The following is a 57,671-nucleotide window of genomic DNA, read 5'->3' on the forward strand; positions in this document are numbered from 1 at the left end:
CGCGAACCGGACTATCCCAACGGGAAGTACTGGTTCGGCCGCGTCGGCGACCACGATATCTACACCGAGCTGAGAGACGAGGCGGCGACCATCGCCTCCGGTACGGACAATCTGCCCGACGAGGCGTCGTACCTCATGTCCCAGACTTCCTGGGATCCCAACGCATTCATCGATCTGTGTGAAGGCGCCAACGTAGGCGGCGTCGCGGCCGGCGATCTCTGCCGCGGCATCCAGCAGCGCGAGTGGGAACTGCTCTTCGACTACTGCTACCGCAAGGCGATCGCGTAACAGAGGTTGTACCGGGCGTGCGAGGGCCGGGCGGACCGGGCGGACCGGGCGGACCGATCGGTCGGATTTCGCGTAGCGTAACCCGGCACGGATCGGCGCAGACCTCCGCGACGTCCGCGGCCGGCGCAATCCAGTCAGCCCCCGTCCCTGATCTTCCGCATCTTCTCCATCCATACGCGGATCTTCTCTTCGCGCCCCCGGTCGGTGGGTTCGTAGTAGCGGTGCCCTTTGATGGATTCGGGCAGATGCTCCTGGTCCACGGACGCCCCGTCGTAGTCGTGGGCGTACTTGTATCCCTTGCCGTGGCCCATCTCCTTCATCAGCCGTGTAGGCGCGTTGCGCAGATGCATGGGCACGGGCTCGTCGCTCGTCTGCTCCGCGTCCTGCCGCGCCTTCGAGAAGGCCGCGTAGACCGCGTTGCTCTTCGGCGCGGTGGCCAGGTAAACCACCGCGTGGGCGAGCATCAGGTCGCCTTCGGGCTGGCCCACGAAATGGACGGCCTGCTGGGCCGAGGTGGAAAGGGTCAGGGCGAAGGGGTCGGCCAGTCCGATGTCCTCCACGGACATGCGGATGATCCGCCGCGCGATGTAGAGCGGATCGTCTCCGGCGATGAGCATCCGGGCCAGCCAGTAGAGGGCGCCGTCCGGATCGGAGTCCCGCACGCTCTTGTGCAGGGCCGAAATGGCGTCGAAATGCCAGTCCCCGCCCTTGTCGTACTGCGGCGACCGGTGCTGCAGGGCTTCGTCGATCTCCTTCACGGTCAGCCGGATCCGGTTCCCGTCGCCGCGCGGCGTGGTCATGGCCGCCACTTCGAGGGTATTCAGGGCGATCCTGGCGTCGCCGCCGGCCACGGAAGCCAGGTGCGCGGCCGCCTCGTCGTCCAACTCGATGTTCCGTCCGCCCAGTCCGTGTGTTTCGTCCTCCAGCGCATTACGGACGATCCGCTGCAGGTCCTCCTCCGAAAGGGGCTCCAGGCGGAGTACGCGGCAGCGGGAAAGCAGGGCGTTGTTGACCTCGAAGGACGGGTTCTCCGTGGTCGCGCCGATGAGGGTCAGCGTGCCGTTCTCCACGGTCGGCAGCACGGCGTCCTGCTGCAGCTTGTTGAAGCGATGGATCTCGTCGATGAACAGGATGGTCCGCTTGCCGTGCATGCCCAGCCGGTCACGGGCCTCGGCGGTCGCCTTGTGGAGGTCCTTCACGCCGGCGCTCACGGCGCTCAACGCCACGAAATGCGAATCCGTGGAGCGGGCGATGATGAAGGCGAGGGTGGTCTTGCCCGATCCCGGCGGTCCCCACAGGATCATCGAGAAGGGCGTGTCCCGCTCGATGGACTCGTTCAGGAGGCGTCCCCGGCCGACCAGCCCCTGCTGGCCCAGGAAACCCGCCAGAGAATCCGGCCGCATGCGGGAGGCCAGCGGCGCTTCCCGCTGCAGTTGCTTTTCGGCCTGGTCGGAAAAGAGATCGGTCATGGCAGGACGTCCGCGGGGGTGCGTAAATACGATCGCGGGGGTGCAAAGATACGTGTAGTTTTGGCCTTTCGGCGTTATTATACAGAAGTATCCCCGCCGGGGTTAAGGGAATAAGGTTCCGATGCATCCCGAATTGTGAGAAAACGGAAACCTGATCTATTATCCCGTCGACTGGCCGAAAGACCGAATCAAGGCATTCCATGTTCCGCAACTACTTCACCGTGGCCCTCCGCCACCTGAACCGCCAGAAGGGCTATTCGCTCATCAACGTGACGAGCCTGGCGCTCGGGATCGCGTGCTGCCTCCTCATCGTGCTCTTCATCCGCGACGAACTGAGCTATGACCGGTTCCACGACAAGGCGGACCGCATCTACCGCGTGACCGCCGAGCACCGGCAGGGGGACCAGGTCTCGCTGAACGCCGACGTACTGATCCCGATCGCCAAGTTCATCAGGGCCGATTTCCCCGAGGTGGAGGACATGGTCCGCTTCGTGCCCCCGGGTAACGCCTGGATGGTCAAGTACGGCGACAAAGGGTTCTACGAGCGCGACTTCTACCTGGCCGACAGTTCGGTATTCAATGTCTTCCATGTGCCCCTGGTGACGGGCAATCCCCGGACGGCGCTCGACGGCAACGACAAGATCGTGCTGTCGGAGACCATCGCGAGGAAGTACTTCGGCGACGAGAATCCCATCGGGAAGATCCTGGATGCCGAAGGGTCTTTTCACCTGGTGGTGACCGGCGTCATGGAGGATCTGCCCTCGAACTCGCATCTGGGATTCGACATACTCGCGTCGTTCCGGATCCAGGAAGCCTACACCGAAGTGCCCCTCGACGAGTTCGGCTGGCGGGCGTCCTACAGCTACCTCCTGCTGCGGGAGGGCACCGACCCCGCCGAACTGGAAGCCAAGCTTCCCGCCTTCGTGGACAAGTACCTGGGCGACCGGTACGGCAACGAGGAAGAATCCCTGACGCTCAGGTTGCAGCCGCTTACCGATATCCATCTCCATTCCCATCTCGAGCGGGAGATCACCCCGAACAGCGATATCGCATACGTCTATCTCTTCACCGCCATCGCCGTGTTCATCATTGTCATCGCCTGCATCAACTTCATGAACTTGGCCACCGCGAGATCGGCGGGACGCGCCAGGGAGATCGGACTGCGCAAGGTCTTCGGCGCCGGCCGGGGACAGGTGATGCGGCAGTTCATCAGCGAGTCCATGATCATGAGCGGACTGGCGGTCTGCGTCGCCCTCGTGCTCGCCATAGTGAGCCTGCCCTGGTTCAATCTGCTGACCGGCAAGTCCCTGGCGATGGACGCGGACACAGTATGGTTCGCCCTCGGCGCCGTGGTGGCGATCGGCGTCGTCGTCGGCTTTGTCGCGGGCAGCTATCCCTCGCTCTACCTGTCGGGACTCGCGCCTATCCAGACCCTCAAGGGCTCGCTGGGAACCAGCAACGCGGGCATGCGCAGGATACTGGTCGTGGGCCAGTTCGCCATATCGATCGCCCTTCTCATCTGTACCGGCGTCGTCTTCAACCAGGTGGAGTACATCCGCGCGAAGAACATGGGACTGAACACGGACCAGGTCGTCGCGGTTCCGTTGACCTTTCTCCCGGTCATGGAAACGTCTCCTGTGTTCAAGGCGCGCATCATGGAAAGTCCGCACGTGGTGAAAGCCACGCTGGCCTATATCCTGCCCGGACACAAGAACGCGGTGATCCCCCTCTCGGTGAGCAGGCCGGAAGACAGCTTCGCTTCGAAATATGACATGCACGCGGCGTGGACCGACGAGGACTACATCGACCTCTTCGGTATCGAACTGGTCGCGGGCCGGTATTTCGACCGCACGTTTCCCGGTGACTGGACGGGCACGGGTGCAGTGGTCATGAACGAAGCGGCCGCGGCGAGATTGGGATTCGATCCGGCTGAAGCAGCGGTGGGCGAGACGATTCTGTGGCTTCATGAACGCCGCCTTGGATACGAGGAAGATAAACCGGTGCCGCGCGAGGTCGTCGGCGTGATGAAGGACTTCCATTTCAGGTCATTGCACGAGCCCATCGAGCCGCTGGTGCTCTTCCCGGATCGCGAGGGCGGTCACGCGATGGTCAAGATCGATTCCGGCAACCTGATGGAAGCCCTCGCCTTTATCGAAGATACGTGGAACGAGGTGAATCCTGATTTCGCCTTCGAATACTTCTTCGTGGAAGACACCTTCGCGCGCCTCTACGACGCCGAACAGCGGTTCGGCAGGATCTTCGTCAGTTTCGCCGCGCTGGCCGTAGTCATCGCGTGCCTGGGGCTCTTCGGCCTATCCTCCTTCACCGCGGAAAGGCGCACGAAGGAAATCGGGGTGCGCAAGGTCCTCGGCGCATCCATCCCCAACCTCTTCGGGATGCTGTCCAGCGAATTCGTCCGCCTCGTGATCGTGGCCAACGTGCTGGCCTGGCCCGTCGCCTACGCCGCGATGAACAGCTGGTTGGGCGGCTTCGCCTACCGCGTCGACCTGGGCTGGACGACCTTCATCCTCGCCGGCGTCCTCGCGATGGCGATCGCCCTGCTCACCGTGGGCTTCCAGGCCGTGCGAGCGGCCACCGCCAATCCGGTCGAGTCCCTGCGGACCGAGTAGGACGCGGTAAATACCGGGTAGACGCGCCATGTTCCGTAATTACCTAACGGTGGCCTTCCGCCATCTGAACCGCCAGAAGGGTTATTCGTTCATCAACGTGATGAGCCTGGCGCTCGGGATCGCGTGTTGCCTCCTCATCATGCTCTATATCCGGGACGAGTTGAGCTATGACCGTTATCACGGCAAGGCGGACCGCATCTACCGTGTGATCTCCGAAGAACGGCAGGGCGGCGCGGCTGTCCGGTCCATTCGGTCCATGCGGACTGCAGAAGTCATGACGCCCACGGCCAGGCTCATGCGCGAAGACTTCCCCGAGGTGGAAGACATGGTGCGCTTCAACCCTCCCGTAAACGCCTGGATGGTCAAGTACGGCGACAGAGGATTCTACGAACGGTCCTTCTACCTGGCCGACTCTTCGGTCTTTAATGTCTTTGACGTCCCGCTTCTGGCCGGCAATCCCCGTACCGCGCTGAGCGGAAACGACGGGGTGGTGTTGTCCGAGTCCGTCGCCCTGAAGTATTTCGGCGACGAGGACCCCATGGGTAAGATCCTGGACGCCGAAGGTACCTTTCATCTCGAGGTGACCGGCGTCATGGCGGACCTGCCGTCCAATACGCACCTCGGATTCGACATACTCGCGTCCTTCCGGATCCAGGAGGCGTTTACAGAGCAGTCGCTCGACGATTGGGGCTGGCGCAGGTCTTACAGCTATGTCCTGCTCAGGGAGGGAAGCGATCCGGCCGCACTGGAAGCCAGGTTGCCCGCTTTTGTGGAGAAGTATGTCGGCGATATCTACGACGGCGAAACGTCATCGCTGACCTACCGGCTGCAGCCCGTGACGAACATCCGTCTTCATTCCCGGCTCGAGCGGGAACTGACGCCGAACAGCGACATCAGGTACGTGTATCTCTTTGCCGCCATCGCCGTGTTCATCATCCTCATCGCCTGCATAAACTTCATGAACCTGGCAACCGCACGGTCCGCGGGAAGGGCCCGGGAAATCGGCCTGAGAAAGGTCTTCGGCGCGGGCAGGGGTCAGGTGACGCGTCAGTTCCTGAGCGAATCCCTGATCATGAGCGGAATGGCGGTGTGCATCGCTCTGCTGCTGGTTGTGTTCGGGTTGCCGTGGTTCAATCTGGCCTCGGGTAAATCCATATCCGTGACCGCGGATACCGCATGGTTCATCCTGGGCGCCGCGGCGGTGACCGGCGTCGTGGTCGGGCTGATATCGGGAAGCTATCCCGCGCTATACCTGTCCGGACTCGCTCCGATCGATACCCTGAAGGGCGCGTTGTCCGGGGATGCCGGCAACGTGGGCATGCGCAGAACGCTGGTCGCGGGCCAATTCGCAATCTCGATCACCCTGATCATCTGCACAGGCGTCGTGTACGACCAGCTCGACTACCTCCGAAACCGGAACCTGGGGATGGAAACGAAGCGGCTCGTCGCCGTGCCGCTGACGTTTACCCCGGTCATTGAGAAGGCGCGACTATATAGACAGCGGGTGCGGGAAAGTCCGCACGTGGAGGATGCCACGGCCACCTTTATCCTGCCTTTTCACAAGAACGCCGTGATCACCGCCATTGTGCGCAGATTGGGCGAAGGTGATAACGCCAAGATCGAAATGAACCAGGCCTGGACGGACGACATGTTTTTCGATACGTTCGGCATGGAACTGGCCGCCGGCAGATTCTTCGATCGCGCGTACGTCGCCGACTGGTATGGAGCGGGCGGCGGGACGGTATTGAACGAAGCCGCCGTTTCCCGGCTGGGTTACGGATCCGCAAAGGAAGCCCTGGATGGTCGGTTTGACTGGGTGTTTGACGAGCGACACGGATTTGATGAGGAAACCGCGGAACCGCGCAGTATCGTCGGCGTCGTGAAAGACTTCCACTACGCTTCGCTGCATGAACCCATTGAACCTCTGGTACTCTTTCCCGAATCCGACGGCAGCCACGTGGTCGTCAAGATCAACGCCAACCAACTTTCGGAAGGACTTTCGGCGATCGAGGAAGCATGGCGCGACACAAACCCAGACTTCGCCTTCGAGTACTTTTTCGTCGAAGATTCCTACATGCGCCTCTACGAAGCCGAGCAGCGCTTCGGCAGGATATTCGTCAGTTTCGCCGCACTGGCCGTGTTTATCGCCTGCCTCGGTCTCGTGGGCCTCTCCTCCTACACCGCGGAACGGCGCACGAAGGAAATCGGAGTGCGCAAGGTCCTCGGCGCGTCCACGCCGAATCTGACCGGGTTGATGTCGGGGGAATTCGTCCGGCTCGTGATCGTGGCCAACGTAATCGCTTGGCCGGCCGCCTATTTCGCGATGAATCGTTGGCTCGACGATTTCGCGTACCGTGTCGACCTGGACGGGATGACCTTCGTTCTGGCCGGCGCGCTTGCCATCGCCCTCGCCCTCCTGACGGTGAGTTACCAGGCCGTGCGGGCGGCCACCGCCAATCCGGTCGAGTCCCTGCGGACCGAGTAGGGCGCGTAAAATACCTACGCAGGACGTGGCAGTACGCGACGCAGGACGCGGCAGTACGCGGAATTCTGTTCAATCGCCCATCTGAAAAAATGAGCGCGCCATGTTCCGCATCTACCTGACGGTGGCCTTCCGCCACCTGAACCGCCAGAAAGGCTACGCGTTTATCAACGTGATGAGCCTGGCCCTCGGGATCGCGTGCGCCCTCCTCATCCTGCTGTATATCCGCGACGAGCTCAGTTACGACCGGTACCATGAGAAAGCGGACCGCATCTTCCGCGTGATCTCGGAAGAGCGCGGCGGCGATCAGGCGGCGCGGACCGTGCGCACCGTACGGACCGCCGAAGTCATGATGCCCACGGTCAAATTCATGCGCGAAGACTTCCCCGAAGTGGAAGATATGGTGCGCTTCAATCCACCTGGCAACGCGTGGATGATCAAGTATGGGGACAAGGGATTCTACGAACGAAACTTCTACCTGGCCGACTCGTCGGTCTTCAACGTCTTCGATGTTCCTCTCCTGGTGGGCGATCCCCGTACGGCCCTGACCGGTATCGACAAGGTCGTCCTGTCGGAGTCCATCGCGAAGAAATACTTCGGCGATGAGAACCCCATGGGCAAGATCCTGGATGCCGAAGGTTCATTCCATTTCGAGGTGACCGGCGTCATGCGGGACCTGCCCGACAACACGCACCTCGGATTCGACATACTCGCGGCGTTCCGGATCCAGGAGCACTACTCGCCCAATCCGGCCGACGTGTGGGACTGGCGTAAGTCGTACAGCTACGTCCTGCTTCGCGAGGGCAGTGATCCGGATGAACTGGAAGCCAAACTGCCCGCCTTCGTGGAGAAGTACGTCGGCGACCAATACGACGGTGTATCGTCGTCATTGACCTTCAGGCTGCAGCCGGTCACGGATATACATCTTCACTCTCATTTAGAGCGGGAACTGACCCCGAACAGCGACATCCGGTACGTCTATCTCTTCGGCGCCATCGCCGTATTCATCATCCTCATCGCATGCATCAACTTCATGAACCTCGCCACCGCGCGGTCCGTGGGTAGGGCCGGGGAAATCGGCCTGAGAAAGACCTTCGGCGCGGCCAGGGCCCAGGTGATCCGGCAGTTCATCAGCGAGTCCATGATCATGACCGGCCTTGCGGTCTGCGTTGCCCTCCTGCTTGCCGTGCTGAGTCTGCCATGGTTCAACCTGCTGACGGGGAAATCCATGTCCCTGAACGCGGATACCGCCTGGTTCGCCCTGGGCGCCGTCGTGGTGATCGGCGCCGTGGTGGGGTTTGCCGCGGGCAGCTATCCGGCCATTTACCTGTCCGGACTCGCACCGGTCCACGCGCTGAGCGGCCTGCGTTCCGCGGGCGCCGGAAACGTGACGATCCGCCGAGTCCTGGTCGTGGGACAGTTCGTGATTTCGATCGCCCTGATCATCTGCACCGGCGTGGTCTACAGCCAGCTCGATTTCATCCGCGCGCGAAACATGGGGCTCAATTCCGATCAGGTCGTCGCGGTGCCTCAGACCTTCGCGCCGGTGGTCGTGAAATCCAGCGTCTACAAAGCACGGCTTATGGAGATACCAGCGGTGACGAACGTCTCGATGAATTTCCTTCTTCCCGGGCACAAGAACGCCGCGGCGCCGATCAAGGCGCGCAGACAGGGACAGGACGAATCATCGACGATCGATATGAACCAGGCCTGGGTGGACGATGATTTCATCGGGATTTTCGGCATCGAACTGGTGGCGGGCCGCAATTTCAATTCCGCGTTTCCCGGCGACTGGACGGCGACGGGTGCGGTCGTAGTCAACGAAGCGGCCGTTGACCGGCTTGGCTATGCATCCGCCGGCGAGGCGTTGGGCAAGGAGATCGAAGGGCTGCAGGAACTGATCACGGATTCCGATGAGCGAGGTGAATTGCGGCCGTCGATCGTAGGCGTGGTCAGGGATTTCCACTATGCCGCCTTACGCGAACCCATCGAACCGCTGGTGCTGTTTCCGAACTACCCGGGCGGTTACGCCATGATCAAAATCGATGCCGGTCGCATGTCGGAAGGGCTTTCGGCGATCGAGGAAGCATGGCATGAAGTAAATCCTGATTGGGCATTCGAGTATTTCTTCGTCGAAGACACCTTCGCGCGCCTGTATGATGCCGAACAGCGGTTCGGCAGGATCTTCATCAGTTTCTCCGCGCTGGCCGTGGCTATTGCCTGCCTCGGGCTGGTCGGCCTGTCCTCCTTCACCGCGGAAAGGCGCAGGAAGGAGATCGGAGTCCGCAAGGTCGTCGGCGCATCCGCCTCCAGTCTCGCCGCGCTGTTGTCCCGAGAGTACTTCCGGCTTATGATCGTAGCCATCGTGGTGGCCTGGCCCGTCGCCTACATCGCGATGAACACCTGGCTGGGAGGTTTCGCCTACCGCGTCGACCTGGGCTGGTCCCCCTTCATCCTGGCCGGCGCCCTCGCCATGGCGATCGCCCTGATCACCGTGGGTTTCCAGGCCGTCAGGGCGTCGGCTGCGAACCTGGTTGAGTCTTTGCGGATGGAGTAGCTGGGCTCCTGATGGCAGCGACGGCTATATACCTAGCTACTCGGCCTTTTCCTCGCACTGCCCTGGTTGGGAGGAGTTGGGGCTTTGCGTGGCTTCCCGGAGCTTTGGGGAGAAGGCTTGGGTCGGTAACCCCTCGTTAAAAGGTCTCTTCGAGAATTAGCGTTCTTGGGCTTTCCCATTGGTCCTCTCTTCCGAGTTTGCTATTGGCCAAAACTCAATTGTACTTATTTCATCTGCAGCAATGAGTATCCCATGGTCCATCGGTTTCCAATTACCGGGATCATCTATGTTATATATCTGTTGAATGTAAATATCGCTTAATGAAGTAAAAACAGTTAGTAAATCCATCCCACCACAATCCGTACAACTGCATAACTGTGTAGGCATATCTCGCAATCGGGGCAACCAGGAAAATCAAGACCGCCCAATATACAGTAGAGGTAGTTAAATACGATAGGAATCCAGCCGGGTATGACGGAATCCTACCGGTTATGAATTGCGATCTCACGAATACAATGATAAAACCAGGAACGACGAGCAAGACGAACAAAAAAACCGTCGGGTTGTCGTTTATGATTTGCCAGTTTGGCAACGTGTTTTGAATAAGGTCTTGCATAGGGTTTCAGTGCTTTCGCAAATACCATCAATGGATTTGCATATGTATCAGGATCGAAGAATGCATTGTAGAGATAATGGTCACGACACATTTCGACAGTCTCGTTTTTTATTTGATTAAGCGTAAACCAAAGTTGCATTAGAGTTCCATTAAATGTTCGTTTATTTGATTTTTCGTGCTTGACATGTTTAGACTAGCAATATACAATCGATACTATATGTTGTTTCAGTATTGGACAACTACCCCAATAGATTGAGTTTCTAACTTTAACAAGAAGCTTGTCGAAAGACCCAATATCGGAGATCCGCCGCAGATGCGATGTCCTGCGTGTGGCACGCTCAACAGCCACGTTGTAGACTCCCGAACCATCCAGAGCGGTAGAACGATCCGCCGCCGCCGCGAGTGCCTTTCCTGCACTAAGCGATTCACCACCTACGAGGCGATCGAGGAAGAGGAACTTATGGTGGTGAAATCCGATGGCCGGCGGGAGGTCTTCGATCGCGGCAAGATTTTGCGGGGCTTGAAGCTGGCGTGCACGAAGCGCATGGTTTCCGCCGATCAGCTACACGAGCTTGTGGACCGAGTCGTGTACCACGTGAGCAACCTGAGCGACCGTGAGGTCTCCTCCGACAAGATCGGCGAATTCATCATCCGTGAACTGCGCAAGATCGATGAAGTCGCCTATGTGCGCTTCGCCTCTGTCTACCGGGATTTCAAGGACAGGAGCGAGTTCGCGGAAGAGCTCGAACAACTGGAGAAGCAGGAGCTGGCTGCGGTCGTCAAGGAACAGCCCGATCACGGCTGATTCAGGTATTTGGGTACCTGGTCTGCGCTTTGCAGGATCAGGTATTTTTTGTTGACACAATTAACACATCGTTTCGACGTTACACATCGAAGAAAGTGATTTTAGGGGGCACGTATGGCTACTGAAAGACTCGGTTTAAACATTAAGGATGATCCCGGTCTCGTGTTAGAGGACACGGAGGAATCCACCACAGACGTGCCCGTTGAAGACGGGTCGGTCGTTGACGCGCCTGTCGACACGCCCGTCGAAGCGCCGGCCGCATCCGGCGGCCTTTCCGTCGAGCGGTTATACAGCAATCCCGGCCATGATCCCTACGCCGGTGTGGAATGGGAGAAGCGGACGGCCACCATCGCCGGGGACGGCGGCGATGTCGTCTTCGAACAGAAGGACGTGGAGATCCCGGCCGACTGGTCGCAGCTGGCCACCAACGTTGTCGTGTCCAAGTACTTCCGCGGGCCCCTCGGCACCCCGAAGCGCGAGAACAGCGTCAAGCACATGATCAACCGCGTGGCGGACACGATCGCGGGCTGGGGGCGCGCCCAGGGTTACTTCGCCTCGGAGGAAGACGCCGACGCCTTCCATAACGAACTGAAGCAGATCATCCTCAATCAGCGGGCCACGTTCAACAGCCCGGTGTGGTTCAACGTGGGCGTCGAGGACACGCCCCAGTGCTCGGCGTGCTTCATTCTTTCGGTGGAAGACTCCATGGAGTCCATCCTCGAGTGGTGCAAGGTCGAAGGCATGATCTTCAAGGGCGGGTCGGGCGCCGGCGTGAACCTGTCCCGGATCCGCTCGTCCAGGGAAATCCTCTCCTCGGGCGGCCAGGCCTCCGGACCGGTCTCCTTCATGCGGGCGGCCGATTCGGTGGCCGGGTCCATCAAGTCGGGCGGCAAGACCCGCAGAGCGGCCAAGATGGTCGTCCTGGACATCGACCACCCCGACGTGGTGGAGTTCATCTGGTGCAAGGCGAACGAGGAGCGCAAAGCCTACGCCCTCGGCGACGCCGGCTGGGACATGACCCTGAACGGCGACGCGTGGAGTTCCATCCAGTTCCAGAACGCCAATAACTCCGTGCGCGTGACCGACGACTTTCTGGACGCGGTGGAGAAAGATGGAGAATGGACGCTGCAGTCGATCACCACGAAGAAGCCGGTGGAAAGCCTGAAGGCGAAGGACGTCATGTCCTGGATCGCAGAAGCCGCGTGGCAGTGCGGCGACCCGGGCATGCAGTACGACACGACCATCAATGACTGGCACACCTGTGCCAACACGGACCGCATCAACGCGAGCAACCCCTGTTCCGAGTACATGCACCTGGACAACAGCGCGTGCAACCTGGCCTCGATCAACCTGCTCAAGTACCTGACCGACGAAGGCACCTTCGATGTAGTGGGTTTCATCCACACGGTCAACATCATGATCATGGCGCAGGACATCATCGTCGACAACGCGAGCTATCCCACGGAGAAGATCGGCGAGAACGCCCGCGCCTTCCGGCAACTGGGACTGGGATACGCCAATCTCGGCGCGCTGCTCATGGCCATGGGCCTGCCCTACGACAGCGACGGGGGCCGCGCCTTCGCCGGTGCTATCTCGGCGCTGATGACCGGCCAGGGGTACTACCGGTCTTCGGAGCTCGCCGAGCACCTGGGCACCTTCGACGGCTACGATGTCAACAGCGAGCCCATGCTGCGGGTCATGCAGAAGCACCGGGACGCCGTGGACGACATCCAGGCGGAGATGGTGGACAAGAACTTGCTCGATGCCGCGCGGACCGCGTGGGACAATGCGCTGGTCCATGGCAAGAAACACGGGTACAAGAACAGCCAGGCCACGGTGCTCGCGCCAACCGGGACCATCGCCTTCATGATGGACTGCGACACGACGGGCATCGAGCCCGACATCGCCCTGGTCAAGTACAAGCGCCTGGTGGGCGGCGGGACGATGAAGATCGTGAACCGCACCGTGTATTCCGCCCTGGAGAAGCTGGGTTATTCCAAGCCGCAGATCGAGCGGATCGTCCATTACATCGACGAACACGGGACCATCGAGGGCGCTCCCCACCTGCTCCAGGAACACCTGCCTGTCTTCGACTGCGCGTTCCGGACCGAAAACGGAAGCCGTTCCATCCACCACATGGGCCACGTGAAGATGATGGCCGCGGCGCAGCCCTTCATTTCGGGCGCCATATCCAAGACGGTCAACCTGCCCAACGAGGCGACGGTCGAAGACGTCATGAACGTGTACATGAAGGGCGGAGAACTGGGTCTCAAGGCCCTGGCCATCTACCGCGACGGGTCGAAACGCACCCAGCCGCTCAGCACCAGGGCGTCGGAGAAGGAAGAGGCCGCCGAGGTCCAGCCCGTTCGCCGCCGGCTGCCGGACGAGCGCCAGGCGGTCACGCACAAGTTCAGCATCGCCGGCCACGAGGGCTACCTGACCGTCGGACTCTTCGAAGACGGCCAGCCCGGTGAGATCTTCCTGAGAATGTCCAAGGAAGGCAGCACGGTGTCCGGCATGATGGACGCCTTCGCCACGGCCATCTCCGTGTCGCTGCAGTACGGCGTGCCCCTAGAAAGCCTCATCCGCAAGTTCAGCCACATGCGGTTCGAACCGGCGGGGATGACGGGCAACAGGGACGTGCCCATCGCCAAGTCCATCACCGATTACATCTTCCGGTGGCTCGCGGTGAAGTTCCTGCCCGAGGACAGTCATTCCGAGATCGTGGCGGACGAGGACATGGACAACACCATGCATTCGAACGCCATGGACCAGACCATGACCGCGCAGGAGAACCAGGAGCACGAAGTCTATACCGCCCAGGCCGACGCCCCGTCCTGCTCGGACTGCGGCAGCCTGATGACCCGCAACGGTTCGTGCTACGTGTGTCGTGAGTGTGGATCGACGAGCGGGTGTTCTTGAGACAGTGGAAACGGGCGGCCGGAACGCCCGACGCAGTGATCCAACCTCTCTAAGACCGCCGAACACCGGGGAATATCGTACCCGGGGTTCGGCCCTGACCGGGTGCGGGGATACGCAGGGGAGACCCGGCACCTTCTCCGTGCCCGTACGGTCAGGTCCGGTCAGGCCGGGCCCATTCCTGCCAGGGCTCCTTCGGTCAGGCCTCTTCCAGCCCCAGCCTTTCCTTCCATTTTCTATCCGTAACCATGTAGTACAGGGCGCCCACGGCGGCGACGGTGACCCGCACGATGCGGTAAGTCAGGGCGGCGGCCAGTCCCGTGGCCTGGGCGACCGTACCCGGAACCGATCCATCGGCGGTCGTGCTGACGAGGTGGTAGATGTAGATGACCGCGCCTTCCAGCGCGCCGACGCCCCCCGGCACCGGTGCGAAAGTGCCGATGATTTCGGCCGCGGGGATCAGCATGAGGTGGGCCCAGTAATCCGGCGCGGCCGGCCCGGGCAGGAGCGCCATCGCGCAGCAGTAGAAGGCCGAAAGCATGAAGACCTGGCCGGCCAGGCCGATGAGCAGCGCCTCGGTCAGCGCGCTGCGGCGCGTCTGGTAGAGTTCCAGGCTGCCCGCCAGTTCGGCGAAGAATGGCCCGACGAACCGGAGACGGGTAAGCCGCTGGAAGAAGGTCCAGTTCAGCAGCCGGAAACGGAGGGAAACCGCCACGCAGATCAATCCGGCCAAGGCACCGCCCCAGAAGACCAGGACGGCGATCATGATCTCCCGGTGATGCCAGAGGTCCTGGTTCAGCAGCGCGGCCGCCGATCCGACGATCAGCAGCGCCAGCATGCCGATCAGCCGGTCGAGCAGCACCGTGGCCGCGGCGACGGTCCGCCTCGACTTCTGGCGCCGCGCGATGCCCACGGCGCGGACGATGTCGCCGCCCGCGGTCCCGGGCGCGAGGTAGTTGAACAGGTTGCTGACGAAACCCAGGCGGACGGCTTCGCGGAATCCCAGCACCAGCTTCTGGCCCCGGGCGAGAAGGTACCAGCGGAAAAAGGCCAGCACGGTCGCCGTCGTGGCCAGCACGACGCCGATGCCCAGGAAGGTGAAGTCGATTTCGCGGCGGATGAAATCGGCGTACTGTTCGCGGTAGAGATAGATCAGGTAGGCGAGGATGCCCAGTGCGACCAGCCACCGGAGCCATCCCCAGGCCTTCTTGAGCAGGTTCATTTTGAACGTGGGTAACCGTTGTGCCCGGTTCCCGCTACGGCTCCTCCTCGGCCTGTCTGACCTGGGCCGGCGACTGTAGCCGGACGCAATGCAAGCCCGTGTACGGAGCGCGTTTTCGGAACAGGCCGTAATCTTCCCGGCAGGACGCGCAGCTAAACCGGGCGCCCCGGACGTGGCGCAGTTGTCCTCCGCAGGATGGGCAGGGAGGGACTCTTCGAAGCATCCGGTGGAGTATAGGAGATCCAGGGACCGCCGTCAAGGTATCAGGCCTTGAGGTAGATTCTCGACGCGACTAAGGATTAGCTTTCGTTTGACAGGATCTTCAACTGAATTCAATGACGATCACGCGCCAGAGACCTACGCTGATTACGGCAGTTTAAGGACGATAATCAGCCTCAATTCCCAGCCAGATCCTGGCATCAACGCCTAACACCAGTTCGAATTGTAAAGCGGTCTCCGGTACAATCGAAACCTTCCCCGCGATTATATCACTAATGAGCTGCGGTGAGCAATTGCACCTGCGAGCGAATTCAGCGTGTGTGAGACCATGTGCGTCCAATCTCTCTTCCAGGACCAATCCTGGCGACACTACGTAGTCCGGCCGGTACTGGTTTTTACCCTCTGACATCTCCCTCCCTCCTTTGGTATAAAGATATGTACAATAGTTACGCACACTTGTAACTTGATTAGTCGGAATAAGTTCGTTTGAATCGGCACTCGAAAACAGACTTTAGAGGTGACTCCATGCCAAAAACCATAGCCATCGTAGGTGCGCTGGATACCAAGGGCGATGAGTTCGCCTTCGTCAAAAGCGAGATCGAGCGGCGGGGTCACGGGACGCTGGTTATCGATACGGGCGTCATCGGTGATTCAACCGTCGAAGCGGACGTGTCCCGGGAACAGGTCGCCGAAGCCGCCGGCACGACGATCGACGCGTTGAAAAAGCGCGGCGACCGGGGAGAGGCCATCGACGCCATGGCGGCCGGTGTCGCGGAGATCGTGCAGGGCCTTTATGAAGCCGGCGGGTTCGACGGGATCATTAGCATGGGCGGATCGGCCGGCACCGCGGTGGGGACGAGCGCCATGCGGGCACTGCCCGTGGGCGTGCCCAAGGTGATGGTGTCCACCGTGGCCGCGGGCGACACGACCAACTATGTGGGGATCAAGGACGTGTCGATGATCCCCTCCGTCGTGGACGTGGCCGGCATCAACCGCATCAGCCGCAGGATCTTCGCCAATGCCGCGGGCGCGATCGTGGGCATGGTGGAGACCGAGGTGCAGGAAGCGGCGGAAGACAGGCCGCTCGTTAGCGCCAGCATGTTCGGCAATACCACCGAAGCCGTGGACCAGGCCCGGACCATCATGGAGGAGGCGGGTTACGAGGTGCTGGTCTTCCACTGCACCGGCGCTGGCGGGCGGACCATGGAGGGGCTGATCGACGAGGGCCTGATCGAGGGCGTGCTCGACATCACCACTACGGAGTGGGCCGACGAACTGGCCGGAGGCGTGCTGACCGCAGGCCCCGAGCGCATGGACGCGGCCGGCAGGGCGGGCATCCCCCAGGTTATCGTGCCGGGCTGCCTGGACATGGTGAACTTCTGGGCGCCGGACACGGTGCCGGAGAAGTACCAAGACCGCAGGCTGCACAAGTGGAACCCGAACATCACGCTGATGCGGACCAACGTAGAGGAGAACGCCCGACTGGGTGAGATCATCGCGGAGAAGGCCAACGCGTCCAGCGGACCGGTGTCGATCTTTCTGCCCCTGAAGGGCGTGTCCATTCTCGACAGTCCGGGGAACGAGTTCTGGTGGCCCGAGGCCGACCAGGCGCTTTACGACGCCATCAAGTCGAACGTGTCCGCCAACGTGACGGTGACGGAAATGGACTGCAACATCAACGATCCGGCCTTCGCCAAAGCGGTCACCGGTAGGTTGCTGTCCGATCTGAGAAGGTAAGGCCGCCATGCCCGTCATCGACGCGGTCGAGCTCTACCACGTCGCCATGCCCCTGATCTACCCGTGGCGCACGGCCTACGGCAGCGACGACGTCATCGAAAGCGTCCTCGTGAAGATGCACGCCGGCGAAGCCGTGGGCTGGGGAGAGACCACCCCGCTCGCGAAGCCGACCTACAGCCCGGAATACACGGCCGGCGTCTTCGCCGTGACCCGGGACCTCCTCGCCCCCCTGCTGGTCGGAAAGCGGATCGACAGCGGCCGGGACCTTCACGAGGTGTGCAGCTGGGTTGCCGGCAACTTCTTCGCCAAGGGCGGCCTGGACGCGGCCTGGTGGGACCTGCACGCCCGGCTGGAGGGCAAGCCGCTCTGGCGAGTGATCGGCGGCAAGAGCCCTGTCATCGATGTCGGGGCCGACTTCGGGGTGCAGGACAGCATCGACATGCTGCTTGGCAATATCGAGCAGGCCGTGGAGGCGGGGTTCAAGCGGATCAAGCTGAAGTACAGCCGGGGGTGGGACCTCGACATGATCGCCGCGGTCCGTTCGGCTTTTCCGGACCCGGTCTTCCATATCGACTGCAACAGCGGATACACGCTGGACGACCTGCCCATGTTCAGGAAACTGGACCGGTACAACCTGGCTATGATCGAGCAGCCCCTGATGCGGGACGACCTGGTCGACCACGCCGAACTGCAACGTCAGATCGATACGCCGGTCTGCCTGGACGAGAGCATCACGTCCCCGGCTAAGGCCCTCAAGGCGATCCGGATCGGCGCAGCCCGTTGGATCAACATCAAGCCCGCGAGAGTCGGCGGGTTGACCCAGGCACTGGAGACGAACCGGGTCTGCGAGGAGGAAGGCGTCCCCTGCTGGACGGGCGGCATGCTGGAATCGGCCCTCGGCGCGTCGTTCTGCAAGGCGCTGGCGACGCTGCCCAATATGAAATACCCGTCGGATGTCTTCCCGAGCACGCGGTTCTACAAACGGGACCTGAGCGCGCCGCAATTGGAACTCTCGGGCCCGTCGCAGATGGTCTTAAGCGATACGCCCGGTGCCGGCGCGGAACCCGTGCCCGAACTGCTCGAACATCAAACGATCGACAGTGCCGTGATAGACGTATCTTGAATGCGACCTGAGCGCGCCGGTCTCAACAGGCCCGAAGCACACGACGGAACGACACCCATGTCCCCATCTTCATCCCTTTCCCCCTTCAACCACATGTCCCGCGAGGAGTGGTCGCAACTGCGCGCCGCGACGCCGCTGACGCTGTCGGAAGAAGACCTGCAGGAACTGCACGGCATCAACGAGATGGTCTCCCTCGAAGAGGTCGCCGAGGTGTACCTGCCCATGTCCCGGTTCCTCAACCTGCATGTGGGCGCAGCCCAGCACCTCTATCGGGTGATGGATACTTTCCTCGGCAAGCCGGCCGCTAAAGTGCCCTACGTCATCGGCATCGGCGGCAGCGTGGCGGTGGGCAAGAGTACGACGGCCCGAATCCTGCAGGCCCTGCTGAGCCGCTGGCCGAACCATCCCCGGGTGGACCTGGTCACGACGGACGGATTCCTGTTCCCCAACCGGGTCCTGGAGGAAAGGGGGCTCATGCAGCGGAAGGGTTTTCCGGAAAGCTACGATCTCCGGCGCCTGGTGCGGACGATGGCGGACGTGAAGTCGGGCCGCGAATCGGTTACCGTTCCGGTGTACCGGCACCTGATCTACGATATCGTGCCGGGCGTCGAAAAGACGATCACGCAGCCGGACATCATCATCCTGGAGGGGCTGAACATCCTGCAGACCGGCCATCACCTGACCGGCGACGCGTCGCCCCGCGTCTTCGTCTCCGATTTCATCGATTTCTCGATCTACGTGGAGGCGGAGGAACACGACCTGGAGCAGTGGTACGTCGATCGCTTCCTCAGGCTGCGGGACACCGCGTTCCGGAACCCAGAATCCTACTTCCATCACTATGCGGGGTTGAGCACGGAAGAGGCAGTGGAAACGGCCCGGGGGATCTGGCGGGACATCAACCTGGTGAATCTGCGCGAGAACATCATCCCGACGCGCGAACGGGCGGACCTGATCCTGGAAAAGGGCACGAACCACCGGGTGACAGGGGTGTACCAGCGAAAGTTGTAGCCAGGTGGGTTTCGTGATCAGCGCTGGGACATCAGGTGCAACTGGAATCCAGCAGAATCCAGCACACAAAACATTGTAATTAATAAAGTTATTGGATAACTACTCAGAAGTCTAGATTAGAACTTTCTTCTGAGCGAAGGAGACTTATGAGCGGTATTTGGACGAAGATCGATGGTAAATGGCGAGCTGCTTCTTCAAGGGATTTCGAACGCGAGAAAGAACTTCATGACCTTGTTGAGGAGAACATTGGAATGTTACCCTTAGCTGGTTCTCCTCGTCTTTTTGTGCTTGGTCGAGAAGTGCAGCTGGGTAGTGGATATGCCGATTTGTTGGCGGTAGAGGCATCCGGTCGCCCAGTCATTGCCGAAGTAAAGCTTGCCAGGAGTTCTGAAGCCAAACGGGCGATTGTGGCGCAGGTGATTTCGTATGCGGCGTTTCTTCAGGGATTCGATGTCGAATCTCTGGCAAAAGGGCCATTGAGCAAATCGCTGTCTGACCGGGAACAAGATTCTATTCTAGGCATGGTAATGACACAGGACCAGGAAGATGAGATTGACTCCGATACTTTTGAGACTTCGCTGCAGGAGTATCTGACCAACGGCATGTTCAGGCTCGTACTTATAATGGACGATTCGTCTGAAGAATTGGAACGTGTAATCGCATATCTCGATTCCGTTACGAAGCAGTCACTTACTATAGATCTAATTACATTCCGGATTTACTACGTAAATGGTACGGAAGTCGCAATGCCGCAACGAATATCACCAGATCTCAGTTTGACGTCGGATTCTGTGAGTGGGCTGTCAACTAAGAGAGCATCTAAAGCAAGAAAGTCTGATGGTCCAGACGCTTTTATTGCTTCGTTTTCTGATATCGAAGGTGAAATTCGAGAGGTGTTTAATCAGCTTGTGGATTGGGCGATAGAGATTGAGAAAATCCAGGGAGTAAACCTGTATACGGCTACAGGTGTGAATAAAAGCAGATTTACGCTACTGCCTAGACTTGCAACGGAAAATGCTGGACTCATCACGATCTGGAACGATAACAAAAAACCATACATTTCGTTTTGGCGTGGAGTTTTTGAGAGGCGAGCACCAAACTCGATTGAAGCAGTGGAAAAAGCAGCGGGCTTAAAAATCGGCCATGGCAATGTCGTTAATGAAATCTCATCAGCTCTATTGGATGCATTGAAATCAGCATACTTAGAGGCAACAAAATCTTAGCGTCTGGAACCACCCCTCCACATCGATCGTCACCGCAGAAACCGTTTCAGCACGTTGGACGTGACCCTGGACACCACGTCGTCCACGAGGATCGACGAGGGGTAGGTGATCGATCCCGCAGAGAAAACCATCCCTCCGCTGTCCGTCTCATGGACGACCATTTCGGCCCCGCCGTCGTCTACGTTGGTTCCCTTGGCAAGCAGGTGAGTGTTCTTGGGCGAGTTCCGTGTGATCTTGTCCGTTTCGTGTCCCGACGCCCCTCCGGGTACCCGTTCGTGCAGGCTCGCTTCGCCGAAGATGTCTCCCACCGCGACGCCGGTACCCTCGAAGACCCAGTGACCCGCGTCGACCACGCGGTAGGGCGCGCTGGTCATGATCCCCGTGCGGGTGAAGGCCACACCGAGAAGGTTGGCCTCGGATTCGTTGTAGATGTTGAAGCGGCTTTCGATGCCCTCCCCTGGCCGGTCGAGCGAATCGATGTTGCCGTTCCTGACCTTCATCGTGTATTCGTCGACGAACTCGACCTCACAGTTCAGGCCGTTGCCGCCCAGGTACATGAGCCGGCCGCCGGATTCGAACACCCAGTCCTTGAGCTGGTAGTACATGTCCCGCGACCAGTATTCCGGATGGGTGGTGGTGATAAGCACCCTGTACCCGTCCAGGGGCAGCGTGCCGTCGTGAAACTGAGTCTCGGCGTAGAGGTCGTAGCCGAATCCCTCCCGTTCCATCCAGGCCAGGAACCGCCACTCGGCGGGCGCCACATGACAGGCCGCGCGGCCCCGGATCATGTCGGTGGCTTCCGTGTCCGCTGGGATATGATTGATGGGTTCCGGCCGGTCGAAGGAGAGCGGCGCGTAGTCGTCGGCGCTGTACATCCGGTGCTTCGAATCGGTATACCGCTTCAGGTCGTACCGTGCGTTGACCGTGGGGGTCGGGGGAAAGGCATCGGTGTGGATGTAGTTGCTGCGGCCCCCGAAGTTGTTGTAGGCGTTCCAGTTGATGTTGGCGGCCAGTACGGCGACGCCGGTCGTCGGCGCGGCGGGCGCGACGATCCAGGGGAAGGAGAAAAAACCGCCCACCTCCGTGGACGCGTGGAGGTAGTACAGGCCGGACCGTTCCGGCGCCTCGATGTACTGTTTGTGGGCGGGGTTCGTATAGCCCTGGGTATTCCACCGCACCCCGGTCCGGGTATAGTCGCCGTCGGGCGTGATCTGCATGGTGGCGCGGGGGCCGTGTTCGTCGTACCAGCCGATGTTCCGCACGAACTCCTTCTTCCATCCGTAGCGGTACAATTCGAGCTGGTAAGCCTCCACCGCGTGCACGCGGAACTCCGATTTCTCCCCGGACCGGACCCACTTGGGCCACATGTACCCCAGCAGGCTGTCCCGCAGCAGCCGGAAATGGTACGGCTCCCCATCGCGCGGGGTCATGTACACGCTCTTGTACCCGAAATCCGGGCCTGCCAGCGTGACCCTGTACTCCCGGCCTGGCTTCACGTCCGCGTAGACCGACCCCGTGGCCCGGGAGCGCGCCTCGATGGACGCTCCATCGGCTTCGAATTCCAGCAGGACATCGGGAATGGCGACGTAGCGTTCGTCGCTGACGTACCCTACAAGCATCTTGGACCTCCGGTTGGCGGATGTTCCGGCACGGTTTCCGGCCGTTGTGAGCATTGCGGGCTTGCATGGTGTCTGGTTGTGCTGAGGACCAGACCCGGAAGACAATGTACACCGAACTTCATCGCCGTCAACCGTACCGGCGAGTCACACCGCAACCGCCGAATTACCTTTGACACGGAATCGGGGCGGATGTTACCTTGGCAGTCCGTGTAGTGAGCCGAATCCCTCGTACGTTTTCTATTCGACAAGGACCCTGGCATCGTGCCTGCCTGCCGGTTCAAAGATATCGCGCGCCTGGCCGAACCCGGCGACAACGTGGCCATCGTCTCCCGGCGTCTGGAAGCGGGAACGGACGTGAGAGACGACGCCGGCGCGTCCTTCTCCCTCGCCCATACCTTGCTGGAAGGGCACCGGTTCGCCGTCCAGCCCATACCCGCCGGGGAGTTCGTCCTGTCCTGGGGTCTGCCCTTCGGCCGGGCGACCCGGGACATCGCGCCCGGCGACTACCTCTGCAACCCGGACATCCTCGACGCGCTCCGCGTCCGAAAAGTCGATTTCGCCCTCCCGGACCAGCCCAATTTCGAAGACCGCGTAGTGCCCTACGAACTGGACGAATCCACCTTCAAAGCAGGCGAGCAGGTACCGCTCAGTAACCGTCCGCCGGAGTTCGACGGTTTCGACCGCGGTCCGGCGCGAGGTGTCGGGACCCGAAACTATATCATTCTGCTGGGCATTACGTCGCAGTCGACGGGTTTCGTGCGGCGCCTGGAATCGCTGCTGAAGGGCCAGGTGGATCGGTACCCGAACATCGACGGGGTGGTGGCGGTAGCCCATACCGAGGGCGGCTCGGGCGTGGATCCCAACAACCGGGAACTGGTGCTGCGGACACTGGCGGGTTTCATGGTCCATTCCAACGTCGGGGCGGTGCTTGCGGTGGACCGCGGCACCGAGTTCGTCTCGGACAGGATGCTCGAAAACTACATGCGGCTCAACCGCTATCCATTGAACGATGTTCCCCACCGGTTCGAGACGCTCAAGGGCGGGTTCGAAGAGGACCTGGAGCGCTGCGCGGGGATCGTCACCGGATGGTTCGAGACGGTCAACCGAGTTTCGCGGAAACCGGCTTCCGCGTCTCATCTCAACATCGTGCTTCAATGCGGTGGTTCCGATTCCTTTTCGGGCATATCGGGCAATCCCCTGGCCGCACTCGTGGCCCGGGAGATCATACGCTTCGGCGGGAAGGCCAATCTCGCGGAGACGGACGAGCTCATCGGCGGCGAGCCCTACGTACTGGACAACGTGCGGGACATCGAGACGGCCCGAACTTTCCTCCATATGATCGAGCGGTTTCAGGAACGCACGGCGTGGCACGGCCAGTCGGTGGACGCCAATCCGTCCGGCGGCAACAAGCTGCGGGGAATCTACAATATCGTGCTCAAGTCCATCGGCGCGGCCCGGAAGCGACATCCCGACGTACGCCTCGACTACGCCATCGATTACGCGGTTCCGATGAAGGATCCGGGGTACTACTTCATGGACAGTCCGGGCAACGACCTGGAAGCCATCGCGGGGCAAGTGGCCTCCGGCGGCAATCTCATCTTCTTCATAACCGGGAATGGATCCATCACCAACTTCCCCTTCGTGCCGACGATCAAGTTCGTGACGACCACGAAGCGGTACGAGATGCTTTCGGGTGAAATGGACGTGAACGCCGGTGCCTACCTGGACGGCGTGTCCATGGAAGAACTTGGCGGGCAGACGCTCGATCTGACGCTGCGAGCGGCGTCGGGCGAGTTGACCCGCGGCGAGCGGGCGGGCCACAGCCAGACCCAGATCTGGCGCGACTGGCGGCAGACCGACGGAAGCCGGCTGCAGGACCTGCGCGAACGTCCCGTGCCGGCGGGCAGGCCGCTGGAGGTCCGGTCGAACGGGGAATCGACGCCCCCGCCGGCTTTCAGCTTGCCCGTGTTCGAATCGAACGGATTGCGCGCCACAGAACGGATCGGCCTCATACTTCCCACCAGCCTGTGCTCCGGCCAGATCGCCCGCATAGCCGCGGAACGGTTGAGCGAAAAAGGCGTGGGGCAAGGCGCCGGCCTATCCCGTTTCGTCGCCCTGGTACACACCGAGGGATGCGGAGTTTCGGGCGGCGTCTCGGAGGAAATGTACATCCGCACCATGGCCGGCTACCTGACCCACCCGATGACGGCGGCCGCCCTGCTCCTGGAACACGGATGCGAACGCACGCACAACGATTTCTACCGCCAGCAACTGGTCGACCGCGGCCTGGATCCCGCTAGTTTCGGCTGGGCCAGCGTGCAGCTCGACGGCGGCATCGAGAAGGTCATCGATCGCATAGAGCAATGGTTTAACGGGACCCTGGACGAGTGCGCGGGTCCGGTCGCCGTCGAAGCCGGCCTGTCTACCCTCAGGTTGGGGGTGGCCACGGTAGGTTTGGCTGCCACGGCCGGTCCGGCTACGATCTTGTGTCCGGCTACCACGGCCGGTCCGGTTTCCGATGACGTTTCCGAAACGTTTTTTAAGTTGATCTTCGATGTCGTAGACGCGGGCGGCACGGTCGTCGTGCCGGACAACGACGCGCTGCTCGAATACCCGGCTTTCATGCGGCGCCTGGAGGATGGAACCATATCCCCGACATTGTCCTATGGAGAGCCCGCTTCGGTACCTGGGCTTCACGTCATGGAGACGCAGACAGCCCACTGGGTAGAGACCCTGACCGGGCTGGGCGCGGCCGGCGTGGAGCTGGTCGTCGCCGGCGTCGGCGGCCCCCCCCTGCCCGGCCATCCCATGATCCCGGTGCTGCAGGTCGCCGCGGACGACCTGGCCAGCCCTTTCCGTGAAGACGTGGATCTCATCCTGACCGGGGAACCGTTGAATCGGTGCCAGGCCGTGCTGGACCTGATCCGGAATACGGCCGCCGGGAGGCATGCGCCGCGGACCGTGGTCGTCGGCAACACGGATTTCCAGATAACGCGCGGATTACTCGGCGTCTCGGTGTGATGCGAATGAGCCGCGGACGGCCTCCTCGGCGTCTCTGTGTGAAAGGAATCCCCCATGCCTCGTGAAGTCGTACGGCCCGACAAACTCGATCTCGATTCCCCCGGGCGCCGGGACTACTGGGTCGCCCTCGAACACGATTCACTTTGGGCGGACCATCTCATCCCCCTGACGGTCATGGTCGGACCCGACGTGCGCGAAGGCGAAGGCCTTCTCGCCACAGGTTCCAACCACGGCAACGAATACGAAGGACCGGTGGCGGTCAAGGGACTGCTCCAGGAGATCGAGCTGGCAGCCGTCAAGGGGCGGCTGATCTTCATTCCCGTGCTCAACCCCGCGGCCTTCCACGCGGGCCGCCGGGCCAGTGACGCCGATGACGGGGTCAACCTGAACCGGGCTTTCGTGGACGACGCCGGCACCTCACCGGCCCTCGCGGGCATCACCCACCGGATCGCCGGGTTCGTGCGGGAACATCTCTGGCCCCGCGTGCACGTCGTGACGGATATCCATTCCGGCGGGGCCGAGCTCGACTTCGCCCTGTGTTCCAGCTTTCACGAGGTGGATGACCCGGAACAGGCCGCCGTCATCGAAGACACGGCGCGCTGGTTCGGCACGCCCTTTCTGATGGCCTACCAGAACGAGACCCCCGGGCTGATGGTCAGCGAAGCCGAGCGGCTGGGAAAGATCACGATCGGCACCGAACTGGGCTGGGGAGAGTCGGTCAATCCGGACGGCGTACGGTACGCGCGGCACGGCATTCGGGCCGCGGCCATCCACCACGGCCAGCTTGCCGGTGACATTCAGCCTATCGCCCATCACGCCGACGGCACCCAGAAACTGACGGCCATCATCGACCGGGCCTGTTACGTTCCCGCGCCTTTCCCGGGTCACTACGAACCGCTCATGGCCTGCGGCGCGCACGTGGCGGCGGGGCAGGTCGTGGGAAACCTGCACGACTTCTACCGCGTGGACGATCCGCCCTGGCCGGTACGGGCGGGCGTGGACGGTTTCGTGCTGTCCCAGGCGTTCCGCCAGCCGGTCAGGCAGGGCAGCCACATCCTCGTCGTGGCCCAGGAATACCAGGCGCGGTCGAATTCCGCCTAATCGATCGCGACCAGTGGGCAGTCGTCCAGCCATCAGCCGGCCAGTCGGCCATCGAAACCTGCGTAATCGCATTGAAGAACACGGAGGCCCGCACGCAACGACTCGAAGACCATCCCGACCGGCTGAAGTGGAACGCAAGGTACCTGGCGCCGAAGCGCTTGGCGCCCAAGGGTTTCTGCCCGCTGTACGACCGGGCGGCGGTCCTGGGATATCCGGACGGTCCCGTACTGGAACTCGCCTGCGGCCTGTCGAACCAGGCCCTCGCCCTGGCCGGCGACGGACGCGACGTGCTTGCTGTCGACATATCAAACGTGGCCCTGGACCGTCTGCGTACGGAGGCGGCGAAAAGGGGCATCGGGTCCCGACTGACCTGCGTGGAAGCGGACCTGGTTTCCTGGCGTCCGCCCGTCGGTCGCAAGTTCGCGCTCGTGATCTGCGTGATGTACTGGGAGGAGGCGGTCTTCGACTATGCCTGGCCCGTGGTCGCCGACGGCGGACTCATCGCCTGGCAGGGCTTTACCCTGGACCACCTGAGGTACCGGCCCTCGCAGAACCCGGACTGGTGCTTCAAGGCGGATGAACCCGCGAGTCGGCTACCCGCCGGCGAGTATACCGTGCTGCACGAAGAGGACGTGGACGAAGGCCACCGGGTGATCCGGCGCATGGTGGCCAGGAGGAACCGAAGCTGAGGTCCGGCCAACTGACATCCGGCCAGCTGAGATCCAGCGAGGAGACGTACATGCAGGTACAACGAATCGCCATATTGAGCCCGGGAGAGATGGGCCATTCCGTGGGGCGGTGCCTCCAGGCGGGCGGCTTCGACGTGGCCACCTGCCTGACGGACCGGAGCGAACGAACTCGCACGCTGACGGCGGCCGCGGGCATCCGGGACGAGCCGGACCTGGACAAACTGGTCCGGGACACGGACCTGATCCTGGCCATCCTCGTGCCCGACCAGGCCCGGGCCCTCGCCGGCCAGGTGGCGGAGGTGATGAAACGGACCGGGTCCTCGAGACGGACCGGGTCCTCGCCGGCCTACGCCGACTGCAACGCCATCTCCCCGGATTCGGCGCGGGAGATCGACCGGGTCGTCACCGCCGCCGGAGGCCGCTTCATCGACGCGGGCATCATCGGCGGTCCACCCGGCGCGGACGAAAAGACGCGCTTCTACGCTTCCGGCCCCCACGAGGCCATACTCACGCAACTGGACGGCCACGGCATCCTCGTCCGGCCGCTGGGCGGCGAAGTGGGCCGGGCGTCGGGCATCAAGATGTGCTATGCCTCGGTCACCAAGGGGACCTCCGCCCTCTATGCCGCGGCGCTGACGGCCGCCGAAGTCATGGACCTGAGCGAGGAACTGCTGGCGGAATTCGCCGAAAGCCAGGGGCAGCGTCTCAAGGCGATGGGCGGCGTAAACAGCCTGTCGGCCAAGGCCTTCCGCTGGATCGGTGAAATGCAGGAGATCGCGGCGACGTACGAACGGGCCGGGGTATCGCCCGGTTTTCACGAAGGCGCCGAGCACATCTTCCGCCTCATCGCCGAAAGTCCCATTGGCCACGAACGGCCCGAGACCGTGGACCGCAACCGCACCCTGGAGGAAACCGTGGCCATCTTTGCGGACGAGGCGCGGCGGCGGGCACGCGAATCCGGGAAAGGGTAAGCGCCATCCCTTCGATCCAGACCATCGGCATACCGGTCCGCAGCGTCAACTGGGTCCGGGTCTTCCCCACGCTGGACGGAGTCGGCCGGGACTGCCTGGTGGCCGTGATGGGCCAGCAGGCGGCGGGATTCACCGTCGTGAAAATCGATCCGGCCACCGGCGCGACGTCCCAGGCGACTTCGCCCGATCCCACCGCCAATTTCCCCACGGGCGCCTTGCGCACCCGAGATGGCCGGATCTACGTCGGCGCCGCCTACGCCGGGCATCTCCACTGTTACGATCCCAAGACGGAACAGTTGGACGACCTGGGCGCCATCAACCTGCCCGACGATACCTTCCCCTGTAATATGGATGAAGACGAAAACGGCGTAATCTGGATCGGATGCTACGGGTCGGCCGGCCTGACGAGCTACGACCCGGCGTCCGGTGCGTTCACCCGCCACGGGCGGATGGACGAGACCGACATGTACTGCTATCCCTACGTGGGCGCCGGGGGAACGGTCGCCTGCAACATCAGGATGACCCGTCCGCACGTGGTCGTCTACGATCCAGTATCGGGCCGGCGCGAGACCGTGGGACCCGTGGTGGTCACGGAGGACGGGGGATCGCTTAACCTGTACAGGGCGGCCGACGACCAACTCTACATCCGGTCGACCGCAGGCGATTTCAGACTGGACGGCTTCGAGGCCAAACCCGTTGCAGCCCTCCCCGACCCGGCGCCGCCGCTGACGATGTCCGACGGATCCACGGCGGATTTCGCTGACCGGGAAATCCAGATGTTCCGCGAGATGGCCATTACCCGGCCGGAATCCGGCGGGACGCGCATCTTGCCCGTAGCCTACGAGTCCGCGGGCAGCGAGATCTTCCTGGTGCATCGCGGGCCCGACGACAACCTGTACGGTTCGAGCATCCTGCCTCTGCACCTGTTTCGACATGATCCGTCCACCGGCGCCATGGACGACCTGGGCATATGCACCACCGCCACCGGGGAAGCCTATTCCATGGCCAACATGGACGGCAGCCTCTACATCTGTTCCTACCCGGGCGCCGTGCTGTCCGTCTACGATCCTGCCCGGCCCTATCACTTTGGAAAGGACACCGGCAGCAACCCCCGGGATCTCGGCCGCATGGACGAATTCTCCTATCGACCACGTTCCATGGTCGCAGGTCCGCTTGGCCGGGTGTGGACGGCCTCCGTACCGAACTACGGCATGTGGGGAGGACCGTTGTCCTGGTACGATCCGGTCGCGGATGCGTTCGGTACCTATCGCGATATCGCCGGGGAAGCCAGTTGCTGGTCACTGGCCTGGCTGGAGGCCCATGGCCTGCTGGCCATCGGGACGACGATCGACGGCGGCACCGGCACGCAGCCGCGCGTAGACCAGGCGTCGCTGTTCCTCTGGGATTACGAGAAGGAGGAAAAGGTGTGGGAAGGCCGGCTTCCGGTAGAGGTTACGGCCGTCGACGCGCTGGCCGTCATGGACGGCGGCCTGCTATGCGGGACGGCCCGTGCGGGATCCGGGTCCATCCTATTCGATTTCGATGCAGGTGACTGGCGATTCGTGCACCTGGCTTCCCTGCCGGGTGGTCGCTCGCTGGAAGGTGGCCTCCAGACCGGTCCCGATGGCGGGATATACGGATTTACGACCGAATGTTTCTACCGTTTCGATGCCGCCGCCGGCGTTGTGACCACGATTCACGAAGCGCCGTCCGCCTTCCAGAATCCCGGTCCGATGTACGGGGACGGTGTCTACTTCACGAAGAAACACGAGCTGAAGAAACTGGTGTTCTGAAAAACGAAGGATCGTAGTTACCACGACGCAAAGGTAGAGGATGCAAACTGAAGAGATAAAGTGTATAAACTATTGAAAATATGAATCATAAGTATATTACTCCACGCCGTACAATGACCTTGACAGATTCGACCGCATACGGTAACTATGCATTGGCTTTTGTTGAGCATCGCCAACCAATCACAAGGATCCGTCAGATGAGATACCCATACAGGTCGTGGAAAAGGTCAATGTTTCTTGCCGGTCTGGTCTCGCTGTTGCTGATCCGGCCGGACCCGGTCGCCGCGCTGGATGCCCCGCAATCCTGGGAACTGCGTAAATCCACGATTATCGACCTGCCGCGGTCCCATCCCGCAGCGTCTTACCTGCCCGACCTGATCAAGCGTCTCGCGTCCGGACAGGGCGGAGGATCGCCCGTGTCCGAGGTGGAATTCCTGGCCCTGTTCGACCGGCCCGAAAGCCGTACGGTCTACAACAACCAACTGATCAAGGTGGCCACGCCCCGGAGCGTCGCGATTCAGAACAAGGCCCACGAGGATTTCTCGCGCGTCTTCCTGGCGGAAAAGCGGGTGAAGCGGGGTGTTGCGTTCCTCGAAGAGAAGAAAAACCTGCTGGACCGGGCGGAGAGGACCTACGGTGTGGCCCCGAAGGACATCGTGTCCATCCTGATGTGGGAATCCGGCCTAGGTGAGTTCACGGGAAACTACCGCGTGTTCAATGTCCTGGTCGCCCAGTTGTTATACCTGGAGGAAGCCCAGCAGGCCGCCGTGCGACGCATTACAGCCGGGGGTGAAGCCGATCCGCTCACCTCTGCCGCGGTAGCCGAAAGACAGCAGGAACGATTCGCGAAAATCCGCCGCAGGTGCGTCGGCAACCTGGTGGCGCTCCTTCGCCATAGCAAGGCCACCGGCGTGGACCCGCTTTCGCTCCACGGTTCCTGGGCCGGCGCCATCGGGTATCCCCAGTTCATGCCGGCCAGCATGCCCCATGCCGCCGATGGAGACGGGGATGGCGAAATCGACCTGCATTCGTGGCCCGATGCCATCATGAGCGTGGCCAAGTATCTCAACGAACGCGGCAAGTACGGCACAGCCGATGCCGCACGCCGCAGGGCCATCTTCAGCTACAACCCCATCGACTCCTACGTAAACGGCGTGATCAAGTACGCCGAAGCCATCTCGAAGGCGCGCTGAAAACAGCCCCTTCCTGCGATTTGCCAGACCTACCCGGAAAGGCCGTGCCGGAAACCCGGTAAACTCACCTGGACCAATGCCGACCCGCCTCTACTTGAACCCAGGGGGCGTTGTCGAAAAAGGCGGTCAGCCCATGACCATGCACGACGACATCGATCCAGCCCTGGATCTCGTCCTTGAGCGCCACATCCCGGACGTCACGCCCGCCCAGCTATGGCGAGCCTGGACCGAGCCCGAGGCGTTAAAGCGATGGTTCACGCCGAAGCCGTGGGAGACGACGGCCTGTGAAATCGATCTGCGGCCCGGCGGCGCCTTCGGCACGACGATGCGCTCACCCGAAGGCGAAGAGGTATCGGGCACAGGGTGCTATCTGGAGATCGTCGAGCACCGGAGGCTCGTATGGACCGATGCACTGGAGCCAGGCTATCGTCCGGGTGCGTCACCATTCATGACGGCCATCATCACGATGGCGCCCGAAGGCGACGGTACGCGCTATCGTGCGCTTGTACGGCATCACGACGAAGCCGCACGCCAAAAGCACGAGGAAATGGGGTTTTTTACAGGCTGGGGCACGGCACTCGATCAACTCGTTGAGCACGCGCGGAAACTTGACTGACGAGGTCTCCAGGCCAGGATCCGTATCTACAGGGCGATGATCCTCCGGATGCGCTCGGCGGTTTCCCGCATGTTGTCGTCGTCGCCGCCGACCTCGCTCACCAGGGCTCCGTCGAAACTGATGCCGCGCAGTTCGGTCATGACCGCAGGCCAGTCCGTGTCGCCATCCATCAGCTGGACCCAGGCGCCTTCCCCGCGCAGGAAGTCCTTCACGTGCACCTTGAAGATCCGGCGGCCCAGTTCCTTGATCCACATGTCGGGGTAGCCGTAGAGGATCATGTTGGCCGTGTCCAGGTAGATCCCGACGGCGGGCGACCCGACCTCGTCGACGAGCTGGCGGGCTTCCCGGGGACTCAGCATGAACTGGTTCCACACGTTCTCGATGCCGATCCGTGTGCCGCGACGTTCCGCCTCGGGCGCGAGATCACGCAGGGCGTCGCGGAAGTTGTCCCAGGTCGTCCCGTAGGAGCTCGCCGGATCGAGCGCTCCGGGATGCAGAAGGAGGGCGTCCACCCCCAGGATCTCGGCGATTTCGAAACCGCGCTTGAGGATGGCAACCCGCTTCGCCCGTTCTTCCGCGGACGGCGATAGCAGGGATCCGGCATCGCCGCGGATGGCGATCATGGAACTCAGTTCGAGGCCGTGGTTCCTGCAGGCCTCCCCCACGGCGGCGATCTCCGGGGTCGAGGCGTCAATGTTCGGGAAACCGCTGTCGGAGAAAACCAGTTCGATGGCCTCGTAGCCCAGGTTTCGGGCCTTTGAGAGATCCGCTTCGAGATCCTGGCGGGCGAGACAGAGTTGCGTGATGCCTGGCTTCATGGGGAGGCGGCTCCTTGGAATCGTTGCGGGCACATGAAATCGTTGCGGACGGCGGTAATTTTGAAGTTAACAGTCGTGTCGGGGTAGGTTATATTATAAGTAACAAAACGCAAGCGAATTGCGCTGCATCTGAAACGAGGAGGAAGACCATGATTCATACACTGGCGCGGTGGTGCTTCGCCCTGGCCCTGGTCGGCCTGGTGGCGGAGTCCGCCGACGCGCAACCCCGTAACTTGGCGCCGAGGCTGAGTGAGGCCGCACCGGAGTTCAGCCTGCAGGACGTCAACGGCGAAACCGTCAACTTCGCCGATTACAAGGGCAGCAAGAACCTGCTTGTGGTCGTCGACCGCGGCTGGATAGGCTACTGGTGACCCCTTTGCTTACGGCAACTGGGGCAGTTGCAATCCGATTACGAACGCATAGCAGCACTCGACACCGAATTACTCTTCATCAATCCCGAAGACCTCGACCAGACCAGGGACTTCGTCGCCAAATCGAAAGTCACGCGGGAAGCGCTTTCCTTCCGCGTTCTCGCCGACCCGGATCGGGCCATTCCCACCAAGTTCAAGATCCAGAAAGCGACCGACAAGGGGACGGAAGTCATTCCCACGGCCTTCATCATCGACAAGGAAGGCGTCCTTCGGTTCAAGTACGTGGGTTCGGATCCCTTCGACCGGCCGTCGACAGACAGCCTGGTGGAGATCCTGGATATGATCGAAGGGTAGTAAGTCGGTTTTGAAGTCGAGATGAAGTTTGATTGAGGTAGAGTTTACGAAGCGAAGTTGAAGTCAGGACACCAGATTCCTGATCTCGTCGGACACGAATTCGACCAGGATCTGGTTTTCCAGCCAGACTTCGTAGAGCGGTCCGCCCAGCCTCGGCCGAAAGCGGTGGTGAAGTCCATGCGATTCCGCCACCGCTTTCAAATGGTCGAGGCTTTGCTGCGTTTCAAGCAGAAAATGGGTCGAATTGAAATTCTGTACCTCTTCAACCGGTCTGAATTCCGCGGCGTGTTCCCCGGGGCAGAGCAGGTAGATGTTCGGGATAAATTCGATCATCTCACCCGACTGACAGTCCCAAGCGCATACCCAGGCACCTTCCATGGTCCTCGATGTGAATGGATATACTGATCCATACGTCAATTCTGCCAGAACCCTCGCTGCCCTTTCGGGTTTTGATGCCGTAATGGAAAGGTGTTTGATCTTCATATGGCGATGCGACTCTATATGGGTGTGTAATCTGCAGAACGCTCACAAGCGTTGCGTTATTCACGCGGTTCAGTATGGATAAGAAAGACCTTCGTTTCAAATCCTCCTCTTTTCTCCTTCTTCGCGTTTCTCATTTTCTCGAGTTGTATCGGATCAATTCCCATTCGAGACGCAATAGCGTATACCACCTCCAGGATATCAACTAATTCCTCGGCGTCATTGGAAGTGTTGAATTCCCCGACTTCCTCCACAAGTTTGCGTCTGAGTTCATGAATATACTCGGCCCTGTCGAGAACTCGGGTCGTCGGACGATCGCCCGCAGCAGCAATGATATCGGGAATCCTGTCCCGCACAAGCTTGTTGTGGTCAACTCGTTTCATTGCTGCACCTTCCACGGCGTAATTGTCAAAACCGAACCTGGCCTGCAGGTGTCACGTCTGCGAAGTCACCGAGGATATCATTATAGTGAGCGATAATCTGCTCTGCTGTAAGTACATCGGAATCGAAAGTACTGTGTCCATCCTTGACTAGCGTTATCGAATATCCTGCAATACGAGCATGATGGCAGGTCGTGCTGATACAGTTCTCGGTTTGAACGCCTGTAATGAATAACCTGCCGATCTCCTTTTCATTCAAAATAGATGCTAACTGAGCTTCGCAAAACGCATCCGGAGTTCGTTTCTGAACGACGATATCTCCCTTCTGCGGGGAAACCCGTTCGTGTATATGCCATCCTGGTGAATCCGTCCGATCCGGGTCGCCCGGTTTTCCGTTGTGTACGTTGCCCAATGTCGTTTCCTATATGCATTCCACGATGCGGTCTTCAATCTCAGCCAGCTCTTCGAATTGCCCTACCGTGCTTTTCCAGTCTTCCTGCGTGGCATAGTACTGCGCCAGTCCGTATGACTCGGCTTTTTTGACCAACCATTCCGCGGTTTCAGTTTGGTCTGCCGACTTCATGAAATCGGCCGCATCGAGGCAACGACGGGCGCCGATCGGCAGGACGAAGTGGACCAGCATGGCCGCGAATCCTTTGGGCGGTATACCGCGGATCACCTCGGCGGCCATCCGGAACGCCTGCGAACCTCCAAAAAAGACCGGACCGGAGGGGGCGGCATGAATCAGTTCTCGTGCGTTTTCCAGCGTAGCCTTCAGCATGTCTTCGGTCGATACCTGACGGTCTTCCCGGAAATCGCCGCGCAGGGTGTATGCACTTGTTGCGTAGCCGAGATCAGTGGCATTCCACGCACGCAAAAGGTCATCGACCGGCAGTACCGCGAATGGATAGAATTGCGGGTCATGCACCTGTACACGGTCGCCTTCGAGTTTCAGAGCTATAATGAAATGGTCTCCGCCACGTTTCAGCCGGTGATTCGGGTCATAGGGCAGGAAACCCAGGTCCAGGGGACCAAGCAGTACGGGGCCGTTCTTCAGGTTAGCTTTTAATGCTTCAAGAGCCGATTCAACATCGTCACCCTCCCACTGTGTACACGTCCAACCCAGAATGCTGAGCGCACGGGACATCCCGCTGTTAGGATTCAGGTCGGCGTGGCTAGGGAAGAACAGTGGAGTATCAAACTGCAGGAACAGCTCGCCGAACGGCATACCCGTCATGCATTCCAACAGGCCGGGTTCCGGAAGATCGGCCATGCCGGCGTGCTGCAGACACATGTGAAGGCTGTTGCTGTAACAGTAATGGCTGTTCCCGGTATAAGCGATGTGCATTTGCTGATCCTCTCGTCAAATATCGCAATGGATCGAATAAACCCTCATTGTTTAAATGGGATTCATCCAGACCAATATACTATATATTTGTTTAGTATATGTCAAGAAATACGAGAGGAAACTTCCAGGTTTTTGCAGAAAAACATTCAGGGTATTCCGAGCGTCCTACCGATCCTGTCCACCACGTCGTCGATCCTTTCCAGGTACCGCATCGCCGCCTTGTAGGTGGGCATGAGTACCCGCTGCTCATCCACCTCGCCATCCAGGTACTGGTCGGCCATCCAGAGATAGATGGAGAGTTCGTAGATCGTCCATTCAGGATCTTTCGGGGTGTTGCCGTATCCTTCATAGAAAGCGGCCGGTGTGGGGCCGATCGGCTTCAACCGGAAGATCTCCAGCCTGGCCAGGTCCCAGGTCGGATCGCCGGACCAGGCGTACTCCCAGTCGAGCCAGGCGGAACACCTCCAGTGGCCGGTTTCCTCGTGAACCAGCACGTTCCAGGGATGGGGATCGTTGTGCAGCAGGACCAGGGGTCTTTCGTTCAGCAGGGGTACCGTTTGCTTCAGTACCCGCTTCATCGACGACAGTTCGAAACGAAGTCCCGGGTCCCGCTTCAGCAGGCTCTCCGCATGCCGCACGGCCTGGTGGTAGTGAAAGTCACCCCAGGTTCCTTCGTCAAAAGGCTGAATGCGTTCTCCGACGATCAATCCCGGGCAGCGATCGGAAAGCTGGATGGCGTGCACTTTTCGTAACGCGGCGCCGACAGCCCGCCAGGCCTGAGCGCGCTGTCCATCGGTCAGGTTATCGACAACGTTCCCCAGAAGGGATCCGGGTTTGAATTCCATCAGCACGGCGCATCCGTCTTCATCATCGTGATGCGCGACAATGGCCGGCACGGGTACGCCATGCTTCGATAACAAATCGTGCAAATAAAGTTCTTTTTCGACCCTTTGCAGGTCGTCATCTGTAGCGTAAGGCCATTCGTATTCGCGGAGGATGTAGCGTGTGTCGTCCCGGAGTTTTACGAGGGACGTTCGATTGGTCACGCCGGTATTGAGCGGCTCGACAGATCGGATGGGATTACGGCTTTGCCCGGCTTCGGCGAGTAGTCTTGGAAGGAATGCAGGAAGCTGGGACATGAGGTATGCACGCTTTCAGTTCGATCGGTTTAGCACGCGTACTTCAGTCTTCAATCGTTCTCCCAGCCGATCCCTTTGCAACTCCAGGTCATAGTGGGTCTGCAGATTCAGCCAGAATCGATCCGTAGTTCCGAAATAGCGAGCCAGTCGTAAAGCGGTGTCGGCCGAAATGGCGCGTTTGCCGTGCACGATCTCGTTTATGCGGCGCGGGGGAACTGAAATATCCACGGCAACACGGTACTGACTCAGACCTAGTGGTTCGAGAAACTCTTCCTTGAGGATCTCTCCGGGATGAATCGGAGGCATAATAGCAGCAGGCATGTGAAACTCCTGGTGGTAGTCTACAAGTTCGTCCACAAAAACGGTCTTTGAACGATAGGATCATGCCAATACTATAGTAACGTTATGTGAATCCTTTAAACACTGTTTCCTCATCGGTCCAGACGCCAACACAACAGCCATCTGGTTTATATCCGGGGACACCACGCCATGCCCAACGATCACGAACTGCGGTTCGCCGCCGACGACTACCAGTCGGCCGACAACCGGGATTTCACCACGGACGCCATCCACGGAGGCTACCACGGCACGTCGTCCGCGGTGCCGATTTACCAGGGGAACACCAATTACCGCGAGGGTTACGAAGGGACGAACTCCTACGGCCGCGGGCTGGACAAGGCGGGCGGTCCCACCAGCGGTGCGCTTGAAGAACAGGTGAGGATCCTCGAAGGCGCGGAGTGGGCGCAGGCGACCTCGTGCGGCATGTCGGCGGTCAGCCAGACGTTGTTCGGCCTGCTTCGGAGCGGCGACCGGGCGGTCTGCCACGAGACCGTGTACGCCGGTACCCACATGTTGTTCCAGGACGTGCTGCCGGTGAAATGGGGCGTTGACGTCGAGATGGTCAACCTGTGCGACCTGGACGCCCTGAAAAAAGCGCTGGAGAAGCCCACCCGGATGGTCTATTTCGAACCTTACGCCCACTCCATGGAGTTCATCGACCTGGTCCGCGCCACGGACATGGCCCACGAAGCCGGCGCGCTGGTCGTGGTGGACAACACCTTCCTCTCCCCCTACCTGCTACGTCCCCTGCACTACGGCGCCGACGTGGTCCTCCACGCCATGACCAAATACATGGCCGGTCACGGAGACGCACTGTCTGGTATCGTTGTGGGCTGTGACGAAGAGATCCGGAAGCAGATCCACTATATGCGCATCCTGATGGGCGGCGTGCTGGCGCCTATGAACGCCTTCCTGGTGCACCGGGGACTCAAGACCCTGGCCTTCAGGATGGAACGGCACTGCGCCAGCGGCCAGAAGGTGGCCGAATATCTGGAACAGCACGAGAAGGTCGAAAGGGTCGACTACCTGGGACTGCAATCCCATCCCCAACACGTGGCCGCGACCAGATATCTTCGCGGCTATGGCGGTATGATGCGGTTCTATGCCCGTCCCGGCGTGTCGCTCGACCGGTTCATCGGCAATCTGGGTATGTGCAAGCCGTGGTACAGCCTGGGCGATGTCGAGACGCTGATCCTGCCTTCGGACGAAGGCGCGTACGGAGGTTTTGAAGCACGTGTTTCAGTGGGGTTGGAAGATCCGGACGACATCATCGCCGACCTGGACCAGGCGCTGGAGCATGCGTAGAGTGGGCGTTCGTTTTTGGTATCGGTAAGACGATGTGGAAACCGCGACCGCATGTACCTGGTTAATCTAACCCCAGATAGCCGGTATCAATCAAGGGCGAGCGACTTCTCCACCTCATCTGGTACGGATATTGTGACGAACCTGGCCGCAGGATAGAGATAGTCCTCTCCACTCTCGTCAATAACCCGGAGGTCGCCATCGTCCCTCGCCGCTTCATCACGGACAACCCGGTAAATCTTGTGTTTTTCCAATGATGCGGTGTAGTCCGTGTTGTCGATGCAAACGACGTAGAAACCAGCGTTCATCTCACACCACCCTCTCTAACTCTTCCCCAACAGGCTCGGTCTTCTTCTCCGTGGGCGGCAGGCAGTTACGCAGGACGATGTAGCCCAACACGCCCGACAGCAGCGAGCCGGCCATGATCCCCAGTCTTTCGTCGAATAACCCGTACGTGTCGATGTCCGCGAAGGCCAGCGACCCGATGAAGAGGCTCATGGTAAACCCGATGCCACACAATGCGCTGGCTCCGTATATGCTCGTCCAGGTCATGCCCGTGGGCAGGCTGGCCCATTTGAATTTGACGAACATCCAGCAGAGGCCGAAGATACCGATCTGCTTACCCAGGAACAGGCCCAGCGCCACACCGACGGGAACGCCGTGAAGGACCTGATCGAGCGTCATGCCCTCGAAACTGATCCCGGCGTTGGCGAAAGCGAACACGGGAAGGATGACGAAGGCGACGACCGTATGCAGATCGTGCTCCAGGATCTTGAGCGGCGAGACGTCGGGATCGGTCCTGGACCGCATGGGAATGAATATGGCCAGGATCACGCCCGCCAGCGTCGCGTGGACGCCGGACTTCACCAGGGCGATCCACAGGACTACGCCGACCATCATGTAGGAACTGTGGGAGACCCAGTTCCTGTTGTTCAGAAAGAACAGTACCAGTACGCAGCCCGCGGCTACCAGTAGGGCCGGTATCGATATTTCCGCAGCGTAGAACACCGCGATAATCGCGATGGCCCCGATGTCGTCCAGTATGGCCAGGGAGGTGAGGAAGACCTTGATCGAAATGGGCACGCGGGAGCCCAGGAGGGCCAGCACGCCGAGGGCGAAGGCGATATCCGTGGCCACCGGGACAGCCCAGCCTCGCAATGCGTCAGAATTGCCGCTGTTGAAGAGGAAATAGATCAGCGCGGGGACGATCATGCCGCCGACGGCGCCCACGCCGGGCAGGACGATGTTTCGCCGGTCCGACAACTCGCCCTCGAGGAATTCGCGCTTCAGTTCCAGGCCGACGAGGAAGAAGAAGATGGCCATCAGGCCGTCGTTGATCCAGAGCTGCAGCGGCTTGTGGATATCCAGCGCGGCAATGTGAATCTGAATCGGGATATTCAGCAGGAAGTGGTAAAGCGGCTCAAGGAACGAGTTCGCGAAAATCAAGGCCAGCGCGGTCGCGAGCATCAGGAGGATGCCGCTGGCGGATTCCAGGCGTAAAAAGGCGTCGATGAACGGTAATTTCTGATTCGACATAATCTGTGTTACCCGTACCTCCTCAGGCTGCGCTTCCTATCTGCACCTCAGGCTGCGTCCGCCATCTGCACGTCAGACCGGGCCCGCCACCCGCACCACCATCTCCTCCACGTCGACGGACCGGCTGCTGCGGGAGGCCTCGATGGCGGCGAAGACCATGGCCACGCTCCGTATGTTGTGTTCCAGGCGCGTATCCGGCGCGGGGCCGCCGTCGATCCAGTCCAGGAACTCGTTGATCTGCCACTGGTGTCCGTCGTACTCCGGCACTACGGGACTGACGTCCTCGACCAGCATGCCCTTGCCGGGCGTATGCCGGTACATGCGCGTGACCCCGTCGCTTCCGATGGCTACGGCGCCTTCCTCGCATTCGGCGCGGTAGTGCTCCTGGTGCCAGCTGTTCTGCTCGGCGGCGCCCAGGCACGAACCTTCGTAAGCCGCCTTCACCCCGTTGGTCATGTCCATCACGTACATGGCACAGCAATCCCCCTGGAAGGTGCTCCACGGCCGGTTCCACTCCCATCCGGCGATCGTCTTGCAGTCTCCCCCGGAGAGATTCCGCATCATGTCAAAGTGATGCACAGCGCCTTCCACGAGCAGGGTGTGCGGTATTTCGTAGCGGAAGGCGCCCCAGGTGCCGTGCTTCCGGTAGTCCGCGGCAAAGCGGCCCTGGATGTGGTTGATTCGTCCCAGTGCTCCGTCCCGCAGCACCTGCCGCATGGTCAGCATGCGGCTGGAATAGCGGTAGTTCTGAATCACGTGCATCTTCAGGCCGGCTTCCGTGACCGCCCTGTATATATCTACGCATGCGGGCCACGTGTCGGCAATCGGTTTTTCACTCAGGATGTCCAGCTTGTGTTCCACTGCCTGCATTACGGCGTCCCGGTGGACGGCCGGTGGGATCACGATCGTGCAGTAGTCCGCTTCCACCTCCCCGAAGGCGGCTACCATGTCCGTGTACCGGCGGCTCCGTGGAAGCCCCAGGAAATCCCCGGAATCGTGGAGGATATCCGCATTGATGTCCACCAGGGCGACGATTTCGATCCGGTCTTCGAATTGGGGATAGAATCGGCGTATCCATGCCCCGGCCATGCCGCCGCCGCCGATCATCAGGCATTTCTTTTTGTTAGACACTCAGTACTCCGTTCTCTTGTTGGAAATCGTCTGGGATTCGATGGAAAACCTCTCGCGTTCGATATTAACCGCCTCGCTATATCACCATCCTCTTCCAGGCGCCTTGCCGGAACCGGTAGACGCAGGCGATTCCGAGCAGGCAGATGTAGATGGTCGCACTCAGCCAGGCGCCCCAGAAGTCCAGTTCCAGGGTGAAGGCGAGCAGGTAGGTCATCGGAAGGAAGATCACCCAGGCGCCGATGAAAGCGGCCACGGCAGACCACCGGGTGTCGCCGGCCCCGCGCAGGGCGCCGATGAATATGACCGCGAGGGCGTCGAAGGCCTGGAACAGCGCCGCGTACAGCAGTCCCTGCCTGCCGTAGCGGATGACGTCGGGATCGTCGTTGAACAAGCTGACCAGCGGTTCGGGAAACAACAGGAACGCCAGGCCGACGAAGACCATGATGCCCATCGCCAGTTTCAGGGCGCTGTAGGCGCTGCGTTCGGCCAGCGCGATACGTTTGGCCCCGATATACTGCCCCACGAGGGTGGCGGCGGCCATGCCGATGCCCAGGCCGATCATGTAGGAGATGGACATCAGCTGGATGGCGATCTGGTTCGCGGCCAGCTGGGCGTTTCCCAGCCTTCCGATGATGGCGGCGAAGATGACGAAGCTGCCGATGTCGAGAAACCGTTGCAGGCCAATCGGGGCGCCGACTTTCAAGAGCCGGACCTGGTCCAGCCAACGGGGCCGCGGCACGGACCGGTTGTCGTAGGGACGAAGCCGCCGGGAAAGGTAAAGGACCAAGTAAATTCCCCCGCCCAGTATGCCGGCCAGCGCCGATCCCATGGCCGATCCCTGTACCTCGAGGCGGGGCAGGCCGAAGTGTCCGTAGATCAGCCCGTAGTTCAGGATGACGTTGATGATGTTGATGGTGATGCCGATCTTCATCGGCGTCTTCGTATCGCCGATCCCGCGGAAGAAGCTGGCCGCGGTCATGGCGACCATGAAGGCCGGACCGTCGATCAGCCGCCATTGCAGGTAGGTGATCCCCAGGCGCCGCACTTCGGCGGAGGGTCCCGCGAGGTCGAACAACAGGGGTACGAAGGGGATGACGAGCAGGATCAGTACGCCGCTGGCCACGGCCATGTACAGCCCCTGCCACGTCATGTAGCCGCAGTCCTTCCGGTTGCCCGCGCCGTAGCTCTGGGCGACGAAGGTGTTCAACCCCATCGCCAGCCCCAGGAACGGAAGGTAGAAAAGCCAGGCGAGCATGGATCCGAGGCCCACGGCACCGATCTCGGCCACGCCCAGTTGGCCGACCATGTACGTGTCGACCACGCCCAGCAGCGTTTCTGACATGTTGGCCAGGATGATCGGGTAGGCCAGCAGCCACACCTGGTTCACGCTTCCCGAGGTGGGATGGAAGGCGGGTGCCGTATCCTGGTCCGTAGGTTTCGATGTATCGGAAACGCTCATTTTTAGTGGGAGGTTTTGACTTGTTCACAGGATATAACGCCAGGAACGATGGCACAGCAGATTACATTTCGCGCCGAACCGGATCTTCCGTGCCGTCCTTGACACTTCGCATCATACGAATCAGTCGGATCGGTACATGCGATTCTTGCAGAAAAGTGCGCGATGCTGCGCGTCCCTTTCTGAAATGCTACGCACCTCCGCCTGAAACGCTACGCGTCCCCGACGATGGTCAGTCCGCCGTCGACCACGAGGCTGGCGCCGGTGATGAAGGACGCCTCGTCGGACGCGAGAAACACCACCGCGGACGCGATGTCTTCCGGCAGACCCAGCCGCTTCATGGGCGGCCGGTCGATGTAGGGTTTGCGTATCGACTCGTCGAGGCCGTCCCAGGCATTCGTCAGTATGGCGCCGGGCAGCACCGCGTTGCTGCGGATCTCCGGACCGTAGTCCACGGCGACAGCCCGCGTGATCCCAATGACGCCGCCCTTGGCTGCGTCGTAGGCGGCGTAGTCCCGAAACCCGGCCAGGCTGTGCACCGACGCCGTGTTGACGACGGCGCCTCCGCCGGATTCCCTCATGACCGGGATGGCGTGCCTGCAGCCCAGGTAGATCGCTTTCAGGCACACGTCGAGCGTCCGGTCCCAATCGGCTTCCGCCAGGTCGCACACCGGTCCGGGCGCGTGCCAGTACGCGTTGTTGTGCAGTATCTGTAGCCCGCCGTAGGTGTCGACCGCACACTGGACCATGTTCCGAACCTGTTCGTCCCGGCCCACGTCGGCGACGCAGGCCGTGGCCGTCCAGCCTTCCCGGCGGATCGATTCGACCGTCTGTTCCAGCCCCACTTCGTTGATGTCCACGGCCACGACCCGGGCGCCTTCCCGCGCCATCCTCTCCGCGGTGCCCCGTCCAATGCCCGAGGCCGCGCCGGTTACGATCGCCGTCTTGTCTGCCAGTCTCATGGTTCTGCTCCGTTGCTATGTCGCTGAATTCGGGTTGTGTCGCGGAATCCAGGCCAAGCCCCAGTATCCGGGTCAACGTTCGGTAACCGGTGACTCCCGGGTGCGGCGCCACAGGTCCTCGAACTCCGCGGTGCCGTCCTCCCGCCAGTATTCGGTTCGGATGCCGGGCGTGTAGGCCTCCAGTTCCCAGCCGTGACGGATATTCCCGAAATGGACGCGGTGTCCGTCGGGAGAAACCGCCGTGCGGATGAAACGCGGCCTGGGAAAGTCGTAGGGTTCGTCCCGGTCGAGAAAGGGTCGCATCACGTCATCCGGGACGAGGAATCCGTGCATGGCCTCTTCGTCCACTTCGACGCCCAGCCCGGGCCCGTCGGGCACGCGGTGGAAGCCGCCCACGACCTCGATGGGATGCTTGAGCAGGTGGTGGCGGTACAGGTTGACGCAGGTGATGGCAGGCCAGGTGGCGTGGGTGAGGACGGCGCCGAGATGGGCGGCCCAGGTGGTGGTGAGCCCGTTGCCGACCATCTGGAGCCAGAAGGGCATGTTGGCCTCCGCGCTGAGGATGCCCTGGTACTTAACCCGCGTGGCGCCGCCGCTGACGACGAAACCGTCGCAGACCGCCTCGCGGATCGCTGTGGTGTAGGGCGGCGAACCGAAATGCATGGCGATGGGACGGCTGATGACCTGCCGCAACTGGCGGTTCCCCAGGATGTCGGGCTGCGGTATGGGCGTCTCGAACATGGCCACGATGTCGAACCCCTCCAGGCCGCGCATGACGGGCATGGCCGCCGCGGCGTTGTGCATGGAGCCGTTGGCGTCGAGGTCCACCCGGAAGTGGCGCGGCACGTTGGCGTCGATTTCCGTCATCTGTTCGTGGATGTCGTGCCAGGGCCGTTGTTTCAGCTTGATGGTCGTATACCCCTTGTCCACGGCGTCCCGCACCTGGCGGACCCAGTCGTCCGGCGGTCCCTCGTTGGACCACCAGGATATGGGCACCCAGTCCCGCACCTTGCTGCCCAGGAGCTTGTGACAGGGAACCTCGAGCGCCTTGCCCACCACGTCGTAGAGGGCCATCTGCAGCCCGGCGCCGATCGTATCGTCCTGCATGAAGTCCGCCGGGCTCTTTCCCATGACGCGCTGCACGCTCTGGTCGGTCACCCGCGCGTGGATGTAGTGGACGATGGTCTCGCCCCAGCCCACGAGGCCGGCGTCGGTGGTGACCTTGCACAGTTCGAACACGGACCAGTTGTAAACCGTCCGCTCCGCCATGGGCCGCTGTCCCTGCGTGAACGGCACGGTGACGGTGAAGCGTTCCACGTTGGTGACTTTCAGGGGCATGAAGTTGCTCCGTTCCTCCCGGTTACTCCGGTTTTTCCAGGTAGGCCGCCAGCAGGGCGGCGCACCGGACCAGACTGTTGCGGGGTATGATCTCGAAACCGTGTGTGTTCTCCGTGGGGATGCACAGCAGGCCGGCCTGGGGCGTCTGCCCCACGGACTTGGCCATGGTGGCGTCCGAGGCGTAGCTCTGCCAGTACGCGCACTGGGGGTCCATGTCCAGCGCGCGTCCGCACGCCAGCAGGCGGTCCGCGACGGCCTTGTCGTAGAGTCCCCCTCCGTCGCCGTAGACCACGATGGGTTCGTCGGAGAGCGCCACGCCGTATTCCTCGCAGGCCGGGCCGGAATCCACGGCCAGGGACACCTCGCCGGGCAGGGACCGCGCGGCATATGCGGCGCCGTGACCACCGATCTCCTCGGAGGTGGTCATCACCAGGTAGGCATCGCACGCGGGCCGGACGCCGCGGTCCCTCATGCTCACGGCCGCGCCAATGGCGATGGCGATGGCCGCCCGGTTGTCCATGAAATACCCGCCGATGCAGTCTTCGATTTCCCAGAAAGCGCGCCGCGATTGAGCGATGACGACGCGCGTACCGGCGTGGATCCCCGCCTCCTTGAGCTGTGCCGCCGTCATGCGCGTGAAGACGTACACGTGCTTCCAGTCCATGGCCACGTTGCCGCCCCTGGCCTTGGTCTCCCAGATCCGCGCGGAATCGGCCGTCGTGTGCTGCGGTCCGACGGACAGGACGCCCGGAACGATGCCGTCGTCCGCGAGGATCTCAACGGGGCCCTGCCCGTAGTTGGCCGGATAGATGCCCCCGAGGGGATTGACCCGGAGCGTGCCGTCCTCGTTGACGCGCTTGACGACCAGGGCCAGCTCGTCCAGGTGGGCCATCACGCGGATCACCGGGGCGTCCGGCGAGGCGCCCTTTAACAGGCCGACGACGTTGCCGGCGGCGTCGACCCGGGTCTCGTCGCACAGGGACTGCAGTTCCTGTTCGCAGACCGCCCGCACCTCGTCTTCCTGGCCTGACGGCCCCCGGGCGTAAACGAGTTCCTGGAGCAGCGAAACGAGGTGGTCGTCGGCGGACATGGATCGCTCCTTGCGGGTTGAATGGACGGTCGCGGTCGTCGAGCGTTTGTCGATAAGGTATGCGTGAAATAGTACTTTTCGATCGGCTCCAGATCAAGGGTAAAGACTTGACAGAGGGCATGTTATGTATAAACTCCAGATATCGCCGCCGTGGTGTCCGGAGTTACCGCCTTCATGTTGCCGGAGATTACGGGCGTCGTAAACCCCGAAGCCGTTTCAAGCGCAGATCGCCGGCCTGGATCCGGGCGTGGTTTCCGGAGCAATGTATGGTTAAAGCCGCTCAATGGACGCTGGCGGCAATCGTCACGAAAACGACGGTCGTGCACACCGTGACGTATTTCGTCGCCGGTGCGCTGGCCTACGCGTTTTTCGACTACAGAGCGCTCTGGGACGAACCGGTCTTCAACGTTTACATGAAGCGCATGGACGATCCGGTCTTAATGGCCGGACCGCTCTTTCAGCCTATACGTGGAGTGTTGTTCGGCGTAGTGTTCTACCTGCTGCGGCGCGAGTACTTCGGCCGGGCCTACGGCTGGCTGACCATCTGGGCGGTCCTGGTCGTGGTGGGGATGTTGAGTACGTTCGGTCCGGCGCCGGGTTCCATAGAAGGTCTGATCTATACCACGATTCCCTTCGGTGCCCAGTTCGGCGGCGGCAGCATCGAGACCCTGGCCCAGGCGCTTTTCTTTTCCATGATCGTGTTCTACTGGGTTCGCCAGCCCGAAAAGCGGTGGTTGACCTGGGTATTGTCGGCCGCGTTCCTTCTCGTCCTGGCGTTATCAATCATCGGGATCCTCCAGTGATCCTTCCTGATTTATCTATTTTACAGGAGTCATTATGTACCGGAATCTGATGGCAATACTCGCATGCGGCGCATTGGTAACCATGTTGTCGGCCTGCGCGGCCACGGAAGAGGAAACGGCAGCGCCCGCGTCCGAAACCGCGGCCGACGCCGAAACCGCGGCCGACGCCGACGTCCTCACCACGACCCTGACGCCCGACTCGGACCGGGCCGCCATCGTCGCCCACCTGCTGGAGGCGGAGCGGAAGAAGATCAATACCGAGGCCATGGCGGTCAACTTCCCCGACATGGACCGCCAGACGGCCTACGACATCCAGGCGGACATCCTGGCCGAGAAACTGAAGAATGAAGAGCGCGTCGGCTGGAAGATCGGGTTCTCCCGCATGCCCGAGGACCCGGCCACGCTGGATCCTATTTACGGACACATCATGGCGTCGAACGTATTCGAGCCCGGGACGCCCGTGGAAGCCTCGGCCTTCGTGCCCGACTCGGCGACCGTGGAAGGCGAGTTCGCCTTCTGGATCGGCGTGGATCTCCCCGGTCCCGATCTGACCCGTGAGCAGGTCGGCGATGCGGTCAGTGCGGTAGGCGGCGTGATCGAACTGCTGTCCACGTGGACGAACGGTACCGAGGAGCATCCGTCCACGCGTGACCATGACGTCACCGGCAATGTCTTCCACGTGGGGATCATCCTGGGCGAAACGCGGGTGCCCCTCGACGAGGTGGATTTTACGAAGGAAACCGCGACCGTGGTGATCGACGGCGAGGAAAGGGCCTCCGCCCTGGCCACCATGAACATGGGCGTGGACCCCCTGGAAGCGCTGACCTGGCTGGCCAACGAGTTGACCACTTACAGCGACGAGTACCTCCGGGCGGGGGACGTGGTAATCACCGGAACGGTCTTCCCGCCGCCCCGCATGGGCGCCGGCAGCAAGGCCGTGATGAGCTTCACGACCCTCGGCACGATCGAGGTGGAACTGAAATAAGGCCATGGCTACTGAACCACCCTCGTATTCGAACGCGGGGGCGTGATGATCAACGTCAAGAAGTTGATCCTGGGAACCGCCGCTTATACGATCTGCACGTTCTCCCTTGCCGTGGTCTGGCATATCTTTCTTTTCAATGAGAGGTATGAATCGTTCGGATACTTCGAGGGAGAGCCTGATTTTCTGCTCGGATTGCTCACCATCGTGCTCCAGGGCGTTTTGCTCTCCATCCTGTTTCCGATGCTGAAGGCCGAGGGAACTTCATATCGGCGAGGGATCAGGTTCGCTTTCATTACTGGCGCATTCTTCTGGACTTCTCACGTGCTCGCCTTCGTCGCCAAGCAGAAGGTGCCGGAAGTGTCGGCGTTCATCTGGATGGAAACGGCCTATCTACTTCTCCAGTTCGGGCTGTTCGGTCTGATCATCGGTGTCATCTACCGTGGAGAGATGCAGACTGAAAGTCGGCCAAACCCCGGCGACGAAGGTGGGGATGCACAAAATCAGCCGAACGATTAGTCCAAACCTCAATGCTAAAATAAAAGACCGCTACGCCATCGCCGGCCTGGGTGAATTGCTCTGGGACATGCTGCCGTCGGGCCCCCAACTCGGCGGCGCCCCGGCAAACTTCGCCTACTTCGCGTCCCTCCTGGGAGAAGAGGGCATCGTAGCAAGCCGGGTCGGCCGGGACGACCTCGGGGACCGGGCCGTGGACCGCATCGCCGGTCACGGTCTCTCCACCGAAGCGATACAGCGGGACGAAATCTATCCCACCGGGACGGTCGAGATGGCCCTTGGACCAGACGGACAGCCCGAATTTACGATCAACGGTGATGTCGCGTGGGAGCACATGGCGTGGACGCCCGGCTGGTCGGCGCTGGCGGCCCGGGCGGATGTCGTGTGCTTCGGGACGGTGTGCCGTCACCAGGCGGGTTCGGCGACCGCGGTCACGGCATTCCTCGAGGCCCTGGGGCCCGCCGCCCTTCGCCTCTTCGACGTGAACCTGCGGCAGGACCGGTACGCCCCGGCCCTGCTGCACGATTCCTTCCATCACGCCCAAATCGTCAAGCTGAACGACGGGGAACTGCGCACGGTCTGTCCCCTGCTGGACCTCGGGGGCGAGGATCTCGAGACCATGGCGCGGCAGCTACGCGAGCACTATGAGCTGGAAGTGGTCTGCGTCACCCGCGGCGCGGAAGGCAGCCTGCTGGTCACCGCGTCGGAGACCGTGGCCCACCCGGGCGTGCCGGTCGACGTGGTGGACACCATCGGCGCCGGCGACGCCTTCACCGCGGTCCTGGCCAGCGGGTACCTGCGCGGCGTGCCGTTAGAACGGGTGAGCGAAGCCGCCAACCGGTTCGGCGCCTGGGTCGCGTCTCAGACCGGCGCTATGCCGGCGGCCGACGAGGCGGTGTGCTCCGCGGTCCGGAATACCCTCCGGGAAGCATAGGGGAACCGTCATGGAAGCGTAAGGGTAGTGTAAAGGAAACGCCGGATTATTCAGGCAGGTAGTAGGTCTCTTCCGCAGGCCGCAGGGGACGGTTGAGCCAGAGGGGCCGGCGCAATCCGCCCGGCCCGGGCGCGGGGCGCGTCCGGGCCAGCCATTCGCGGTACACCTCGAAGGACTTCTCCGTATCCACCATCACGTCCCCGTAGGCGTCCTCTTCGCGGGCCTTTTCGATCCGGACCTTCTGGTGCCAGCAGTGCATTCCGCTTATTGGATCGGGGTGCACGGGGAAAGTGATGTTCTGGTGCACGCCGCCGTCCCGCCAGAAGATGCGGGAGGAGTCGCGGTCGGCGCTTTCGTAGGGCCGGATTCCGTCCATCACTTTCATGCGCCACTTGCCGCCGTCCGCCTCCTGGATATCCACCAGGTTGACGGACCAGCGATTGCCGTCCGCGTCCTGCTTGCGCCGCCAGCGGCCCAGGTGGTGGGAGCAGGCGACCACGCCGGGCTTCATGGCCTCGGTGACCCAGACACGGTCCACGAAATGGCCGATCTCGGTGGTCACCCGGACCAGGTCGCCCGTGGTGATGCCCATCCGGTCGGCGTCCTGGCGGTGCATCCACACGGGGTTGCGGTTGGAGATCTCGTTGAGCCACTTGGCGTTGCCCGACCTTGAGTGGATCAGCGTGGGCAGCCGAAAGGTGGGCACCAGCGGGAACTCACCCTTCTCGCGGTCGAGCTCGTCGGGGTGCACGTGGCTCTTGATGTAGGTGGGGATGGCGTACTCCGGCCAGCCCCAGTCCACCATGGTCTGGGAGTAGAATTCCTGCTTGAGCGACGGCGTGGGGAAACCCGCACGCGGCGCGCCGTCCACCATGACGCCTACGGTCTTGCCGTCGGCGACCAGGGTATTCGTCTCCGGGTCGACCTCAGCGCCCGCGACGGCCTCGTCATCCAGCTTCTTGAGGTGCTTCGCGTAGGCCGTCTTCTCCACCTCGAAAGCGCCGTACTTGCGCATGTAGTCCAGGGTGGACAGCCCTTCTTCCGCGGCGGCCTCGGGCAGCCCGTCCACGTGGTCGAAGATGTAACGGTAGTATTCGTCGACGGTGATCTTCTCGCCGGGCCGGTAGGGCGAGATGAAATGGTCCCTGATCCCCAGGCTGCCGTCGGGATCGATGCGCCAGGACAGCTCGATCCAGAACTCGTCCTCTTCCCACACCTCGCCCGGGTTGGCCTCGTAGGTGAAGGTCACCGGATCGCCCATGCGCCGCCGCGCCTCGCGCAGGACGGGCTGGCGGAAACCGATCCAGGTGCCCGAGTGGGTCTCGTAGCTGATGATGTCGTGGCGTTCGCTGGCGTGGCCCATGGGCAGCACGTAGTCGGCGAAATAGGCCGTCTCGTTCCACGTGGGAGTCAGGGCCGCGTGCAGCCCCACCTTCTCCTCGTCGCGCAGCGCCTCGACCCAGGTGAACCCGTCGGGGTATGTCCACACGGGATTGAACACCCGGGTGAAGTAGACGGCCAGCTTCCCACGCCCCTCTTTCAGGAAATGGGGCAGGAGGAAGCTCATCTCGTAATGGGAGAGGGGGTATTCCTTCGGGAAATGCAGTTCGTTCCAGAACTTCTGGTCCGGGGGATGGTCGAAGACGTTGGGCTTGAACTTGTTCCACCCGCTCGGCGAGGTCCCGCCCTCCGTGCCGACGCTGCCGGTAAGGACGTTCAGGAAGTGGAGGCACCGCGCCACGGCCCAGCCGCCGGCGTTGCCGCTGCCCGCGCTGCGCCAGTTGTGGGTGGCGAACCGCGATCCCGCCCGTCCGATCTCCCGGGCTATCTCCACGATATGCGCCGCCGGCACGCCGCTCTCCTGCTCGGCGAACTCGGGGGTGTATTCGCTGTAGACCCCCTTGAGCGCCTCGATGAAACGTTCGAAGGTGCGCGGCGCGTCCGGATGTTCCTTCTCCAGGTAGGTCTGCCAGTTCACCCACGTCTTCATGAACGCGCCGTCGTAGAGGCCGTCCTGCAGGATGACGTTGGCCATGGCCAGCAGCACCGCGGCCTCGCTGCCCGGATAGGTGGGCATCCAGTGGTCGGCCATGCTGGCCGTGTTGGACAGCCTCGGGTCCATGACGGCGAGTTTTGCCCCCTTCATCATGCCCTCGATGATGCGCTGGGCGTGGGGATTGAAATAGTGTCCCGATTCCAGGTGGGCGCTGATGAGGAGGATGAACCGCGCGTTGGCGTGATCCGGCGACGGCCGGTCGAAGAAATGCCAGAGGGCGTAGCCGAAGCGGGCGCCCGACGAGCAGATGTTGGTGTGGCTGTTGTGCCCGTCCACGCCCCAGGCCTTGAGCACCCGGTCGATGTAGCCCTCGGCGCCGGGCCGGCCCACGTGGTAGGCGATTTCGTTGTTCGCGCCCTGCTGCAGCCGTTCGCGGATCCGGCCGGCGATGTCGTCCAGCGCGTCGTCCCAGGACACCCGTTCCCACTCGCCGCTCCCCCGGGCGCCCGACCTGCGCACGGGATAGAGGATGCGGTCGGTGTCGCGGATCTGGTTGATGGTCGCCGGACCCTTGGCGCAGTTGCGCCCCCGGCTGGCCGGGTGGTAGGGATTGCCCTCGAACTTGCGGACCTCCATCGTCTCCTTGTCGACGTAGCTCAGCATTCCGCATCCGGCTTCGCAGTTGAAGCAGGCCGTGGGCACCACCATGTAGCGTTTGGCCTGTTGCCGCGGCCAGTCCTGCGCCTCGTACTCCACCCAGTCGTCCCACTGGTCCGGCGGCGGGTAGTCCGTGAGCGCGCCGCCCTCGGTCAGGCTCGGGAGATCAGGCCCGTCCTCTTCGTGCAGGTTGGGGATCAGGCCGATCTTCTCAGCCAGCGATTCGATCAATCCCGGTTTATGGCGTATGGACATGTGGTCTTTTCCATCCTCAATCGTTGCACATTAGCTCAACGGGATGTCCTGCGGCGCCCTGACCCAGACGTACTCCGTCGCGTAGAGACCGATCAGCACGCCCGCGCCTGCAACGGCGAGCAATGCTTCACCGCCGATCCAGGCCAGTACGACGGGCACGAGATTGCCTATCGCGATGCCAAGGATCCAGAAGTATCCCCGGTACCGGCCCCTCACGATGGCCTGCACGGCTTTCCGGGCGTCGGCCGTGGGATGGGGCGTCAGCATCTCGGACGCGATCACCAGCAGGTTCAGGATGACGGCGGCGATCAACGTAGTCCGCACGAAGGCGGTCCACGCCTCGCCGGGCGCGCCGAACAGGAGCGCCAGGGCGAACACCGCCGCGCCGGCCAGCACCGTGTGGAGCAGCATGTGCAGGACCAGCGTCGGGCTCTGCCAGAAATCCCGCCCCTTGGCCTGGGCGAAGAGAAAGGCCGTGTAGACCGCCGTGATGACCGCCAGCGCGGCCGTGACCCAGCCGATGATTTCGGCCGCCCCGGTTCGGCCGGTCCACATGGCCGCGGCCCAGAGCGTGAGCGCCAGACCATATAGGGTCAAGGCGTAGCCGCCGAGCACGAGCCAGGATTTCCACTGCGGGCGGAACAGCACGTAGAGAAAGCGTTTGGGCCGGGTCAGGTCGCTGACGAGAAGGATCGTCGTGGCCAGGAGGAACGTCAAGGCCACGGTGCAGCCGGTCCACGCGAGCACGGGGTCGACGGCATACCCGAGGACCGAGGCCGCGAAGGGGAGGAGGAAGGCCCCAGCCGAAATGGCCTTGGTCCACACGTAGGCCGCCACGTCGTTGCCCCACAGGACGCCCTTGTCCGGCGCGTCGTAGACCCGGCGCGCCGCGGCGTCTTTTCCTTTTTGCCCGCTTCCGGATACGGCTCCCGACTGGCCGCCGGCGCTGGTCTGGCCGCCGACGCTGGTCTGGCCGCCGGGCTGTCCGTCCTGTCCCGCCCCGCCGAGTTGCCGGATCATGTCCTCCGGGTCCGCCTTGGCGGTCCGTTCCTCGATGTACCGGGCGAAATGGCCGACGCCGTCCGACTGCGAACTCCACATGTAGTTGTCCGACGTCGCGGTCTCCCCCGGTGTCAATGAAGCCTCGTCGCCATCGATGTAGTACAGGCGGGGCTTCGTGTCCTTCTCGATCTTTCGCACCGTCACCTGTTCCTTCGCGAGCAACTGGGAGATCTCCGTCGATCCATCGTCCATGTCGCCGGAAATGATGGCGTGTTCCGGGCAGACGTTCACGCAGGCGGGTTCGAGACCGATGTCCACCCGGTGGGCGCAGTAGTTGCACTTGGCGGCCGTATGGGTGTCCGGATCGATATACAGGGCATCGTAGGGACAGGCCTGCATGCAGCCCTTGCACCCGATGCATCGCCGCGGATCGAAATCGACGATGCCGTCCTTCCGGGTGTACAGCGCCGTCACCGGGCAGATCTCCACGCAAGGGGCGTCCTCGCAGTGGTTGCACCGCATGACGGAGAAATGCCTGGCCGTATTCGGGTACGTCCCTTTCTCGATGTACTTCACCCAGGTCCGGTTGACGCCGAGGGGCACCTCGTGTTCGGCCTTGCACGCGACGGTGCAGGCATGGCACCCGATGCACTTCCTGTTGTCGATGATGAAACCGTATTGCATGGATGCTCCGGATGATGCGGTCAGCCGGAAAGCGTTCCGTACTGGCCGCCGTAGAAGACCAGTGGGCGCCCTTGCCCGGCGCCGCCCGCAACGATCTCGCCGATGAAGATGTCGTGATCCCCGCCCGGCAGTATTTCTGTGACGCGGCAGTCAACGTAGGCCAGCGCTTGCTCGAAAACGGGCGAACCCGTGGCCTCGTTCCGGTACGCGATGCCTGAAAAGTCCTTTGGACCGTGCTTTGCGAAACGCACGGAGATTTCTTCCTGTTCTTCGGTCAGAATGTTGACGGCGAAGCAGTCGCTGGCCCTGAGGCAGGTGTTCATCTGGGCCTTCACGTCCACCGATACGAGGATGAGCGGGGGATCCAGCGAGAGGGAAGCCACCGCATTGGCGGTCATGCCCTGCGGCCTGTCCTCGTAGCAGGTGGTTACGACGGTCACGCCGGTCGCGAAATGTCCCATGATCCGCCGTTGTTCCATTTGATCAAAAGCCATTTTACCACGCTTGTCAGGGTGTTTTTCGCGATCGGGCAACTGTCTCCCACTGTGATGCATCGTCCCGTCAAAGTCAATGTATTTAAAGATGATCCCGTGTTTCATTCCCGGTGGCGTCTCAGGGCTACAGCCGAATCACCACGGAAGCGGTTACGGGTATCCATCGGGCGCTTTCATCGAACACATTGCGCGCATGGTTGTACCTCGCCTCCAGGGACAGCCCCACGCGTTCGCTGACCGTCAGGTTGACCCCCAGGCCGAACACGAACATGAACGAATGGTCGCTGGTGCCGGAATCCGCATCTTCACCCGTGACAAGGCGATCGGATTGGCCCGTAGCGCGATCGGGTCGACCCGTGGCCCTGGCCCATCCCACGCCCCCGTGGCCGTAGAACCCCACGGGATCCGCGATCCCCTCAATCAGCAGGCCCACATTGCCACCCGTCAGCGTTTTATCGGCAACCGATGCCGACCCCTCGTTAGCCATCCCTTCATTCGAATGCGAAAACGCCGAGCCTTCAATTCCGAAACGACTGTGATGGCCCTCGAGCAACAGGAAGTAACCTTCATCGACGGGTATCGCCAGGCCAGCGACCAGAAAAGGGCCGGCCGAAGCCGTACCGTCCGCCAGGTCACCGATGGGCATGGCGGGTCCGCCTCCCAACCTGACATTCGCCTGACCCTCGGCCAGCAGCGGTGAAATCATACACGCGATCGCCAACCAGATAATACGCACGTGAGAACTCCTTTCATGCCGCATCAAATCGCATCTGCGCATACACCGGCAAGAACGGACCGGTACCTGCTACAGGCTCGTTGAGCTACAGGATCATTGAGCAGGTTCCTTTCGAAAGAAGAAACCTAATTCTGAATTTTGTGGGAATAGAATCGGCGACGGCGGAGTCTAATCGGTAGGCAGCGGCAACCGCTCGGATCGATCTCCGGCACTTTCGTGAGGCGTTAACGGACCGCGCCGGCCGACAGTCCGCCCGATGCTGACCATATTGTTCCGGCCATTCGAGGAAAGCGGGATGAGGGAAGATGCCTTGACGGACGAAGCACTGGTCGACGCCGCCCGCGATGGCAGCGAGGACGCCTTCCGCACCCTGGTGGAACGATACGAAGGCCGCGTGGCGTCCGTCGTGATCCGCATGCTGGGGAACACCCCCGAAGCCGAGGACGCGGGGCAGGAGACTTTCATCCGGTTCTATCGAGGCTTGCATGGATTCCGCGGTCAGGCGTCGGTCGGCACCTACCTGACGCGGATCGCCATCAACCTGTCGCTCACCGAACTGAGAATACGCCGGCGCCGTTCGATCTTCGTCCCCTTCACACCGCCGGGCAGGGAACACGACGCGCCGGAACTGGAATATGCCGACCCGGCGGCCAGCGCAGAATACGACGACACGGCCGACCGGATTCAGGCGGCGCTGAACCGATTGAAGCCCGAATTCCGTTCCGTGATCGTACTCCGGTTGATAGAGGGCTACTCGACGAAAGAAACCGCCGAGATCCTGGGCTTGCCCGTCGGGACGGTACTGTCCCGCCTGAGGAGGTCCCAGGAGAAACTGAAACGCATGCTTATTTCCTCTAACAGGGAGCTTGTCCATGAAACGGTCTGAACTGGATCTGATGTACCGGTCGCTGGATGCGTCCCTGACGCCCGGTGAACAAAGCCGACTGGACGAGGCGTTGCGGCGCGATCCCGGCCTGCGGGACGAATACGAGCGACTGGTCCGGCTGCGAAGCCAGGTCGAAAACCTGGAATCGCCCTCGTTCCGGGCGGATTTCTCCCAACGCGTCATGGAACGCCTGGCGGCGGAATCCACGGTTATTCCGGCGTCGAATCCTGAAGGTGGGACAACGCCTGAATTCGAGGACGCGCTGTCCCTCATGTTCCGCAAAGTGGCGGTGGCCGCTTCGGTCGCTGCCGTCCTGCTGTTGACCTACAACCTGGCCACGTCCGACAGCGTCTCCATCACCACGTCGTTCGGACTGACCGAGGAACTGTATCCTGAAGACCTGTACGACGCGCGGATCGCGCTGGAATCGGAGGGCGAATTATGAACATCCACCTGAAGACCGCGGCCATTCTGCTGGCCACGTTGATCATCGGCATGGTCTGCGGCGCGCTTATCCTGGGCGCCTTTGCCCGGGACCGCCTGCAACCTCCGCCCCAGGTGACCCGGGACCGCTTCGTGGAACGATGGGTCAGGATGGTGCGGCCGGACCCGGCGCAGCTGCAGAGGATCCGGGAAGTGGTGGGCGAGCATGAATCCGGATTCCGGGAGAACTACATGCGCCACCGGCAGGAGATGCAGGACCTGGTCGATTCATTGCACAGGGACCTGGAACCCATCCTTACCGAAGAGCAACTCGAGCGGATCAAGCGGATTCGCGAGGAACGCGAACGCGTCCTCGAGTTCCGTCGGGATGGCGATCGCGAGCCACGCCGGGGTCGCCCGGGGCCGTCCGGACGCAACCGGGCCGGCGAGCGGGGCCGAGGGGATCGCACTGACAGTAATCGTTCTGAAGGGCGCGGGAGCGACGACCGTGCAGAAGGGAGCGGGAACGGGAGCGACCGTTGACTCCTCGTTCCGGCACGTCCGGCGTGGCCCGGGCAATGTACGGATGTAAAGAAAGTCGGAATAAACCGCAACCGGCCACTGTCTAATCCTGTAGAGCAGCACGAAGACGATCTCCGGAGATCGCGGTTCATACATCCGCCAGCATTACCACGAAGGGAGCGACAAAATGAAAAAGATCATTTCAGGAACCATCGCCGGCGCGCTGAGTATCGTCGTACTGACCTGGACTATTGTCGTACTGGCCTGGGCTTCTGATGCGATGGGCCGGATCAGTCATGAGGATGCTGACGTGCTCGACGGAGTAGCTGAACTCGCGGCGGCCGGATCGTCCGGCGAGTTCTCCGACATCCTGGCAGACGATCTCACCGATGACGACGCGGATGACGTGCGGACGCGTCTGTCCCGGGGAGGATTGTCCAGTCTCGAACTTACGGACGAGCAGGAGGATAAGATCGAGACGCTGCGTTCCGCCTACACGCGGGAAATGATACAGCTTCGCGCCGATTCGAGACTCGCACGGGTCGATCTTCGCGAACTGATGAATGAGATCAGCCCGGACATCGACAGGGTGAAGGAACTGGCCGCGGCCGCTTCGGCGGCCCAGGGCGCCGTGTTCGAGCGAAGCGCGCTCTTCCGCGCCGAGTTCAAGAATGTCCTGACCCCGGAGCAGCAGGAGAACCTGCGTGAGTCATACCGCGACCGGCGCGACGGTCGCCGGGACTCCGGGGTGCGCGGGCGGCGCGACGGCCGCGAATCGCGCAACCGGCGTTGAGCAGGTGTTGCGAGCTGAAGGAATTCGAAGCGCGTTCAGTGGTTTGACGCAGTGATTGTAGACGAACACATGCCGCGGAAGGATCCAGGTCCGGCCGCGGCATTTGACCGCGGAATCTGGCCGCGACATTAAGCCGTGGAATCTGACCGCGGCATTCATTCGCCAGATTTGATCTTTAAAAGGAGTCGAAACATGAGATACCGTCTTCACCTGGCCATACTTGGCCTGATCCTGACCGCCTTTATCGCCAACGACGCGGCCGCACAGCGAGGCGGATTTGGTCGCGGGGGCGGCCGAGGCCAGAACAGTGCCATGATAGAACGCATGCGGGCGGTAAGCACCTTCCCCGTCGACCGGATCTGGCACGTGTTGAGCATCCGGATGGAAACCACCGACGAGCAGGTGCTGCAATTGCGCGCGGTCGTGAAGGAAGCCTCGTCTCAGAAGACCGCGCTGGTGGAACAGGCCACGAAGACCGAGGACTGGACCTGGCTGCGCGAGCAACTGGAAGCGAACGAGAAGCAGTTTAAGGAGAACCTGAAGAGCATGCTCTCCGCCGACGAGTTCAAAGCGTTCGAGCAACTGGCGGAGGAAGCCTCAAACCTGATGCCGGACAGGCAAGGTAGATCCAGGCGTTGACAGA

50 protein-coding genes are annotated in these 57,671 nt (G+C 61.7%); 28 read left to right on the forward strand and 22 right to left on the reverse strand.

From position 1 onward, the window contains the following. Positions 1-422: 422 nt before the first annotated feature. Positions 423-1,757 carry a replication-associated recombination protein A gene (locus F4Y38_06415; protein ID MXY48922.1) on the reverse strand — a complete coding sequence of 445 codons (1,335 nt, stop codon included), beginning with the start codon at positions 1,755-1,757 and terminating at the stop codon, positions 423-425. A gap of 200 nt (positions 1,758-1,957) precedes the next feature. Between F4Y38_06415 and F4Y38_06420 the strand changes: the two genes are divergently transcribed. The 5 genes from F4Y38_06420 to F4Y38_06440 all read left to right on the forward strand — a co-directional run bounded on the left by F4Y38_06420 (position 1,958) and on the right by F4Y38_06440 (position 13,769). Beyond that, a complete protein-coding gene (locus F4Y38_06420; GenBank protein ID MXY48923.1) occupies positions 1,958-4,387 on the forward strand; it encodes an FtsX-like permease family protein in 2,430 nt (809 codons plus the stop codon). Positions 4,388-4,415: 28 nt separating this feature from the next. Further along, entirely contained in the window at positions 4,416-6,872 is a 2,457-nt protein-coding gene (locus F4Y38_06425) for an FtsX-like permease family protein (protein ID MXY48924.1), read from the forward strand. Positions 6,873-6,972: 100 nt separating this feature from the next. After that, a complete protein-coding gene (locus F4Y38_06430; protein ID MXY48925.1) occupies positions 6,973-9,426 on the forward strand; it encodes an FtsX-like permease family protein in 2,454 nt (817 codons plus the stop codon). Positions 9,427-10,355: 929 nt separating this feature from the next. Further along, entirely contained in the window at positions 10,356-10,847 is a 492-nt protein-coding gene (gene nrdR, locus F4Y38_06435) for a transcriptional repressor NrdR (protein MXY48926.1), read from the forward strand. Positions 10,848-10,961: 114 nt separating this feature from the next. Next, a complete protein-coding gene (locus F4Y38_06440) occupies positions 10,962-13,769 on the forward strand; it encodes a vitamin B12-dependent ribonucleotide reductase (GenBank protein MXY48927.1) in 2,808 nt (935 codons plus the stop codon). 196 nt (positions 13,770-13,965) lie between these two features. Here F4Y38_06440 and F4Y38_06445 read toward each other — a convergent pair whose 3' ends face one another. Both F4Y38_06445 and F4Y38_06450 read right to left on the reverse strand, forming a co-directional pair. Next, entirely contained in the window at positions 13,966-14,988 is a 1,023-nt protein-coding gene (locus F4Y38_06445; protein MXY48928.1) for a flippase-like domain-containing protein, read from the reverse strand. Positions 14,989-15,364: 376 nt separating this feature from the next. Then, on the reverse strand, positions 15,365-15,616 hold the full coding sequence (locus tag F4Y38_06450; protein ID MXY48929.1) for a HigA family addiction module antidote protein: 252 nt from the start codon (positions 15,614-15,616) through the stop codon (positions 15,365-15,367). Positions 15,617-15,732: 116 nt separating this feature from the next. Between F4Y38_06450 and F4Y38_06455 the strand changes: the two genes are divergently transcribed. The 4 genes from F4Y38_06455 to F4Y38_06470 all read left to right on the forward strand — a co-directional run bounded on the left by F4Y38_06455 (position 15,733) and on the right by F4Y38_06470 (position 20,298). Further along, positions 15,733-16,944, forward strand: a complete 1,212-nt coding sequence (locus F4Y38_06455) for a UPF0261 family protein (GenBank protein ID MXY48930.1) — start codon at positions 15,733-15,735, stop codon at positions 16,942-16,944. Between the two features lie 7 nt (positions 16,945-16,951). Then, positions 16,952-18,067: an o-succinylbenzoate synthase gene (gene menC, locus F4Y38_06460; protein ID MXY48931.1), complete on the forward strand. Its 1,116-nt coding sequence runs from the start codon at positions 16,952-16,954 to the stop codon at positions 18,065-18,067. Between the two features lie 57 nt (positions 18,068-18,124). After that, positions 18,125-19,075: a type I pantothenate kinase gene (locus F4Y38_06465; GenBank protein MXY48932.1), complete on the forward strand. Its 951-nt coding sequence runs from the start codon at positions 18,125-18,127 to the stop codon at positions 19,073-19,075. 146 nt (positions 19,076-19,221) lie between these two features. Next, entirely contained in the window at positions 19,222-20,298 is a 1,077-nt protein-coding gene (locus tag F4Y38_06470) for a hypothetical protein (GenBank protein MXY48933.1), read from the forward strand. 29 nt (positions 20,299-20,327) lie between these two features. Here the strand turns inward: F4Y38_06470 and F4Y38_06475 are convergent, their stop codons facing one another. After that, the gene (locus F4Y38_06475; GenBank protein MXY48934.1) at positions 20,328-21,917 is read right to left on the reverse strand and encodes a carboxypeptidase regulatory-like domain-containing protein; all 1,590 of its coding nucleotides are present in this window, start codon (positions 21,915-21,917) and stop codon (positions 20,328-20,330) included. Between the two features lie 258 nt (positions 21,918-22,175). Between F4Y38_06475 and F4Y38_06480 the strand changes: the two genes are divergently transcribed. The 7 genes from F4Y38_06480 (at position 22,176) to F4Y38_06510 (ending at position 31,301) form a co-directional block, all read left to right on the forward strand. Next, positions 22,176-24,938 (forward strand): altronate dehydratase, encoded by a 2,763-nt coding sequence (locus tag F4Y38_06480; protein ID MXY48935.1) that lies wholly within the window; start codon positions 22,176-22,178, stop codon positions 24,936-24,938. 54 nt (positions 24,939-24,992) lie between these two features. After that, a complete protein-coding gene (locus tag F4Y38_06485; protein MXY48936.1) occupies positions 24,993-26,039 on the forward strand; it encodes a succinylglutamate desuccinylase in 1,047 nt (348 codons plus the stop codon). Continuing rightward, positions 25,916-26,728, forward strand: coding sequence for a class I SAM-dependent methyltransferase (locus F4Y38_06490; protein ID MXY48937.1), 813 nt, complete (start codon positions 25,916-25,918; stop codon positions 26,726-26,728). The genes F4Y38_06485 and F4Y38_06490 overlap by 124 nt, the downstream gene beginning before the upstream one ends. 50 nt (positions 26,729-26,778) lie before the next feature. After that, positions 26,779-27,699, forward strand: coding sequence for an NAD(P)-dependent oxidoreductase (locus F4Y38_06495; protein MXY48938.1), 921 nt, complete (start codon positions 26,779-26,781; stop codon positions 27,697-27,699). Between the two features lie 98 nt (positions 27,700-27,797). Further along, entirely contained in the window at positions 27,798-29,492 is a 1,695-nt protein-coding gene (locus F4Y38_06500; GenBank protein ID MXY48939.1) for a hypothetical protein, read from the forward strand. Between the two features lie 80 nt (positions 29,493-29,572). Further along, positions 29,573-30,685: a hypothetical protein gene (locus tag F4Y38_06505; GenBank protein ID MXY48940.1), complete on the forward strand. Its 1,113-nt coding sequence runs from the start codon at positions 29,573-29,575 to the stop codon at positions 30,683-30,685. A 133-nt stretch (positions 30,686-30,818) separates the two neighbouring features. Next, positions 30,819-31,301 carry an SRPBCC family protein gene (locus F4Y38_06510; GenBank protein MXY48941.1) on the forward strand — a complete coding sequence of 161 codons (483 nt, stop codon included), beginning with the start codon at positions 30,819-30,821 and terminating at the stop codon, positions 31,299-31,301. 26 nt (positions 31,302-31,327) lie between these two features. Here F4Y38_06510 and F4Y38_06515 read toward each other — a convergent pair whose 3' ends face one another. Further along, a complete protein-coding gene (locus F4Y38_06515) occupies positions 31,328-32,119 on the reverse strand; it encodes a sugar phosphate isomerase/epimerase (GenBank protein MXY48942.1) in 792 nt (263 codons plus the stop codon). A gap of 149 nt (positions 32,120-32,268) precedes the next feature. Here F4Y38_06515 and F4Y38_06520 point away from each other — a divergent pair, with 149 nt between their 5' ends. Then, positions 32,269-32,490: a redoxin domain-containing protein gene (locus F4Y38_06520; GenBank protein ID MXY48943.1), complete on the forward strand. Its 222-nt coding sequence runs from the start codon at positions 32,269-32,271 to the stop codon at positions 32,488-32,490. An 18-nt stretch (positions 32,491-32,508) separates the two neighbouring features. Further along, entirely contained in the window at positions 32,509-32,844 is a 336-nt protein-coding gene (locus F4Y38_06525; GenBank protein MXY48944.1) for a peroxiredoxin family protein, read from the forward strand. A gap of 63 nt (positions 32,845-32,907) precedes the next feature. Here the strand turns inward: F4Y38_06525 and F4Y38_06530 are convergent, their stop codons facing one another. The 6 genes from F4Y38_06530 to F4Y38_06555 form a co-directional block, all read right to left on the reverse strand. Continuing rightward, positions 32,908-33,327: a hypothetical protein gene (locus F4Y38_06530; protein ID MXY48945.1), complete on the reverse strand. Its 420-nt coding sequence runs from the start codon at positions 33,325-33,327 to the stop codon at positions 32,908-32,910. Positions 33,328-33,383: 56 nt separating this feature from the next. Then, on the reverse strand, positions 33,384-33,707 hold the full coding sequence (locus tag F4Y38_06535) for a nucleoside triphosphate pyrophosphohydrolase (protein ID MXY48946.1): 324 nt from the start codon (positions 33,705-33,707) through the stop codon (positions 33,384-33,386). Between the two features lie 25 nt (positions 33,708-33,732). Further along, positions 33,733-34,116, reverse strand: coding sequence for an isochorismatase family protein (locus F4Y38_06540; GenBank protein MXY48947.1), 384 nt, complete (start codon positions 34,114-34,116; stop codon positions 33,733-33,735). Between the two features lie 9 nt (positions 34,117-34,125). Then, entirely contained in the window at positions 34,126-35,052 is a 927-nt protein-coding gene (locus tag F4Y38_06545) for a hypothetical protein (protein ID MXY48948.1), read from the reverse strand. Between the two features lie 146 nt (positions 35,053-35,198). Beyond that, the gene (locus F4Y38_06550; GenBank protein MXY48949.1) at positions 35,199-36,191 is read right to left on the reverse strand and encodes an aminoglycoside phosphotransferase family protein; all 993 of its coding nucleotides are present in this window, start codon (positions 36,189-36,191) and stop codon (positions 35,199-35,201) included. A 15-nt stretch (positions 36,192-36,206) separates the two neighbouring features. After that, on the reverse strand, positions 36,207-36,512 hold the full coding sequence (locus tag F4Y38_06555; protein ID MXY48950.1) for a HigA family addiction module antidote protein: 306 nt from the start codon (positions 36,510-36,512) through the stop codon (positions 36,207-36,209). A 168-nt stretch (positions 36,513-36,680) separates the two neighbouring features. Here F4Y38_06555 and F4Y38_06560 point away from each other — a divergent pair, with 168 nt between their 5' ends. After that, the gene (locus F4Y38_06560; GenBank protein MXY48951.1) at positions 36,681-37,835 is read left to right on the forward strand and encodes a methionine gamma-lyase; all 1,155 of its coding nucleotides are present in this window, start codon (positions 36,681-36,683) and stop codon (positions 37,833-37,835) included. An 86-nt stretch (positions 37,836-37,921) separates the two neighbouring features. Here F4Y38_06560 and F4Y38_06565 read toward each other — a convergent pair whose 3' ends face one another. From F4Y38_06565 to F4Y38_06595, 7 genes are all read right to left on the reverse strand, one after another. Then, complete coding sequence (locus tag F4Y38_06565; protein ID MXY48952.1) at positions 37,922-38,140, reverse strand: hypothetical protein; 219 nt, start codon at positions 38,138-38,140, stop codon at positions 37,922-37,924. A gap of 1 nt (position 38,141) precedes the next feature. Further along, the gene (gene nhaA / locus F4Y38_06570) at positions 38,142-39,368 is read right to left on the reverse strand and encodes a Na+/H+ antiporter NhaA (protein MXY48953.1); all 1,227 of its coding nucleotides are present in this window, start codon (positions 39,366-39,368) and stop codon (positions 38,142-38,144) included. Positions 39,369-39,440: 72 nt separating this feature from the next. Continuing rightward, positions 39,441-40,499, reverse strand: coding sequence for a Gfo/Idh/MocA family oxidoreductase (locus F4Y38_06575; protein MXY48954.1), 1,059 nt, complete (start codon positions 40,497-40,499; stop codon positions 39,441-39,443). 76 nt (positions 40,500-40,575) lie between these two features. Next, positions 40,576-41,958 (reverse strand): MATE family efflux transporter, encoded by a 1,383-nt coding sequence (locus F4Y38_06580; GenBank protein ID MXY48955.1) that lies wholly within the window; start codon positions 41,956-41,958, stop codon positions 40,576-40,578. A 209-nt stretch (positions 41,959-42,167) separates the two neighbouring features. Then, positions 42,168-42,917, reverse strand: coding sequence for an SDR family oxidoreductase (locus F4Y38_06585; GenBank protein ID MXY48956.1), 750 nt, complete (start codon positions 42,915-42,917; stop codon positions 42,168-42,170). A gap of 72 nt (positions 42,918-42,989) precedes the next feature. Then, positions 42,990-44,249 (reverse strand): enolase, encoded by a 1,260-nt coding sequence (locus tag F4Y38_06590; protein MXY48957.1) that lies wholly within the window; start codon positions 44,247-44,249, stop codon positions 42,990-42,992. 28 nt (positions 44,250-44,277) lie between these two features. Further along, positions 44,278-45,345, reverse strand: coding sequence for a peptidase M42 (locus F4Y38_06595; GenBank protein MXY48958.1), 1,068 nt, complete (start codon positions 45,343-45,345; stop codon positions 44,278-44,280). Between the two features lie 266 nt (positions 45,346-45,611). Here F4Y38_06595 and F4Y38_06600 point away from each other — a divergent pair, with 266 nt between their 5' ends. Genes F4Y38_06600 through F4Y38_06615 form a run of 4 tightly spaced genes read left to right on the forward strand, consistent with a single transcriptional unit; the run spans position 45,612 to position 48,580 of the window. Then, positions 45,612-46,148: a hypothetical protein gene (locus tag F4Y38_06600; GenBank protein ID MXY48959.1), complete on the forward strand. Its 537-nt coding sequence runs from the start codon at positions 45,612-45,614 to the stop codon at positions 46,146-46,148. 49 nt (positions 46,149-46,197) lie between these two features. Continuing rightward, the gene (locus F4Y38_06605) at positions 46,198-47,133 is read left to right on the forward strand and encodes a hypothetical protein (protein MXY48960.1); all 936 of its coding nucleotides are present in this window, start codon (positions 46,198-46,200) and stop codon (positions 47,131-47,133) included. Between the two features lie 45 nt (positions 47,134-47,178). Further along, positions 47,179-47,649, forward strand: coding sequence for a hypothetical protein (locus F4Y38_06610; GenBank protein ID MXY48961.1), 471 nt, complete (start codon positions 47,179-47,181; stop codon positions 47,647-47,649). Next, a complete protein-coding gene (locus F4Y38_06615) occupies positions 47,624-48,580 on the forward strand; it encodes a carbohydrate kinase (protein ID MXY48962.1) in 957 nt (318 codons plus the stop codon). The genes F4Y38_06610 and F4Y38_06615 overlap by 26 nt, the downstream gene beginning before the upstream one ends. A 46-nt stretch (positions 48,581-48,626) precedes the next feature. Here the strand turns inward: F4Y38_06615 and F4Y38_06620 are convergent, their stop codons facing one another. The 4 genes from F4Y38_06620 to F4Y38_06635 are packed head-to-tail and all read right to left on the reverse strand — an operon-like array spanning position 48,627 to position 54,446. After that, positions 48,627-51,488 carry a molybdopterin-dependent oxidoreductase gene (locus F4Y38_06620; GenBank protein MXY48963.1) on the reverse strand — a complete coding sequence of 954 codons (2,862 nt, stop codon included), beginning with the start codon at positions 51,486-51,488 and terminating at the stop codon, positions 48,627-48,629. A 30-nt stretch (positions 51,489-51,518) separates the two neighbouring features. Further along, complete coding sequence (locus tag F4Y38_06625) at positions 51,519-53,174, reverse strand: 4Fe-4S ferredoxin (GenBank protein MXY48964.1); 1,656 nt, start codon at positions 53,172-53,174, stop codon at positions 51,519-51,521. Between the two features lie 20 nt (positions 53,175-53,194). Then, positions 53,195-53,773: a flavin reductase family protein gene (locus tag F4Y38_06630; GenBank protein ID MXY48965.1), complete on the reverse strand. Its 579-nt coding sequence runs from the start codon at positions 53,771-53,773 to the stop codon at positions 53,195-53,197. 19 nt (positions 53,774-53,792) lie between these two features. Further along, positions 53,793-54,446: a porin family protein gene (locus F4Y38_06635; protein ID MXY48966.1), complete on the reverse strand. Its 654-nt coding sequence runs from the start codon at positions 54,444-54,446 to the stop codon at positions 53,793-53,795. Positions 54,447-54,660: 214 nt separating this feature from the next. Here F4Y38_06635 and F4Y38_06640 point away from each other — a divergent pair, with 214 nt between their 5' ends. From F4Y38_06640 to F4Y38_06660, 5 genes are all read left to right on the forward strand, one after another. Beyond that, complete coding sequence (locus F4Y38_06640; protein ID MXY48967.1) at positions 54,661-55,290, forward strand: sigma-70 family RNA polymerase sigma factor; 630 nt, start codon at positions 54,661-54,663, stop codon at positions 55,288-55,290. Further along, the gene (locus F4Y38_06645) at positions 55,277-55,735 is read left to right on the forward strand and encodes a hypothetical protein (protein ID MXY48968.1); all 459 of its coding nucleotides are present in this window, start codon (positions 55,277-55,279) and stop codon (positions 55,733-55,735) included. Before F4Y38_06640 ends, F4Y38_06645 begins: the two co-directional genes overlap by 14 nt. Beyond that, positions 55,732-56,256: a hypothetical protein gene (locus tag F4Y38_06650; GenBank protein MXY48969.1), complete on the forward strand. Its 525-nt coding sequence runs from the start codon at positions 55,732-55,734 to the stop codon at positions 56,254-56,256. Before F4Y38_06645 ends, F4Y38_06650 begins: the two co-directional genes overlap by 4 nt. A gap of 166 nt (positions 56,257-56,422) precedes the next feature. Then, positions 56,423-57,028 (forward strand): hypothetical protein, encoded by a 606-nt coding sequence (locus F4Y38_06655; GenBank protein MXY48970.1) that lies wholly within the window; start codon positions 56,423-56,425, stop codon positions 57,026-57,028. A 192-nt stretch (positions 57,029-57,220) separates the two neighbouring features. Further along, positions 57,221-57,667, forward strand: coding sequence for a hypothetical protein (locus F4Y38_06660; GenBank protein ID MXY48971.1), 447 nt, complete (start codon positions 57,221-57,223; stop codon positions 57,665-57,667). Positions 57,668-57,671 lie beyond the last annotated feature (4 nt).

The organism is Gemmatimonadota bacterium, from assembly GCA_009838645.1.
GTDB lineage: Bacteria > JAAXHH01 > JAAXHH01 > JAAXHH01 > JAAXHH01 > JAAXHH01.

Bases quoted from the DNA above. Each gene is read 5' to 3' on its own strand.
- F4Y38_06415 (MXY48922.1), bottom strand. From the start codon at position 1,757: ATGACCGATCTCTTTTCCGACCAGGCCGAAAAGCAACTGCAGCGGGAA.
- F4Y38_06420 (MXY48923.1), top strand. From the start codon at position 1,958: ATGTTCCGCAACTACTTCACCGTGGCCCTCCGCCACCTGAACCGCCAG.
- F4Y38_06425 (MXY48924.1), top strand. From the start codon at position 4,416: ATGTTCCGTAATTACCTAACGGTGGCCTTCCGCCATCTGAACCGCCAG.
- F4Y38_06430 (MXY48925.1), top strand. From the start codon at position 6,973: ATGTTCCGCATCTACCTGACGGTGGCCTTCCGCCACCTGAACCGCCAG.
- nrdR (MXY48926.1), top strand. From the start codon at position 10,356: ATGCGATGTCCTGCGTGTGGCACGCTCAACAGCCACGTTGTAGACTCC.
- F4Y38_06440 (MXY48927.1), top strand. From the start codon at position 10,962: ATGGCTACTGAAAGACTCGGTTTAAACATTAAGGATGATCCCGGTCTC.
- F4Y38_06445 (MXY48928.1), bottom strand. From the start codon at position 14,988: ATGAACCTGCTCAAGAAGGCCTGGGGATGGCTCCGGTGGCTGGTCGCA.
- F4Y38_06450 (MXY48929.1), bottom strand. From the start codon at position 15,616: ATGTCAGAGGGTAAAAACCAGTACCGGCCGGACTACGTAGTGTCGCCA.
- F4Y38_06455 (MXY48930.1), top strand. From the start codon at position 15,733: ATGCCAAAAACCATAGCCATCGTAGGTGCGCTGGATACCAAGGGCGAT.
- menC (MXY48931.1), top strand. From the start codon at position 16,952: ATGCCCGTCATCGACGCGGTCGAGCTCTACCACGTCGCCATGCCCCTG.
- F4Y38_06465 (MXY48932.1), top strand. From the start codon at position 18,125: ATGTCCCCATCTTCATCCCTTTCCCCCTTCAACCACATGTCCCGCGAG.
- F4Y38_06470 (MXY48933.1), top strand. From the start codon at position 19,222: ATGAGCGGTATTTGGACGAAGATCGATGGTAAATGGCGAGCTGCTTCT.
- F4Y38_06475 (MXY48934.1), bottom strand. From the start codon at position 21,917: ATGCTTGTAGGGTACGTCAGCGACGAACGCTACGTCGCCATTCCCGAT.
- F4Y38_06485 (MXY48936.1), top strand. From the start codon at position 24,993: ATGCCTCGTGAAGTCGTACGGCCCGACAAACTCGATCTCGATTCCCCC.
- F4Y38_06495 (MXY48938.1), top strand. From the start codon at position 26,779: ATGCAGGTACAACGAATCGCCATATTGAGCCCGGGAGAGATGGGCCAT.
- F4Y38_06505 (MXY48940.1), top strand. From the start codon at position 29,573: ATGAATCATAAGTATATTACTCCACGCCGTACAATGACCTTGACAGAT.
- F4Y38_06510 (MXY48941.1), top strand. From the start codon at position 30,819: ATGACCATGCACGACGACATCGATCCAGCCCTGGATCTCGTCCTTGAG.
- F4Y38_06515 (MXY48942.1), bottom strand. From the start codon at position 32,119: ATGAAGCCAGGCATCACGCAACTCTGTCTCGCCCGCCAGGATCTCGAA.
- F4Y38_06520 (MXY48943.1), top strand. From the start codon at position 32,269: ATGATTCATACACTGGCGCGGTGGTGCTTCGCCCTGGCCCTGGTCGGC.
- F4Y38_06530 (MXY48945.1), bottom strand. From the start codon at position 33,327: ATGAAGATCAAACACCTTTCCATTACGGCATCAAAACCCGAAAGGGCA.
- F4Y38_06535 (MXY48946.1), bottom strand. From the start codon at position 33,707: ATGAAACGAGTTGACCACAACAAGCTTGTGCGGGACAGGATTCCCGAT.
- F4Y38_06545 (MXY48948.1), bottom strand. From the start codon at position 35,052: ATGCACATCGCTTATACCGGGAACAGCCATTACTGTTACAGCAACAGC.
- F4Y38_06550 (MXY48949.1), bottom strand. From the start codon at position 36,191: ATGTCCCAGCTTCCTGCATTCCTTCCAAGACTACTCGCCGAAGCCGGG.
- F4Y38_06555 (MXY48950.1), bottom strand. From the start codon at position 36,512: ATGCCTGCTGCTATTATGCCTCCGATTCATCCCGGAGAGATCCTCAAG.
- F4Y38_06560 (MXY48951.1), top strand. From the start codon at position 36,681: ATGCCCAACGATCACGAACTGCGGTTCGCCGCCGACGACTACCAGTCG.
- F4Y38_06565 (MXY48952.1), bottom strand. From the start codon at position 38,140: ATGAACGCTGGTTTCTACGTCGTTTGCATCGACAACACGGACTACACC.
- nhaA (MXY48953.1), bottom strand. From the start codon at position 39,368: ATGTCGAATCAGAAATTACCGTTCATCGACGCCTTTTTACGCCTGGAA.
- F4Y38_06580 (MXY48955.1), bottom strand. From the start codon at position 41,958: ATGAGCGTTTCCGATACATCGAAACCTACGGACCAGGATACGGCACCC.
- F4Y38_06585 (MXY48956.1), bottom strand. From the start codon at position 42,917: ATGAGACTGGCAGACAAGACGGCGATCGTAACCGGCGCGGCCTCGGGC.
- F4Y38_06595 (MXY48958.1), bottom strand. From the start codon at position 45,345: ATGTCCGCCGACGACCACCTCGTTTCGCTGCTCCAGGAACTCGTTTAC.
- F4Y38_06600 (MXY48959.1), top strand. From the start codon at position 45,612: ATGGTTAAAGCCGCTCAATGGACGCTGGCGGCAATCGTCACGAAAACG.
- F4Y38_06605 (MXY48960.1), top strand. From the start codon at position 46,198: ATGGCAATACTCGCATGCGGCGCATTGGTAACCATGTTGTCGGCCTGC.
- F4Y38_06610 (MXY48961.1), top strand. From the start codon at position 47,179: ATGATCAACGTCAAGAAGTTGATCCTGGGAACCGCCGCTTATACGATC.
- F4Y38_06615 (MXY48962.1), top strand. From the start codon at position 47,624: ATGCACAAAATCAGCCGAACGATTAGTCCAAACCTCAATGCTAAAATA.
- F4Y38_06620 (MXY48963.1), bottom strand. From the start codon at position 51,488: ATGTCCATACGCCATAAACCGGGATTGATCGAATCGCTGGCTGAGAAG.
- F4Y38_06625 (MXY48964.1), bottom strand. From the start codon at position 53,174: ATGCAATACGGTTTCATCATCGACAACAGGAAGTGCATCGGGTGCCAT.
- F4Y38_06630 (MXY48965.1), bottom strand. From the start codon at position 53,773: ATGAAACACGGGATCATCTTTAAATACATTGACTTTGACGGGACGATG.
- F4Y38_06635 (MXY48966.1), bottom strand. From the start codon at position 54,446: ATGCGCAGATGCGATTTGATGCGGCATGAAAGGAGTTCTCACGTGCGT.
- F4Y38_06640 (MXY48967.1), top strand. From the start codon at position 54,661: ATGCTGACCATATTGTTCCGGCCATTCGAGGAAAGCGGGATGAGGGAA.
- F4Y38_06645 (MXY48968.1), top strand. From the start codon at position 55,277: ATGAAACGGTCTGAACTGGATCTGATGTACCGGTCGCTGGATGCGTCC.
- F4Y38_06650 (MXY48969.1), top strand. From the start codon at position 55,732: ATGAACATCCACCTGAAGACCGCGGCCATTCTGCTGGCCACGTTGATC.
- F4Y38_06655 (MXY48970.1), top strand. From the start codon at position 56,423: ATGAAAAAGATCATTTCAGGAACCATCGCCGGCGCGCTGAGTATCGTC.
- F4Y38_06660 (MXY48971.1), top strand. From the start codon at position 57,221: ATGAGATACCGTCTTCACCTGGCCATACTTGGCCTGATCCTGACCGCC.